Below are 57,671 nucleotides of genomic sequence, written 5' to 3'. Positions count from 1 at the left end.
CGACCACCCGGGGCGGCGGCACCGCCTCGATCAGCCGGTGGACCACCGCCTCGGCGGTGACACCGTCGGCCACGGCGTCGAAGGACAGCACCAACCGGTGGGCGAGCACGTCGACGGCCAGGTCCCGGATGTCCTCCGGGAGGACGTACTCGCGGCCCCGGATCAGCGCCTTGGCGCGGGCGGCGGCAACCAGGCCGAGGGTGGCCCGCGGGCTCGCCCCGTACGCCAGCAGCGGCGCCATCTCGGGCAGCCCGAACCGGCCCGGGTCCCGGGTGGCGAGGATGAGCCGGACCACGTACTCGGCCAGCGCGTGGTGGACGAAGATGTCGCCGGCCCGGCGCTGGAGTTCCCGCAGCCGGGCCGGGTCGAGGACCGGCCGGGCCGTCGGCCGGTCCGTGCTCATCCGGTAGAGGATGGCCAATTCGTCGGCGTCGCTCGGATAGTCGACGACGACCTTCATGAGGAACCGGTCGCGCTGCGCCTCGGGGAGCTGGTAGACGCCCTCCGACTCGATCGGGTTCTGGGTGGCGAGCACCAGGAACGGGTCGGGGACCGGCCAACTGCGGCCCCCGATGGAGACCTGCCGTTCGGCCATCGCCTCCAACAGCGCCGACTGCACCTTGGCCGGCGCCCGATTGATCTCGTCGGCGAGCACCAGGTTCGCCATGATCGGGCCCAGCTCGACGTCGAAGCTCTCCGTGGAGGCCCGGTAGATCCGGGTGCCGACGATGTCCGAGGGGACCAGGTCGGGGGTGAACTGCACCCGGGAGAAGGTGCCGCCGACGACGGTGGCGAGGGTCTGCGCGGCGAGGGTCTTCGCCACGCCCGGCACGCCCTCCAGCAGGCAGTGCCCGTCGGCGATCAGGGCGATGAGCAGGCGTTCGACGAGCCGATCCTGCCCGACGATCACGCGTTTGACCTCGAAGAGAGTCTGTTCCAGCTCGACGCCGCTCGCGTCGGCATCGACCGGGCTGGGCACGCTGGCCAGGGTGTCCGAGATGTCCGTCACGGTGCATGCTTCCCGTGCCGATGGTCGGACAAACGTCGGATTATCGGACCCTCGGTGCCCTTTCCAGGGCCGGATCGGGACGACTCCCCCGGAGGGGCCGGAACGGCGCGAGCGGGGCCGGGCGGGCGCAGTCGGGGCCAGACCAGGTCACCGGCCGGTACGGTGGCGGCCGTGACCGAGGTGCTGCGCGAGGGACGTATGGCGGGCCGGATCGTTCCGGTGGCGTGCTGGCTGGCCGTCGCGCCCGGGGCCGCCTGGGCCGTGCTCCGGCTGGCCGGGTGGGAGCGCGGGCCGCTGGTGCAGGCGGTCGCCTTCACGCCGTACGTCGCCGCCGGAGCCCTGGTGCCGCTGGTGCTGGCGCTCGCCCTGCGCCGGGTCGCCCCGGCGGTGGTCGCGGCGGCCGCCGCGCTGGCGCTGATCGGGGCGGTGGCGCCGCGCGCGGTCGGCTCCGGCCAGCCGGCGGTCGCCGGCCCCACGCTGCGGCTGCTCACCGCCAACCTGCTCAAGGGCGGCGCCGATCCGGCGGTGCTGGTCGACCTGGTCCGGACGCAACGGGTCGATGTGCTGACCGTGCAGGAGTTCACCCCGCCGATCGCCGCCGAGCTGGACCGGCTCGGGCTGGCCACCCTGCTGCCGTACCGGGAGCTCAACCCCGAGGTCGGCACCACCGGCTCCGGGCTGTACGCGCGCCACCCGCTAAGCGAGGTCGGGTTCCGGCGCAACCAGGGCTTCTCCTTCACCCAGGCGTACGGGACCCTGGCGGTGCCGGGCGCGCCACCCCTGCGGGTGGAGTCGGCGCACCCGGCCGCGCCGTACGCCGTCCGGGTGGTGCCGGACTGGTGGACCGACCTGCGCGGTCAGCCGCAGGCCACCCCGCGGGGGCGGCTGAGCATCCTCGCCGGGGACTTCAACGCCACCCTCGACCACGCGCCGCTGCGCGACCTGATCGCCACCGGGTACGTCGACGCGGCGGACCAGGCCGGCGCGGGGCTCACCGGCACCTGGGGCCCGTACGACGGCGACCCCATCCCGCCGGTCACCATCGACCACGTGCTGGCCGACCGGCGCATCGCGGTCCGCTCGGTCGCCGTGCACGCCCTTCCCGGCAGCGACCACCGCGCCGTCCTGGCCGAACTGCGGCTGCCCGCCGGGTGAGCCGACTCAGACGCGGGCCCGGTCCAGGCCGTAGGTGAGCGCGTCGACGAGGGCGTGCCAGCTCGCCTCGACCACGTTGGGGTGCACGCCGACGGTCGTCCAGTCGCGGCCCGCGCCGGCGGTCTCCACCAGCACCCGGGTCACCGCGCCGGTGCCGTGGCTGCCCTCCAGGATGCGCACCTTGTAGTCGGCCAGCTCGAAGTCGCGCAGCTCCGGGTAGTGCCGGCCGAGCGCCACCCGCAGCGCCTCGTCCAGGGCGTTGACCGGGCCGTTCCCCTCGGCGGTGGCGATCACCCGCTCGCCGCGTACCCGGATCTTCACGGTGGCCTCGGAGACCACCGCGCCGTCCTCGCGGTGCTCGACGAGCACCCGGTACGACTCCAGGGCGAACGGGCGCGGCGCGGCCCGACCCGGCAGCTCGGAGCGGACCAGCAGCTCGAACGAGGCGTCGGCGGCCTCGAACGACCAGCCGCCGGCCTCCAACTCCTTGACCTGCTTGGTGACCGTGGCGAGCGCCTCCGGATGGCCGGCCAGGTCCAGACCCAGCTCGCGGCTCTTGAGCTCGATGCTGGCCCGGCCGGCCATCTCGGTCACCAGGATCCGCATGTCGTTGCCCACCACCGACGGGTCCACGTGGTTGTAGAGCAACGGGTCGACCTTGATCGCGCTCGCGTGCAGCCCCGCCTTGTGGGCGAAGGCGGCGGCCCCGACGTACGCCTGGTGGGTGTCGGGGGCGATGTTGGCGATCTCGGCGATGGCGTGCGAGACCCGCACCATCTGTTCCAGGCAGCCCTCCGGCAGGACGGGCAGCCCGAGCTTGAGCTGGAGGTTGGCGACGACCGCGAAGATGTCGGCGTTGCCGGGGCGCTCGCCGTACCCGTTGGCGGTGCCCTGGAAGTGGCGGACGCCGGCCTCGACGGCGGCGATGGTGTTGGCGACCGCGCAGGCGGTGTCGTTCTGGCAGTGGATGCCGAGCAGTTCCGGCGCCACGCCGGTGCGCGCGGTGACGTCGGTGATGGCGGCGGTCACCTGGGAGGGCAGCATCCCGCCGTTGGTGTCGCAGAGCACGAACCGCTCGGCCCCCGCGGCGAGCGCCGTCTCCAACACGGCGGCGGTGTACGCCGGGTCGTGCCGGTAGCCGTCGAAGAAGTGCTCCCCGTCGACGAAGACCCGCCGCCCCTGCCCGACCAGGTACGTCACGGTGTCGCGGATCATCGCCAGGTTCTCGTCGGGGGTGGTGCGCAGCGCCCGCTCGACGTGCCGCAGGTCCGCCTTGGCGACCAGCGCCACGGCCGGGGTCTCGGCGTCGAGGAGCCCGCGCACCTGCGGGTCGGCGTCGACCGCCACCCCGGCCTTGCGGGTGGCCCCGAAGGCGACCAGGATCGCGTGCTTCGGGTCCAGCTCGGTGCGGGCGCGCCGGAAGAACTCGGTGTCCTTCGGGACGGCGCCCGGCCAGCCGCCCTCGATGAAGCCGACCCCGAGGTCGTCGAGCAGGCGGGCCACCGCCAGCTTGTCGACCACCGAGTAGCTGAGCCCCTCGCGCTGGGCGCCGTCGCGCAGCGTCGTGTCGTACACCTGGAAGGTCATGGGAGTCCTCGTCTCGAACCTGCGGGGAGCAACAAAAAGACCCCCCGCGGATGCGGGAGGTCTGCGCGCTCGGCGAGAGGGAAGCCGGCGCGCTAGCTGTCAATAATCAGGACGGAGCTGGTCACGGTCCGTACTTTGCCACCCCGACCTCGGTTTTGGGAGGGACAACCCACATATCGGGATGATGACGGACGGTGGCCATCACCTGAAAGGTGGACGGAACCGGGGCGGAACGCACCACTGGTGATCGACTTCACAAGTCACCCGGCCGCTACCCGGCGGAAACGCGGCTGCGGAAGAATCTGGAACCAATCCAGTTACCGGCTCCACGTCGGTGACGAGCCGCTGTCAAGGAGGACCTGTGCTCACTGTCGGTGACCACTTCCCCGAGTACGAACTCACCGCCTGCGTGTCGCTGGACGCCGACAAGGCGTTCGAGACGATCGACCACAAGTCCCACCAGGGCAAGTGGCGGGTGGTCTTCTTCTGGCCGAAGGACTTCACCTTCATCTGCCCGACGGAGATCGCCGAGTTCGGCCGGCTCAACGGTGAGTTCGCCGACCGGGACGCGCAGGTCCTGGGCGTCTCCGTCGACAACGAGTTCGTCCACTACGCCTGGCGCAAGGACCACCCGGACCTGCGCGAGCTGCCCTTCCCGATGCTCAGCGACATCAAGCGCGAGCTGACCGCCGCCTGCGGCGTGCTCGGCGAGGACGGGGTCGCCCAGCGGGCCACCTTCATCGTCGACCCGAACAACGAGATCCAGTTCGCCATGGTGACCGCCGGCTCGGTCGGCCGGAACGTCTCCGAGGTGCTGCGGGTGCTGGACGCCCTGCAGACCGACGAGCTCTGCCCGTGCAACTGGAACAAGGGCGGCGCCACCCTGGACGCCAACGCGCTGCTCGCGGGCGCCGGGGCCTGACCATGGGTCTGGACGCGGTCAAGGCGGCGCTGCCCGAGTACGCCAAGGACATCAAGCTCAACCTCGGCTCGACCATCAGCACCTCGACGCTGAAGCCGGAGCAGGCCTGGGGCACCGCCCTGGCCTGCGCGGTCGCCGCGCGCAACCCGGTGGTGCTGCGGGAGGTCGTCGCCGAGGCGGCCGACCACCTCGCGCCGGAGGCGATCGAGGCCGCCAAGGGCGCGGCCACGATCATGGCGATGAACAACGTCTACTACCGGGCCAAGCACCTGATCGGGGACGAGCAGTACGCCTCGATGCCGGCCCGGCTGCGGATGCAGATCATCGCCCGGCCGGGCGTGGACAAGGGCGACTTCGAGCTCTGGTGCCTCGCCGTCTCGGCGATCACCGGCTGCGGCGTCTGCCTGGAGTCGCACGAGAAGACCCTGCGCGGCGCCGGGTTCACCCGCGAGCAGGTGCACGAGGCGCTGCGGATCGCCGCCGTCGTGCACGCCGCCGCGGTGGCGCTGGACGCGGAGGCCGCGCTGGCCTGAATCAGAGGTGTATCGATCTTCGCACCGGGGTAGCAAAGGGTCCGACAGGCACATCCCCCGAGAAAGTCGAGAAAGGGAGTGAACGCCATGGAGCGGCTCGACCCTCGAACGACCCACGGGACGCCGGACCCGCCGACCACCCAGGGTGGTCAGGGCGCCTTCGCGGGCGGCGCGCCCGCCGGGCGCTTCGATCCGTGGAGCTACCGGGACGACGCCGGGGTGACCGGCGTTGACCTGGTCGGCTACAAGGTGGAGGCGAGCGACGGCGGTATCGGCAAGGTGGACCGGGCCAGCCACGAGGTGAACTCCAGTTTCCTCGTGGTCGACACCGGACCGTGGATCTTCGGCAAGAAGGTCATGCTGCCGGCCGGCACCGTCAACCACGTCGACCACGACGCCCGGAAGGTCTACGTCGACCGGAGCAAGGACCAGATCAAGGCCGCGCCCGAGTTCGACGAGAGCACCGACACGGACCCGGCGTACCGGGACAAGCTCGGCGGTTACTACGACGACACCTACTCGTCGATCCCGCCGGGTACCGCCCGGTAAACGGAGACACCTGCACAGGCGGCCGGCGGGGCACCCCGATGCCCCGCCGGCCGTTACGGTGTCAAGGGTGGACGCCTTGGACACCCCGCACCGGAACCCCTTCCCCGCCCTGTTCAACTTCCGCGACGTCGGCGGCCCGACCGGCCACGACGGGCGTACGGTCCGCCGGGGCCGGCTCTACCGCTCCGACTCGCTGCACCGGATCGACGAGACCGACCAAGCGGCGTTCGCCGCCCTCGGCATCCGCACCGTCGTCGACCTGCGCAGGCCGACCGAGGTCGCGCGGGACGGCCGGGTGCCGGCCTACGACGGGCTCGCCTACCGGCACATCCACCCCGAGCACCAGGACTGGGCCGAGCATAGGTACGAGCCCGGCACCAGCCTGGCCCGCTACCTCGCCGACCGGTACGCCGACCTGGCCCGTACCGGCACCGCCGGGCTGGCCGAGGCGGTCGGCCTGATCGCCGACAGCGCCAACGCGCCGGTGGTGGTGCACTGCGTCGCCGGCAAGGACCGCACCGGCATCGTCTGCGGGCTCACCATGGCCGTGCTCGGGGTGGCCGACGCGGACGTCGCCGCCGACTACGCGCTGAGCACCGAGGCGTCCGAGCGGTTCAGCGCCTGGGTGCGGGCCACCACGCCGGAGGCCGAGGAGCTGCCGCCGCCCTTCCTCGCCTCCCCCGCCGAGGCGATGATGCTCTTCCTCACCGAACTGCGCGAGGGGTACGGCTCGGTCGAGGGCTACCTGCGCCACACCGGGGTGACCGAGGCTCAGCTCGACGCCCTCCGCGACCACCTGCTCGACTGACCCGCGCCGGCTCAGCCGCCGCTCCGCCGCGTCCGGCCCTCGGCGGGCCGAGCCGGCCGGAAGCCGGAACGCGCGACGGCCGGCACCCTGCGGGTGCCGGCCGTCAACGCGAAGACCCGGTCAGAGCACGCGCCGTACCCAGCCGTGCCGGTCCTCGGCGCGGCCGCGCTGGATGTCGACCAACTTCTGCCGCAGGGCCATGGTGGAGCGCCCCGGCTCACCGCCGCCGACGAGGAACTCGCCGTCTGGGAAGCGCACCCCGCCGATCGGGGTGACCACCGCGGCGGTGCCGCAGGCGAAGACCTCGCGGAGCCGGCCGCTGGCCGCGTCCGCCTGCCAGTCGGCGAAGCTGACCGGCCGCTCCTCGACCCGGTGCCCCGACTCGGCGGCCAGGGTGAGGATGGCGTCCCGGGTGATGCCCGGCAGGATGGTGCCGGTCAGCGGCGGGGTGACCAGGGTGTTGTCGTCGTAGACGAAGAAGACGTTCATGCCGCCCAGCTCGTCGACGGAGCGCCGCTCGACCGCGTCCAGGAAGACCACCTGGTCGCAGCCCGCCTCGATCGCCTCGGCCTGCGCCACCAGTGAGGCGGCGTAGTTGCCGCCGCACTTGGCCGCGCCGGTGCCGCCCGGCGCCGCGCGGGTGTAGTCCGGGGAGACCCAGACCGTGATCGGCTTGACCCCGCCGGGGAAGTACGCCCCGGCCGGCGAGGCGATGACGCAGTAGAGGTACTCGTTGGCCGGGCGGACGCCGAGGAACACCTCGCTCGCGAACATGAACGGCCGCAGGTAGAGGCTGGCGTCCTCGGCCTCCGGGATCCAGTCCTGGTCGAGCTCCACCAGCCGGCGCAGCGACTCCACGAACGCCTCCGGCGGCAGCTCCGGCATCGCCAGGCGCCGCGCGGAGGCGGCGAAGCGGGCGGCGTTCGCCTCCGGACGGAACATGGTCACCGCCCCGTCCGCGGTCCGGTACGCCTTCAGCCCCTCGAAGATCTCCTGCGCGTAGTGCAGGACCGCAGCGGCCGGATCCATCGGGATCGGTGCGCGGGCCTCGACACGGGCGTCGTACCAGCCCTTGCCCTCGGCGTACCGGATCGTGACCATGTGGTCGGTGAACACCCGTCCGAAACCGGGGTTCGCCAGCAGGGCGGCCCGGTCGGCGGCGGATACCGGCGCGGAATTCGGACGGATCTCGAAATCGAGCTTGTCACCACCGCTCATCGCGCTGACCTCCCTGCGGGTCCACGGCATGCGTGATCGCACGCCGACGTCACTGGTGCCAGAAACTTACCCCGAACGGTCGTTCAGCGGATAGCTCCGCCCCGACACATAGAGCACACCGGATGGGTTGCGCGACGGTGGCCGGACGGAGTGGGCCCGGGTACCCGGGTCTGGCGGCCCGGATCCGGGCCGTGTGACGGCCCGGTCAGGCTACGGCGTACCCGGCGAGCCGGTCGCCGACCTCCTCGGTGCGCACCGGCGCGCCCGGCGTACGGCCGGCCAGCTCGCTGGCGACCGCGGCGGTCACCCGCGCGGCGGCCTCGGCGTGGCCGAGTTGGTCGAGCAGGAGCGCGGCGGAGAGCACCGCGGCGACCGGGTCGGCGACGCCCCGGCCGGCGATGTCCGGCGCGGAGCCGTGCACCGGCTCGAACATCGACGGGTAGTGGCCCTCCGGGTTGATGCAGCCGCTGGCCGCCAGGCCGATGCCGCCGGTCACCGCGGCGGCGATGTCGGTGAGGATGTCGCCGAAGAGGTTGTCGGTGACCACCACGTCGTACCGCTGCGGGTTGGTCACCAGGAACATCGCGGCGGCGTCGACGTGCTGGTATTCGGTGGTCACGTCGGAGTGCTCGGCGGCGACCGCCTCGAAGGCCCGCGCCCAGAGCGAGCCGGCGTGGGTCAGCACGTTGGTCTTGTGCACCAGGGTCACCTTGCGCCGCTCGCGGCGGCGGGCCCGGGCGAAGGCGTCCCGGATCACCCGCTCCACGCCGTGCCGGGTGTTCAGGCTCTCCTCGGTGGCCACCTCGGCCGGGGTGTCCCGGTGCAGCGAGCCGCCGGCGCCGGCGTACAGGCCCTCGGTCCCCTCGCGGACCACCACCAGGTCGACCTCACCCGGCTTCACGGCGGCCAGCGGGCCGGGCACGCCCGGCCAGAGCCGGGACGGGCGGAGGTTGACGTACTGGTCGAAGGCGAAGCGGAGCTTGAGCAGCAGGCCGCGCTCCAGCACCCCCGGCGGCACGGTCGGGTCGCCGACCGCGCCGAGCAGGATGGCGTCGTGCCCGGCCAACTCGTCGAGGACCGAGTCGGGCAGCACCTCGCCGGTGCGGTGGTAGCGCGCCGCGCCGAGGTCGTACTCGGTGGCCGCCACCCCTGGGAGCACGGCGTCGATGACCTTGCGGGCCTGCCCGACCACCTCGGGTCCGATCCCGTCCCCGGCCACCACCGCGATCCGTGCCACCTGGCGCTCCTCACCTCGTCGTCCCTGCGCAACGGTACGTCGCCGTCCCGGCTCCCGGTACGCGCCTTCCAACATTCGGGAAATCCGCCTGCTCAGCAGGTTCCCAGGTGACATTCATGGGGCGGTCAACTCCGCACCCTAGGGTCGAGGGCGAGCGGGTCGACGGGGGCCCGGGACCGGCTTCGCCGTGGCGCTGCGGCGTCGCCAGTGAGGGAGCAGGTGCGATGCGGATCGACGAGCAGCGGCGGGCCCGCTGGACCGACGAGCAGCCACGGAACCGGTGGATCGACCAGTCGGCCTTCCTCAGCCGCCGCCCCGACCTGCGCCTCGGCGCCCGCAGCCACCGGGTGGACCGGGCCGGTGGCGGCGCCGTCGACCGGATCAGCGTCCAGCACACCGTCCGCACCTCCACCGCCGAGTACACCCTGCTGCTCAACGCGCCGGAGTGGCTGGGCCGCCGGGGCGCCGGGGAGGCACTGCGGGACGCGGTCGCCGAACTGCGGGCCATCGACCTCACCTACGGGCCGAACCGGCCGGACAGCCTGGTCTCGAGACTGCGGCGGGGCGAGATCGGCCCCGAGTCGTACCCCCCGCTGGCCGACCTGGTGGACCGCTGCGCCGCCATGCGGGCGGCGACCGACGGGTGGTTCGACGCCTGGGCGGTGCCGGGCGGCTTCGACCCGGGCGGCCTGCTCGGCGGCTGGGCGGTGGAACGGGCCGCGGCCCGGCTGCGCGCCGCCGGCGTCCACGACTACGCCGTGGTCTGCGGCGCAGACCTCACCGTACGCGGCCACGCCGCACACGGCGGTCCGTGGCGGGTGGCCGTACACCATCCGACGGACGCCCACCGGGCGCCGCTGGTGCTGGAGATGACGGCCGGCGCGGTGGGCACCTCCGGGGTGACCGGGCGCCGGGGACACGTGGTGGACCCGCACACCGGCGAGCCGGCCGACCAGTTGGTCGCCGCGACGGTGGTGGGACCGGACCTCGCGGTGGCCGACGCCTACGCCACCGCCCTCTACGCCGCCGGTCCGGCCGGACTGGCCTGGTTCCGCAACGGCTCGGGCTACCGGGCGCTCTTCGCCCACCGTCGGCGCTGACAGCCGGCCGTCGCCTCGTCTTCGCACCCGGGACGCGGCCCGCGATCGGCCCCCACGGTCTCGGCAACGACCGTGGGGGCCGGTCAGCGACGAGTGCGCGTGGCTCGCGCAACCGAGGGGTGCGGGCCGGTGGGCCGAACGCCCGACCGCGCCACCCGAAGACGGGCCGGAGTCTCAACTCAACCAGTGACCGCACGGGTACGCTAGCGAATCGACGCAACTCGACGCAAGAGTCTCCACAGCGGACCGTCGGGCACCGAAATCCGGCCTCACCTCACTGGCCTGCCACAGGGCAGGGGTGACGGCGCGGACCCGGGATGGCACGCTGTCCGCCGTGAGTTTCGATCTGAGCGTGTGGGCCCTGCCGTCCGGGGCCACGCCCAACGACGTACGGGCAGCGGTGCGGCGGTGCCGCGAGGGGCGGCACGGCGACCAGTACCCCGACCCGAGGGTGGTCGGCTTCTACCGGGCGATCACCGCCGCCTATCCGGACCGCCCGGCGGGGCCGGGCAGCCCTTGGGAGGTCACCCCGCTGCACGCGGCCAGCGACCACGTGGAGCTGAACCTCGTCCCCACCTGCGAGGACCAGGTGCTGCTCGACATCGAGCGGCTGGCCGGCGAGCACGACCTGATGCTCTTCGACGCGCAGGACGGTTCGGTCTACCCACCGCCGGCCCGCGTCACCCCCTGACCGACCGACGCGACGCGGGGCCCGGCCGACCGGCCGGGCCCCCGATCCGTCCTGTCCGGACCTACTCGTCGCGCAGGTCGGCGGCGCTGGCCGCGACCGCGCCGATCGAGTCGGCGGCCGAGCTGAGCAGGTCCGCGCCGAGCGCCTGGTCGACGGTGAGCGTCATCAGCGTCTCGCCGCCGGCCTCGCGGCGGGCGACCTGCATGGCGGCGATGTTGACGCCGGCCTCGCCGAGCAGGGTGCCGACGGTGCCGACCACGCCCGGCCGGTCGACGTAGCGCAGGAAGACCAGGATGCCCTCCGCGCCGATCTCCACGTCGAAGCCGTCCACCTCGGTCAGCTTGAGCACGTCCCGGGCGCCGGCCTGGGTCACCGTGCCGGAGACGCTGACCGTCCGGCCGTCCGGCAGCGCGCCGCGTACGGTCACCAGGTTGTGGTGGTCGACCGTCTCGGCCAGCGTGGCCAGGGTGACCTCGACGCCGCGCTCGGCGGCCAGGTGCGGCGCGTTGACGTAGGTGACCTGCTCCTCCACCACCGAGCTGAACAGCCCCTTGGTGGCGGCGAGCTTGAGCACCGAGACGTCGTGGTTGACGATCTCGCCGCGCACCTCGACGGTGACGCTGGCGGCGACCCCGCCGGCCACCGCGGTGAAGGCCCGGCCGAGCTTCTCGGCCAGCGGCAGCAGCGGCCGGACGTCCTCGGCGACCACGCCACCGGCCTGCACGTTCACCGCGTCCGGCACGAACTCGCCCTGCAGCGCCAGCTTGACGCTCTTCGCCACGGCCAGGCCGGCCTTGTCCTGCGCCTCGTGCGTGGAGGCGCCCAGGTGCGGGGTGGCCACCACGTTGTCGAAGGCGAACAGCGGCGAGGAGGTGCAGGGCTCCTTCGCGTACACGTCGACCCCGGCGCCGGCGACCCGGCCCTCGGCGATCGCGTCGGCCAGGGCCTGCTCGTCGACCAGTCCGCCCCGGGCCGCGTTGACGATCCGGACGCCGGGCTTGACGGTCGCCAGCTCCTTCTCGCCGATCAGGCCCATCGTCTCCGGGGTCTTGGGCAGGTGGATCGAGATGAAGTCGCTCTCCCGCAGCAGCTCCTCCAGCCCGACCAGGCGGACGCCGAGCTGGGCGGCGCGGGCCGGCTGGATGTACGGGTCGTACGCGATCAGGCGCGTGCCGAAGGCGGCGATGCGCTGGGCGAACAGCACACCGATGCGACCGAGGCCGACCACGCCGACGGTCTTGCCCTGGATCTCCACGCCGGTGTACTTCGACCGCTTCCACTCCCCCGCCTTCAGCGCGGCGCTGGCGCTGGCGGTGTTGCGGGCGACGGCGAGCAGCAGCGCGACGGCCTGCTCGGCGGCGGAGACGATGTTGGAGGTGGGAGCGTTGACAACCATGACGCCCCGCGCGGTGGCGGCCGGCACCTCGACGTTGTCCAGGCCGACGCCGGCCCGGGCGACCACCTTCAGGCGCGGCGCGGCGGCGATCGCCTCGGCGTCGATCTGGGTGGCGCTGCGTACGATCACCGCGTCGGCGTCGGAGAGGGCGGAGAGCAGCGCCGGACGGTCGGTGCCGTCGACGTGACGCACGTCGAAGTCGTGCGCGAGCACCTCGATGGCGGCGGGAGCGAGTTCTTCGGCGATCAGTACGACAGGATTCATCGGTCCTCGTAGACGCTCGGGTTCGGTCGGTCCGGGGGCGTCGGGACGCCGCGATGCGCCCTGCGCCGATCCGTGCCATGGCCGTCAGGTGCTGGCTAAGCACCTGTAAGGGATCGTAAGGGGCGGTCCGGGCGGCGTGTCCCGGACCGCGGGGTGAGGGCCCTCACACAGGGTGGTGGCACGCGCGTCATCGGCCGTTCATCCGCCCGGAGGGGGCGAGGCGTCGGTCACCCGGTCCCATCAAGTGGGCCCGGCGGGCGCGGGAGTGACGCGGCCCGTGGCCCGACGCCGGGGAGAGCGTCGGATCACGGGCCGCGTCGGGTACGGCCCGACCCGGGGGTCAGGCGGTCTCGGTGATGGGCCGGTCGACCCAGCTCATCATGGCCCGCAGCTTCTGCCCGGTCTCCTCGATCGGGTGCGCCGCGCCCTCGGCCCGCCACTTGGCGAAGTTCGGCCGGCCGGCCTCGTCCTCGGCCACCCACTCGCGGGCGAACTCGCCGGACCGGATCTCGCCGAGGATCTTGCGCATCTCCTCCTTGACCCGGGCGTCGATGACCCGGGGGCCGCGGGAGAGGTCGCCGTACTCGGCGGTGTCGGAGATGCTGTAGCGCATCCGGGCGATACCGCCCTCGTACATCAGGTCGACGATGAGCTTCAGCTCGTGCAGGCACTCGAAGTAGGCCACCTCGGGCGCGTAGCCGGCCTCGGTGAGCACCTCGAAGCCGGTCTGCACCAGCGCCGCCGCGCCGCCACAGAGCACCGCCTGCTCGCCGAAGAGATCGGTCTCGGTCTCCTCGGTGAAGGTGGTCTTGATCGCACCGGCCCGGGTGCCGCCGATCGCCTTGGCGTACGCCAGGGCCAGGCCGAAGGCGTTGCCGCTGGCGTCCTGCTCGACGGCGACCAGGCAGGGCACGCCCTTGCCGTCGACGTACTGGCGGCGGACCAGGTGGCCCGGGCCCTTCGGGGCGACCATCGCCACGTCCACGTCGGCGGGGGGCTTGATCAGGCCGTACCGGATGTTGAAGCCGTGACCGAAGAAGAGCGCCTTGCCGGGGGCCAGGTTGGGGGCGATCGACTCGGCGTACAGGCCGCGCTGGGCGGTGTCCGGCGCCAGGATCATGATCACGTCGGCCTCGGCCGCCGCCTCGGCCGGCGTGAGCACGCGCAGGCCCTGCTCCTCGGCCTTCGGCCGGCTCCTGGAGCCGGCGGGCAGGCCGATCACCACGTCGACGCCGGAGTCCCGCAGCGACAGCGCGTGGGCGTGGCCCTGGCTGCCGTACCCGATCACCGCGACCTTGCGGCCCTGGATCACGCCCAGGTCGGCGTCGTCGTCGTAGTACACCTCAACGCTCATTTGCTTCCCTTTCATACGGCGGTCCGGGCGGCCCGCCGGTGGACGGTGCGGTTGGGTCAGGCGGCGCGCAGCGCCGGGCCGGCGGTGATGGAACGCGAGCCGCGCCCGATCGCCACCGTGCCGGACTGGACCATCTCCTTGATGCCGAACGGCTCCAGGTCGCGCAGCAGCGCGTCGAGCTTGTCGGGGGTGCCGGTGGCCTCGATGGTCAGCGTGTCCGGAGCGACGTCGACCACCCGGGCGCGGAACAGGCTCACCGTCTCCAGCACCTGGGCGCGGGCGTTGCGGTCCGCGCGGACCTTGACCAGCAGCAGCTCCCGGGCCACCGAGACCTGCGGGTCCAACTCCACGATCTTGAGCACGTTGACCAGCTTGTTGAGCTGCTTGGTGACCTGCTCCAGCGGGGACGACTCGGCGTTGACCACGATGGTGATCCGGGAGACGTCCGCGTTCTCGGTCTCGCCCACGGCGAGGCTGTCGATGTTGAAGCCGCGCCGGGAGAACAGCCCGGAGACCCGGGCCAGGACACCCGGCTTGTTCTCCACCAGCACGGACAGGGTGTGCATGGTCATGGCAGTGCCTTCCTCGTCATGCCCTCATGGCCCTCGCTACGCTCGGTGCATTCGGTCATGGCAGTGCCTTCCTCGTCATGCCCTCATGGCCCTCGCTACGCTCGGTGCATTCGGTCATGACTACAGCTCGTCCTCGTCGAAGGCGGGGCGGACGCCCCGGGCGAACATGATCTCGTCGTTGCTGGTGCCGGCGGCCACCATCGGCCAGACCATGGCGTCCTTGCCGACCACGAAGTCGATGACCACGGGGGCGTCGTTGATCGCCATGGCCGCCTCGATGGTCTTGTCCACGTCGGCGGCGTTCTCGCAGCGCAGCCCCACGCAGCCGAGCGCCTCGGCCAGCTTGACGAAGTCCGGGATGCGGTGCTTGTGGGTGCCCAGCTCGGTGTTGGAGTAGCGCTCCCCGTAGAACAGGGTCTGCCACTGCCGGACCATGCCCAGGTTGCCGTTGTTGATCACGGCGACCTTGACCGGGATGCCCTCCAGCGCGCAGGTGGCCAACTCCTGGTTGGTCATCTGGAAGCAGCCATCGCCGTCGATCGCCCAGACCGTGGTGTCCGGCTTGCCGACCTTCGCGCCCATCGCCGCCGGGACGGCGTACCCCATGGTGCCGAGGCCGCCGGAGTTGAGCCAGGTGTACGGCTTCTCGTACGAGATGAACTGGCTGGCCCACATCTGGTGCTGGCCGACGCCCGCCACGTAGACGGTGTCCGGGCCGGCGATCTCGCCCAACCGCTTGATCACGAATTGCGGGGAGAGGGTGCCGTCGGCCGGCTCGTCGTACCCGAGCGGGTAGCGATTGCGCAGGTCGTCGAGCTGGGTCCACCAATCATCGAGGTCGGTGGCCGGTCGGGCGGCCCGCTCGCTGCTGACCGCGGCGATCAGCTCGTCGATCACGTGCCGGGCGTCGCCGACGATCGGCACGTCCGCGTGCCGGTTCTTCCCGATCTCGGCGGGGTCGATGTCGGCGTGCACGACGGTGGCGTCTGGGGCGAACGAGTCCAGCTTGCCGGTGACCCGGTCGTCGAAGCGGGCCCCGAGCGCGACGATCAGGTCGGCCTTTTGCAGGCCGTAGACCGCGGCGACCGTGCCGTGCATGCCGGGCATGCCCAGGTGCTGCCGGTGCGTGTCGGGGAACGCGCCGAGGGCCATCAGGGTGGTGACCACCGGGATGCCGGTCTGCTCGGCCAGCCGGCGCAGCCCCTCGGTGGCCCCGGCCTTGAGCACGCCGCCGCCGACGTAGAGCACCGGGCGGCGGGCGGTGGTCATCAGCCGCGCCGCCTCGCGGATCTGCTTGCCGTGCGGGTGCAGCGTCGGCCGGTAGCCGGGCAGGTCCAGGGTGGGCGGCCAGGCGAAGGTGGTCTGCGCCTGGAGCACGTCCTTGGGGATGTCCACCAGGACCGGGCCGGGCCGGCCGGTCGAGGCCAGGTGGAACGCCTCGGCGAGGACCTGCGGGATCTCGTCGGCGGTCTGCACCAGGAAGTTGTGCTTGGTGATCGGCAGGGTGATGCCCTGGATGTCGGCCTCCTGGAAGGCGTCCGTGCCGATCGACGGACGCGCGACCTGGCCGGTGATCGCGACCAGCGGCACCGAGTCCATGTACGCGTCGGCGATCGGGGTGACCAGGTTGGTCGCGCCCGGGCCTGAGGTGGCCATGCAGACGCCCACCTTGCCGGTGGCCTGGGCGTATCCGGTGGCGGCGTGCCCGGCGCCCTGCTCGTGGCGGACCAGGATGTGCCGGACGGTGGAGTCGTAGAGCGGGTCGTACGCCGGCAGGATCGCACCGCCGGGGATGCCGAAGACGACGTCGACGCCGAGCGCCTCGAGCGACCGCACCAGCGAGCCGGCGCCGGAGACCTGCGCCGGCGCAGGCCGCCGTTCGGTCGCGGTGCGTCCGTCCGCGCCGGCCGGGGCGCCCGTTCCCCCTACGGCCGGGGCGGCCGGGGCGGACCCGTTGCGGGGGGCGGGGGCTTGGTCGGTGTCACCCGCCGGCTCGGTGGCCGGGCGGGCTCGCCGGACGGAGTTGGCGAGGGTCTCTGGCGTGGGTCTCGTCATGGCGGTTCAGGCCTTCGGCTGGAGTGGGTGATGCGCTTCTCAGGATGGAACGCGGGCGTCCCGGCGGTGGTCCGACGGCAACAAAAAAGCCCACGTGCAGATGCACGGGGCCAGCGCACTCTCGCTCAGGGAGAGTGCGCTCAGGTAAGTACTCGCAGCGACCGGTTCGACGACATGCGGCTAAGCCTGACGCATCTCACGCGATGAGTCAACTGATCCCACATTCTGGTTAACGGACGTGGGCGTGTCAGGCCCCGACGCACCCTCGGCGGCCCTCGCCACCTGCGAAGATCCCTCGTTCGAGGGACGCGGAGCGGGCACCGACGCGGGTGGATTCGACCGCAACCGCGGCAGCGTGGCGGGCCGGGCGCCGGGCGAGGTGGCCGCCTCCAGCATCGCCTCCAGGTGCTCGGCCGGCACCCCCCAGCCGAAGAGCGCGCCCTGCCCGAACCGGCAGCCGGCGGCGACCACCGCGGCCAGTTCGGTGGGGTTGGTCACGCCCTCGGCGATCACCTCGAGGCCGAAGTGGTGCCCGAGGCGCATCACGATGTCGACCATCGGGGCGAACGCCGGACCGTCCCGGCCGACCGGCCGGACCGGCTCATGCTCGGCGACCAGGCCGTGGTCGATCTTGAGGATGTCGATCGGCAGCCGGCGCAGCTGACCGAGCGAGGAGTAGCCCGCCCCGAAATCGTCCAGCGCGATCCGCACCCCGGTGATGCGCAGCGCGCTGAGCCGGCGGATCAGCTCGTCCAGGTCGGTGGCGACGGCGTGCTCGGTCACCTCCAGCACCAGCCGCTGCGGCGGTACGTGGTGGGCGCGCAGCGCGTCGGCGACCTGGACCACGTACTCCGGGGCGTGCAGCTCGTGCGGCGAGACGTTCACCGACACCCAGACATCGTGGCCGTCCGCCAGCCAGCGGGAGAGCTGATAACAGGCCTGGTGCAGCACCCAGGCGCCCAGCTTGGAGATCATCCCGCACTCCTCGGCGAGCGGGATGAACTCGTCCGGGCGGACGTTGCCCAGCTCCGGGTGGTGCCAGCGGAGCAGCGCCTCCGCGCCCACCGGGCGGACCGAGGGCAGCGACGCCACCGGCTGGAAGGCCAGCCGCAGCTCGTCGCGCTCGATCGCACCGCGCAGCTCGTGCTCCAGCATGGTGCGCCGGCGCAGCAGCTGGTCGTACGTGGCGTCGTAGCGCTCGATCCGGTTCTTGCCGCGCTGCTTGGCGTAGCGCAGCGCCAGGTCGGCGTTGCGCAGCAGCAGCTCGACGTCGGTGTCGCCGCAGTCGGCGGCCACCCCGATACTGACCGAGAGGAAGACCGGGGCGTCCGCCTCCCCGTACGGGCGGCCGAGCACCGCGAGCAGCCGCTCGGCGACCGGGCCCGGGTCGCTCCCGCCGTGCATCAGCACCGCGAACTCGTCCCCGCCGAGCCGGGCGGCCAGGTCGCCGGGGCGCAGGTTGCCGCGCAGCCGCCAGCCCACCTCGGCCAGCACCGCGTCCCCGACGTCGTGTCCGCGCAGGTCGTTGACGTTCTTGAAGCCGTCCAGGTCCAGCCCGAGCAGCACGCACGGCACATCCGCGTCGGCGCAGCGCTGCAGCGCCCGCAGCAGCCCGCGCCGGTTGGCCAGGCCGGTGAGCGGGTCGGTGTGCGCCAGCGCCCGGAAGTGGGCCTCCCGCTCGGCCAGCCGGCCGGCGTACCCCCGGACGTCGTTGAGGGCGAGGTACTGCCGGGCCACCAGGGCGAAGCCCTCGACGCTGCCGGCGACGATGCCGAACGCGTCGAACCGCCCGCCCTGCACGAGGTGGTACATCGCCGAGGCGGCCATCGCGAACATCGGCACGAAGGCGTACTCGCCGTCCCGGCGGATCAGGTCGACGTCGACCTGCCCGGGGAGATCCACCCGGTGCACGGCCAGCGCGGTGGTGAGCAGGCCGGCGGCGAGCATCGCCGCGCCGGTGACCGCCATGCCGGGCCCGCCCTGGCAGAGCCCGGCGGAGAGACCGAGTCCGCCGCTGGTCACCGCGGTCACGCCCGCGCCGAGCAGGGCGAGCCGGCCGCGCGGCGGGGCGGCCCGGAGCACCATGATCAGGGTGAGCCCGGCGGTGAACGCGGCGCTCATCGTGGGCAGCACGATGGGTAGGCAGGCCACCGGGGTGGCCGTGCCGAGCAGCCGGGTGGGCGCGGTGAAGACGACCCAGCCGACGAACCAGAGCGCGCTCGCCATGATCAGGCCGTCGAGCAGCAGCCGGGCGGTGGCCGCCCGGGTGGCCGCGGCGCCGGGCAGCCGGACCAGGGCGAGGCCGAGCGCCGCGCCACCGAGCGTCATGCCCACCGAGACGAGGGTCGCCCAACCGGTGCGCTGCCCCTGCTGGTGCGCCCAGTGGTCGCCGGCGGCCAGCAGACCGGTGAACCCGACCAGGAGGCTGAGCAGCGCGGCACCGGCGGCCGCGGCGAGCAGCACGTACGCCTGCCGGTGCGCCCGGACCCGCCGGCGGGCGGTCGCGGCCAGCAGCGCGGTGGCGCCGGCGGCGACGAGCCCGCTCAGCACCGCGACGGCGACCATGCCCGGGGGGAGATGCACGACCTCAACTCTGCCGGATGTCCGCACCCCGTGGGGGACGAGGTGCGCAACTGTTGGGACACGACCGCCGCGCCGGGGGGTTGCCGCGCCGACGGTGCCAGACTGGTAGTCATGCCTGAGCTGCGGTCGAAGACCTCCACCCACGGTCGGACGATGGCCGGCGCCCGGGCCCTGTGGCGGGCCACCGGGATGACCGACGACGACTTCGGCAAGCCGATCGTCGCCATCGCCAACAGTTTCACCCAGTTCGTGCCCGGCCACGTACATCTCAAGGACCTCGGTGGCCTGGTCGCCGACGCGGTGGCCGAGGCCGGCGGGGTCGGCCGGGAGTTCAACACCATCGCCGTGGACGACGGCATCGCGATGGGGCACGGCGGCATGCTCTACTCGCTGCCCAGCCGCGAGTTGATCGCCGACGCGGTGGAGTACATGGTCAACGCGCACTGCGCCGACGCCCTGGTCTGCATCTCCAACTGCGACAAGATCACGCCGGGCATGCTGCTGGCCGCGCTACGGCTGAACATCCCGACCGTGTTCGTCTCCGGCGGGCCGATGGAGGCCGGCAAGACGGTGGCGATCGAGGGCGTGGTCCACTCCAAGATCGACCTGATCGACGCGATGATCGCCGCGTCGAACGAGGCGGTCACCGAGGACCAGCTCGGTCAGATCGAGCGCTCCGCCTGCCCGACCTGCGGCTCGTGCTCCGGCATGTTCACCGCCAACTCGATGAACTGCCTGACCGAGGCGATCGGCCTGGCGCTGCCCGGCAACGGGACGACCCTGGCCACCCACGCCGCGCGCCGGTCGCTCTTCGTCGAGGCCGGCCGCACCGTCGTGGAGATCGCCAAGCGCTGGTACGACTCCGACGACGCCTCGGTGCTCCCCCGCTCGATCGCCAACCGGGCCGCCTTCGAGAACGCGGTCGCCCTGGACGTGGCGATGGGCGGCTCGACCAACACCGTGCTGCACCTGCTCGCCGCCGCCCGCGAGGCGGAGCTGGACTTCGGCGTGGCCGACATCGACGCCATCTCCCGCCGGGTGCCGTGCCTGGCGAAGGTCGCGCCGAACTCGCCGCAGTACCACATGGAGGACGTGCACCGGGCCGGCGGCATCCCGGCCATCCTCGGCGAGCTGGACCGGGCCGGCCTGCTCAACCGGGACGTGCACGCCGTGCACTCGCCCGACCTGCAGCGGTGGCTGGCCGACTGGGACGTGCGGGGCGGCTCGGCCACGCGGGAGGCGGTGGAGCTGTTCCACGCCGCCCCGGGCGGGGTCCGCACCACCGAGCCGTTCTCCACCACCAACCGCTGGTCGTCCCTGGACACCGACGCGGCCGGCGGCTGCGTCCGGGACCGGGAGCACGCGTACAGCGCGGACGGCGGGCTGGCCATCCTGCACGGCAATCTCGCGCCGGAGGGCTGCGTGGTGAAGACCGCCGGGGTGCCCGAGGAGTGCCTCACCTTCCGCGGGCCGGCCCGGGTCTTCGAGAGCCAGGAGGCCGCCGTCGAGGGCATCCTCAACAAGTCGGTCAGCGCCGGGGACGTGGTGGTGATCCGGTACGAGGGCCCCAAGGGCGGCCCCGGCATGCAGGAGATGCTCTACCCCACCTCGTTCCTCAAGGGTCGTGGGCTGGGCCGCTCCTGTGCGCTGCTCACCGACGGGCGGTTCTCCGGCGGCACCTCCGGGCTGTCCATCGGGCACGTCTCGCCGGAGGCGGCCTCGGGTGGGCTGATCGCGCTGGTGCGGGAGGGCGACGAGATCGTCATCGACATCCCGGCCCGGTCCATCCACCTCAACCTGCCGGACGACGAACTGCAGGCCCGCCGGGTCGCCGAGGAGAAGCGGGACCGCCCGTACACCCCGGCCGACCGGCAGCGGCCGGTGTCGGCGGCGCTGCGCGCGTACGCCTCGATGGCCACGTCGGCCAGCGATGGCGCGTACCGGCGGGTGCCGGAGTGAGCGGCGGGGCTCCGGCGGTCGGCCTCCGGAGCCCCCTGACCTCGCCGCTGCCCCGCGGCGTCTCGGGCGCCGGCCGTGCTGCTCGGCGACGAGACACAGCTTGAGGGACGCTGTCGAGCTGACATCACCAACGACTCACTGTCGCTCCTCCTCGCCCTCGGCACGCATCCGCCGACCCCGCATGGCGGCCGGTGAGTCGTTGACGACATCAGCTCCACAGCAAGCGGACGACTCGCTGTCCTGCCCGAGCGCGGAGCGCGCGGCACGATCGGCCGAAGGCGGCACGGTCGGCCGTAGGAGGAAGCGGCGGCGGCCCGGGCAGCTCAGTCGGTGCTGGTGGCCGAGCCGAGCACCACGTCGCCGGCCGGGTCGAGCCGGTCGGACCGGCCCGATGCCGGAGCAGCCGGCCCACGGCGCGTCCCGCCGCCCGGTAGGGTCCGGCGGCGTGGAGACGACGGTGAGCTACGCGCGACTGATCCGACCGGTCATCGACCGGGTGTACGTGGGCGCCCGCTGGGCGGCCCGGGCCCGAATGGAGGCGTTCTACGCCGAGCGGGGCGTGGACCTGGGCTACGAGAACAGCTTCTTCTCCGGCGTGCTGGCCCGGCCGATGCCGGCCGGAGCCCTCGCCGACGCGCTGGTGTACACCGACGGTGACATGGACCGGGAGCTGGCCCAGGGGGTGACCAAGGTGGACGCCGAGAGCACCTGGCACCTCACCGAGCTGGGCCGGGAGCTGGCGCTGTTCGCGCAGCGGGCGACCGCAGAGGCCGCCGAGGAGCTGTGGTCCGACAAGCCCGGCATGCTGCCCGGCCTGGCCTCGGTGCCCCGCCTGGCCGAGCTGGTCGGCCGGGTGCTCGAGCACGGGCTGGCCACCGGCGGTCCGGCGTTCCACGCCATGACCCCGCCGTACGAGCCGGCCGACGCGTCGCCCGTGACGCTGCTGGTCACCCGGCTCGGCTCGCTGCGCCACCACCGCGCCGACGCGCACCGGGCGGCGTGGCGGGCCACCGGGCTGACCGCCGCCGAGATCCGGGCGCTGCCCGACGGGCCGGCGCGGGCGGCGATCGAGGCCGAGACCGACCGCCGCGACGAGCCCGCATATGCGGTGCTCAGCGACGCCGAGCGGTGGGAGCTGCTGGCCGGGTTGGGCGCGCTGCCCGGTTAGCCGCCGACCGACCCGCGCCGGCCAGGGCGATCGTCCGGGCGTGGCGGATGGCGGCGGGGGTGTCCGGGAAGACCAGGCCCTCGCGGCGCAGCTCGCCTGCGACGCCGAGGGCGCTGAGCACCTGGTCGTGGCCGGGGTGATGCCGGAGAGCAGCCCAGTGATCCCCCGGCATCGCCGCCGATGCGCCTCGATCGGCCGGGGGCGACGCCGGCCCGGGTTCAGGACGGATCGACGACGCGATCGATGACCAGCTGCGCGGCGCCCATGATGCCGACGTCCGGCCCGACGGTCACCCGCTCGATCAGCAGCGACTCGGTGGCCAGCGGCAGGCACCGCTCGTACAGCGTGCCCCGCAAGCTGGCAAGCAGCGGTTCACACTCGGCGAGCCGACCGCCGATCGCGACGACCTGCGGGTTGAAGAAGTTCACCACCACGGCGAGTATCTCGCCGATCGAGCGGCCGGCCCGCCGGGCCAACGCCGTGGCCTGGGGGTCACCGTCCTCGATGAGCCGCATGACACTGGTCAGGTCATCGACCGGCAGGCCTTGTTCGCGCAGCGCCGCGACCAGCGCGGCACCGCTGGCCACCGCCTCCAGGCACCCGGTGTTGCCACAGCTGCACAGCGGGCCCGATTCGGCCACCACCCGGCAATGGCTGATGTCCCCCGCCGAGCCCTGCGCGCCCCGGTGCAGCCGCCCCCCGGAAATGACCCCGGCGCCGATGCCGGTGCCCGCCTTCACATAGACGGCGTGCTCGAGGTCGGGGTGGATGGCGTGGTGCGCGCCGAGGGCCATCAGGTTGGCGTCATTGTCCACGACGACCGGCACGTCCGCCCTCAGGCGGCAGAAGTCGGCGACGTCGAAACCGTTCCAACCGGGCATCCGGGACGGGCCGACCACCCGACCGGTGCCGTGCTGGACCGGGCCCGGGATGCCGAGGCCGATGCCGCGGAGGCTTCTCCCGCGGGACTCGGCCCCGCCGGGCACGGCCCCGTCCGCACCCGCCGCCATCGCCTGCACCTCGTCGAGCAGCGGGCCGAGCACGACCTCCGGCCCGTCCTCGATCTGGACCGGCAGGGTGCGCGCCTCGACCACCTGGCCGGTCAGGTCGAGGGTGCCGATGCGTGCATGGTGCGCGCCGAGGTCGATCGCACCGACGACCGCCCGGCCGGTGGGCACGGCGAGCTGGCGGGGTCGTCGCCCGCCGCGCGACTTGCCCGCGCCCGCCTCGGTGAGCAAGCCCTCGCTGATCAGGGCCTCGACCCGCTGCGACACGGTCGAGGGCGACAGCCCGGAGACCCGGGCGAGGTCCGCACGACTGACCGCCGCTCCGCTGGCGACCAACCGGAGCAGTTCGCGCGTGCCGCCCCGGGGAGCGTCACGCGGTGCGTCGTCAATCGTCACGCCAGGTTCTTAGCACCCCAGCTTTCTTCCGGCAAGCTGTTGACTTGGTTTCGTCTCTCGCATTAGATGGCCCCGTTAGTTCGATAAGCGCTCTACTTTGTTCGGCAATCGCAGAAAGTGGGACAGGCCGTGTCACCGACGATGGCAGCCGACCTGACCGGGCGGACCGGTTCAGCCGGCGTGGTCCGGCCGATGGTGGCGGTACGGGGGCTGCAGAAATCGTTCGGCCCGCTGCACGTCCTGAAGGACATCGACCTCACCGTGGCCACCGGCGAGGTGTTGGTCGTGGTGGGCCCGTCAGGGTCCGGCAAGTCCACCCTCTGCCGCTGCCTCAACCGGCTGGAGGTCGCCGACGCGGGCAGCATCGAGATCGACGGCGAACCGCTGCCCGCCGAGGGCCGCGCCCTGGCCCGGCTCCGCGCCGACGTCGGGATGGTCTTCCAGTCGTTCAACCTCTTCGGCCACCGCACCGTGCTGGAGAACGTGACGCTCGGACCGACCCGGGTCCGCCGGATCCCCAAGGCCGAGGCGCGCGAGCGGGCACTGACGCTGCTCGACCGGGTCGGCATCGCCGACAAGGCGGACCGGTACCCCGCGCAGCTCTCCGGCGGTCAGCAGCAGCGAGCGGCGATCGCCCGGGCCCTCGCCATGCGCCCCAAGGTGCTGCTGTTCGACGAGCCGACCTCCGCGCTGGACCCGGAGATGGTCAACGAGGTCCTGGACGTGATGGTCTCGCTCGCCGCCGACGGGATGACCATGGTCGTGGTCACCCACGAGATGGGCTTCGCCAGACGGGCCGCGGACCGGGTCATCTTCATGGACGACGGCCGGATCGTCGAGTCCGGCACCCCCGACGAGTTCTTCGCCGCCCCCCGCACCGACCGGGCGCGCGACTTCCTTTCCAAGATCCTCCAGCACTGATCCCCCCGAGGAGGGTGAAATGTCGATGAGCAAGAACGTCACGCGGCGTCGCGTGATGACCCTGGCCGCGGCCGTGGCCGTGGCGCTGACCGCCGCCGCCTGCGGCGACGGCGGCTCCGGCCCGGCCGTGCCCGGCACGCCCGGCGGCCAGAAGGTCGCCCAGTCGGTCTTCGACGCCGCGCCGGTGGCCTCGGACGCCGAGATTCCGGCCGGCTCCACCATGGACATGATCCGCAAGCGCGGCCACCTGATCGTCGGCGGTTCGCTGGACGCCCCCCTGCTGTCCCAGCAGAACCCGACCACCGGCGAGATCGAGGGCTTCGACGCCGACATGGCCAAGCTGCTGGCCAAGTACATCATCGGCAAGCCCGAGGTGAAGACGGTGACCATCGGCACCCAGACCCGGGAGGCGATGCTGCAGGCGAAGTCGGTGGACGCGGTCTTCCAGACGTACACCATCACCCCGCAGCGGGCCACTCAGGTGGCCTTCGCCGGGCCGTACCTGACCTCGGGCCTGGCGGTCGCGGTCCGCAAGGACGAGACCGGTATCAAGAGCGTCAAGGACCTCGCCGGCAAGACGGTGATCGTCGGCGCGAACACGCCGGCGGTGACCGCGCTGCCGGAGCACGCCCCCGGCTCGAAGCAGGTCGCCTTCGCCACCGACCCGCAGGCGGTGCAGGCGCTGGTGCAGAAGCGTGGCGACGCGTACGTGCAGGACTTCACCCTGCTCGCCTCGGACGCCAAGGCGAACCCGGCGATCAAGGTGGTCGGCGACCCGTTCACCACCGAGGCGTACGGGATCGGGCTCACCCGGGAGGACGCCCAGTTCAAGGAGTTCGTCAACAACTGGCTGCGCAAGATCCAGGCGGACGGCACCTGGGCCAAGGTCTGGGAGAGCACCCTGGGCTCGGTGGTCGAGGGCGGAAAGCCCACTCCGCCGGCGCTGGGCTCCGTCGAAGGCTCCTGAGGACGCACCGGTTCCGATGGACGCCCTCACCGCTCACCTCGGCGAACTCGGCCATGGGCTGGTCACGACGGTCCAGTTGACCGTCGTGACCACCATCGGCGCGATGCTGCTGGGCATCGTCGTGGCGACGCTGCGGATCTGCCCGGTGCCGCTGCTGCGCTCCGTCGGCACCGTCTACGTCGAGGTGCTCCAGAACCTGCCGTTGCTGGCACTGCTGGTGCTCTTCGTCTTCGCCCTACCGACGGTCGGCATCGCGTTCCCGCTGTTCACCTCCGCCGCCATCGTGATCGCCGCCTACGAGGGGGCGTACCTGGCGGAGGCGATCAGGGCCGGGATCAACACGGTGGGGGTCGGGCAGGCCGAGGCGGCCCGCGCCATCGGACTCACCTTCAGCCAGTCCCTGCGGCACGTCATCCTGCCGCAGGGACTGCGCGCGGTGATCCAGCCGATCGGCAACATCTGCATCGCACTGCTGATGAACACCTCACTGGCCGCCGCCGTCGGCGTCGTGGAGCTGACCCAGGCCGCCAACAACGTCAACCTGGTCGAAGCCCAGCCCATCGCGGTGTTCACCGGCGCCGGTCTTGCCTACATGCTGCTCGCGCTGCTCATCGGCCGGATCACCGGCGTGTTGGAACGAAGGCTGGCGATCGTTCGATGAACCAGACCCAGCAGATCCTCTTCGACGAGCCCGGCCCCCGGGCCCGGCGCCGGATCCGGATCGCCACCGTGCTCGGTGCCGTCGCCGTGGCCGCCGGCGTGGCCTGGGCGGTGCACCAGTTCGGCCGGTACGGCGAACTGGCCGCCGAGCGCTGGCAGCCCTTCACCACCTGGCCGATCTGGCGCTACCTGCTGGACGGACTCTGGGCCACGGTCCGCGCCGCCGCAGCCACCGCGGTGCTGAGCGCCGCGCTGGGCCTGCTCCTCGCGCTCGGCCGGCTCTCCGAACGCCGGCCGCTGCGCTGGCTCGCGGCAGCGTACGTCGAGGTCTTCCGGACGGTTCCCGTACTGCTCCTGATCTACGTGACGCTCTTCGCGCTGCCGCAGTACGGAATCAACTTCTCCCTCTTCTGGAAACTGGTCGTACCGCTGGTCGTGGCGAACGCAGCCGCCTTCGCCGAGATCTTCCGGGCCGGCATCCTGGCCCTGGACCGGGGCCAGACCGAAGCCGGCCTGGCGGTCGGCCTGCGCCGCGGGCAGGTCATGCGGCTGGTGGTGCTCCCGCAGGCCCTGCTCCGGCTCGCGCCCTCGCTGGTCAGCCAACTCGTCGGCCTGCTCAAGGACACCTCACTGGGCTTCGTGGTGAGCTACACCGAACTGCTCTACAGCGGTCAGGTGCTCTCCACGTACACCCACCTGCTGATCCAGACGTTCCTGGTGATCGCGCTGATCTACCTGGCCGTCAACGCGTCGCTGTCGAAGGTCGCCCGGGTGCTCCAGGCCCGCAACGGGCGGCCGACCCGACGGCGCACCGGCGCCCCGGAGCCGGAGGCGCCGCTGCTCATCTCAGGAGGGACCGCCCGATGAGCACCTTCCCGTACGCCGAACTGGCCCGGGTCGTCCGCAACGGCTTCGTGGAGAGCCGGCACCACGGCAGCGTGGTGGTGCTCGATCCGTCGGGCGAGGTCACGCTCGCGGCCGGCGTGCCGGACGAGCCGGTGCTGCCCCGGTCGACGCTCAAGCCGGTGCAGGCGCTGGCCTGTCTCACCGCCGCCACCGCCGGGACCGGCCCGGCCGCCACAACCCTGGTCGGGCCCGCCCTGGCCATCGCCGCCGGCAGCCACACCGGAGACGACCGGCACGTGGCCGTCGTCCGGGACGTGCTGGCCGCCGCCGGGCTGACCGAGGACGCGCTCGGCTGCCCGGTCGACTGGCCCGAGGACGAGCCGACCCGGGAACGGATGATCCGCGACGGCGAGGGGCGACAGCGGATCCGAATGAACTGCTCCGGCAAGCACGCCGCCATGCTCGCCGCCTGCGCCGCCCGGTCCTGGTCGACGGCGGACTACCTGGACCCGGCACACCCGCTGCAACGCGAGGTCGCCGCCACGGTCGCCCGCCTGGCCGGCACCCCGGTCACCACCGTCGCGGTGGACGGCTGCGGCGCGCCGCTGTTCGGGCTGCCCCTCACCGGCCTGGCCCGCACCTTTCAGGCCCTGGTCCGCGCCCCGAAGGGCAGCCCGGAGGCGCGGGTCGCCGAGGCGATGCGCCAGCACCCGGAATACGTCGGCGGCTGGCACGGACATCCGAACACGGACCTGATGCGAGCGCTGCGCGGGGCGCTCGCCAAGGGCGGCGCGGAGGGGGTGCTCGGGGTCGCCACCGCGGACGGGCACACGGTCGCCGTGAAGGTGGTCGACGGCAGCCCCCGGGCCACCACCGCGATCGCCCTCGCCGCGCTGGCCGCCACCGGGGTGGCCGTCGACGGCGCCGCCGGACTGCGCCGCGTGCCGGTGCTGGGCGGCGGCGAACCGGTGGGCGCCATCACCGCCGCCCCCGATTGGACCGCGGGACGGCCCCGCACAGAGAAGGAAGACTGATGACCACATTCGAGATCTGCATCGACAGCGTCGAGGGCGCGATCGCCGCCGAGGAGGCCGGCGCTGCCCGCGTGGAGCTCTGCTCCGCCCTCTTCGAGGGCGGGCTGACTCCCAGCATCGGCACCATCGAGACGGCGCTGCACAGCGTCGACCGCATCCGGGTGCACGTCATCGTCCGCCCCCGCGCAGGTGACTTCATCTACTCCCCGGCGGAGATCGACGCGATGGAGCGGGACGTCCGCGCGGCGGTCGCGGCCGGCGCGCACGGCGTGGTGATCGGGGCGTTGACCGCCGAGGGCGACGTCGACGTGCCAACCACCCGACGGCTGATCGAAGCGGCCGGCGGGGCCAGCGTCACCTTCCACCGGGCCTTCGACATGACGCGCGACCCGCTCGCGGCGTTGGAGCAGCTCATCGAGCTGGGCGTGGACCGGGTTCTGACCTCGGGCCAGGAGGTGAGCGTGCTGGAGGGTGCCCCCCTCATCGCCGAGCTGGTCCACCTGGCCGCCGGCCGCATCGTGGTCATGCCGGGCGGGGGCATCACCCCACGCAACATCGCCCGGATCATCGAGGCCACCGGCGCCGACGAGTACCACTTCGCCGCGCTGGTGACGTCGGACGGCCCGGCGGTGCACCGGAACCACGCCCCGGTGATGGGCGGCACGCTGCACCGCCCAGAGTACGAGCGGTCCGGCACGTCCGCCGCGCTCGTCGGTCGGGTCCTGGCCGCGGCACGAGCCTGACCCGCCCCGAGGCCGGCCTGGCGTCGCCAGACCGACTCCGGGCCGCGGACGCCGGGCCTCGTCATCCGATGGGGGGATGACGAGGGCCGGCGTCCGCTCACGAACCCGCCAGCCCGTCGTCGCCGTAGGCCGCGCGTCCGCCGATGTCGTTGACGCAGCGGAGCACCGGGCGGGTGGTGAGCGCCGCCGGGTCGAGCGCGGCATCCGCGTTCACCGTGAAGGTGGCCGACTCCCGCGGCAGCAGCGTGACCAGGGCCCGGTCGACCTGGGCGGACGGGTCGAGGCGGTCCGGGAAGAGGGTCAGGTCGCGCAGCACTGTGCGGGCCGTCACCCGGACCCGCTGCCCGCCGGCGGTCGGCTCGACCGTCGCGTCCAGCTCCGCCGCCGGCCACTCGACCTCCCGATCCTCGGCGAAGAACCACAGCGCCCGCTCCGCGGTGTCACCGGCCTCCGCGACCAGCAGCTCGCGCCGGGCCTCGTCCGGCCGCGCCAACTCCGCCGGCAGCGCCAGCACCACCGAGGAGTGCGCCGGGACGTCGAGGTCCACCGAGGTCTTCGCCCTCGGCTCCCCGCCCAGCGTGAGCCGGGTGACCGTGGCCGGCGCGTGCCACGCCTCGCCGGTCTCGTTCACCGCCACCAGGGCCAGCCCGCCGTCGCGCGGCTGCACGGTGAGCAGCCGGTCGACGTAGGCGCGGCGCAGTGCGTACCAGAGCGGTTTGCGCCGGCCGTCGCCGTCGACCGCCGCCCAGGAGGTGACCGGCCAGCAGTCGTTGAGCTGCCAGACGATGGTGCCCATGCAGACCGGCCGGTGCGAGCGGAAGTGCTCGACGCCGAGCTGGATGGCCCGGGCCTGGTTGAGCTGGGTCAGGTAGTGCCAGTCGTCGAAGTCGGCGGGCACCGGCAGGTGGGCGTCCAGCCCGCGCTGGAGCTTGCGGTCCCCGTCGATCGCCTTCTGGTGGTGCGCCATCCCGGGCGAGTCGTGCGCCAGCGGTTCGTCCGACAGGGCCCGGCGCAGGGTCGCGTACACCGGGGGCGCCTGGTAGCCGAACTCGGCGACGAACCGGGGCACATACTCCCGGTACTTCAGGTAGTCGTCGGTGTTCCAGACGTCCCAGATGTGCGTGGTGCCGTGTACGGGGTCGTTGGGATGTACGTCCTCCCGGCCGGACCACGGGCTGCCCGGCCAGTACGGCCGGGTCGGGTCCAGCTCGCCGACGACCCGGGGCAGCAGCTCCAGGTAGTAGCCGCGCCCCCAGGTCCGCCCGGCCAGCGGCTCCTGCCAGCCCCAGTCGTGCCAGCCCCAGATGTTCTCGTTGTTGCCGGTCCAGAGCACCAGCGACGGGTGGGCGGCCAGCCGGGTGACCTGCTCCCGCGCCTCGGCCTCGACCTCGGAGCGGAACGGCTCCTCCTCCGGATACGCGGCGCAGGCGAAGAGGAAGTCCTGCTGCACCAGCAGGCCGCGCTCGTCGGCCAACTCGTAGAAGTCCGCCGACTCGTACCGGCCGCCGCCCCAGACCCGGAGCAGGTTGACGTTCGCCCCGACGGCCTGGTCGAAGCGCTCGGCCAGCCGTTGCCGGGTGACCCGGTTGGGGAACGCGTCGTCGGGGATCCAGTTGACGCCCTTCACGAACAGCGGCACGTCGTTGACGTGCAGGGTGAACGCGGAGCCGTGCGCGTCGGGGGCGGTGTCGAGGCGTACCGAGCGGAAGCCGATCCGGCGGGACCAGCCGTCCAGCACCCGGCCGTCCGCCGTGCACAGGGTCACCTTGAGGTCGTGCAGCGCCGGCTCGCCGTACCCGACGGGCCACCAGAGCTCAGGGTCGCGGACGGTGAGGGTCGCGACGGCGCCGTGTTCCCCCGGCGGGACGGCGACCTCGGTGGCGGCACCGGCGACGGTGACGTGCACGGTGAGCGGCGCGTCGTCCACCCGCTCGACCTCGACGTGCAGCTCCACCCGGCCGGTGGCGCCCGCGACGGTGACCAGCGGCCGGACGGTGGCCAGCCGGGCGGTGGACCAGGTGTGCAGCCCGATCTCCCGCCAGATGCCCGCGGTAACCACGGTGGGGCCCCAGTCCCAGCCGAAGTTGCAGGCGGTCTTGCGGATGAAGTTGAACGGCTCCGGGTACGCGTTCGGCCGGTCGCCGAGCCGGTCCCGGTGCGCCTCCGCGTAGCGGTACGGCGAGCCGAAGCGGACGGTCAGGGTGTTCGCGCCGGGTCGCAGCAGCGGCCGAACGGCGAACCGGTACGAACGGTGCTGATTCTCGGCGCGGCCGACCTCGGTGCCGTTGAGGCTTACGGTGGCGACCGTGTCCAGGCCGGCACAGACCAGGTCCACCCGGTCGTCATCGCCCGGCCGGCAGGCGAAGGTGGCCTCGTAGACCCAGTCGGTCCGCCCGATCCAGGCGAGCCCGTTCTCGTTGTCGTCGAGGTAGGGGTCGGGGATGAGACCGGCGGTCAGCAGGTCGGTGTGCACGCAGCCGGGCACCGTCGCCGGCACCGCCCGGTCGGCGATCTCCGGCGGCACCTGCGGACCTGGTACGGCGCGGACCACCCAACCCTCGTGCAACGCTTGCCGACTCACGACTTCACCGTGCCTTCCGTTGTTCCGCGAACGATCTGGCGTCCACCGATGAACAGGATGACCGCCAGGAAACGGTGCTGGCGACACCCGCCAGCTCAGCGGGGTGCCGACGGAAACTCCTCGAACCACGCCTCGACCCGCTCGGCGGTGGCCGGCCGGGCGAGGGCGAAGCCCTGCCCGTAGCGGCAGCCGGCCCGGCGCGCCCCGGCCACCTGGGTGTCCGACTCCAGCCCCTCGACCACCACCGCCAGGCCGAGCCGGTCCCCCAGGTTCGCCACCACCTCGATCAGCGGGCGCTGCCCGTCGGGAGCCGGCCCGACCAGGTGCGGGCCGACCTTCAGCAGGTCGATCGGCAGCCGGCGGAGCTGGGCCAGCGAGGCGTGCTCGGCGCGGAAGTCGTCCAGCGCGGTGCGCACGCCGAGCGAGCGGAGCCCGGCGAACCGGGCCACCACGGTGGGCAGCTCCGCGGCGACCGCCGGCTCGGCCACCTCCACCACCAGGCGCTCCGGCGACACGCCGGATGCGGCCAGGGCGGCGGCGGTGCGGGCGACGAAGTCCGGCGCGGCCAGCTCGCGGGGGGTGACGTTGACGGCCATCCACAGCTCGCGGCCGCCGTCCGACCAGTCGGCGAGCTGCCGGCAGGCCCGGTCCAGCACCCACCGCCCCACCTCGCCGGCGAGGTCCAGGTCCGCCGCCACGGGCAGCAGCTCGTCCGGGAGCACGGTGCCCAGCACCGGGCTGCGCCAGCGCAGCAGCGCCTCGGTGCCCACCGGCCGCCGGTCGGCGAGTGTCAGCACCGGCTGGTAGACCAGGTCCAGCTCGCCCCGGGCAACCGCGCCGGGCAGCTCCCGCTCCAGGTCGAGCCGGCGGACGAGCTGCTCCTCCAGGTACGCGTCGTACCACTCGACCCGGTCCCGGCCGAGCTGCACCGCCCGCCGCCGGGCCAGCTCGGCCTGGCGCAGCACGTCCTCCGGGTCGCCGCCAGTGGTCTCGGCCAGCCCGACGCTGACCCGGAGCCGGGTCGACCCGCCGAGCCCCGGACCCGGCTCGGCCAGCGCCGCCAGCAGCCGGTTGCCCAGCCCGTACGCGGGCACCGGCCCGACGTCGGTGAGCACGGCGAACTCGGCACCCCCGAGGCGGGCCACCAGGTCGTCGGGGCACAGACCGGCCTGGAGCCGACGGGCGACCTCGACGAGCACCGGGACGGTCACACCCGCCCCGTCGTCGGCCCCGTTCAGGTCGATGACGAGCAGCGCGCCGCCCGCCCGGCCGGCCAGCCGACGCAGCAGTTCGCGCCGGCCGGCCAGGACGGTGAGCGGGTCGGCGGCAGGCCCCGGCCCGGCCGGGGAGTGGTCGTCCCCGACCAGCACGCGCAGCCGCGCCTCGCCGGCGGCCAACCGCTCCGCGCGCCGCCGGTGGTCGGCGGCGGCGATCAACTCCCGGATCAGCATCGGCGGGATCACCGCCAGCCCGAGGGCCATCTCGGGGGCGGTGAACTCCCCGACCGTCCACAGGTGGTGGCCGGCGGCGAGCGCGGCGATGCCGGCCGGCCCGGTCAGCCCGGGCCAGGCGGCCGGGGACGCGTCGGGTCGGGGCCGCTCGCCGGCCGCGGTACGCCAGGCACCGGCGACGGTGAGCAGCGCGCCGAGCAGCAGCGGCGGCGCGACGGCGAGCGTGGCCCGGTCCGGGGCGTCGTAGGCGAGCAGCACCACGAGGAGGGCGAGCCCGGCGAGGGTGGCCGCCGCACCGCCGAGGCAGCGCGCCGCGCCCGGCCGGCGCCGCCCCTCCGCCAGCGCGGCCACCAGCAGCACCGCCAGCCCGATCGCGCCACCGACCGTGACGGCCCACGCGACCGGCGGCGCCGCGCCGGGCGGCAGCAGCACCAGGCCGGCGAAGACCAGGCTGATCCCGAGACCGAGGACGTCGACGGTCCGGCGCAGCCGTTCGGCGGCGGAGAGCCGGGAGCGGTCGGGGAGCCGGAGCAGGGCCACGGCGTACAGCGCGGTGCTGGCGGTGAGGCCGGCCAGGGCGACCGGCAGCCGGTGCGGCGGGTCGGTCAGCGGCAGCACGGCGACGGTGAGCCCGGCGGCCAGCACGGCCACGTCGAGGATCGGCGCGACCCGCCGGGAGAGCGGCACCCGCCGGGCCGGTCGCCCGGTCGGTCCGGCCGGGATGGCGGGTGCGACGGCGGCGGGCCCGGGCGGAGCGGACCGGTTGGAAACGGGGACCAAGGCGCGGGTCGGCGTGGGAGCCCGCGGGCCCGGCATGGGGAGGCTGGCCGGGGTGCCGGCCAGCCAGGCGAGCCGGACACCGGCCAGGGCACAGCCGGCGGCGACGGTGAGCGCCGCGGCGGAGCGGGCCGGGACGAGGCCGACGGTTCCGGCCAGGACGAGCAGGGCGCCGGTGAGGGACACGACGAGGTCCGGCAGCGGCGGTCGACGACGACGGTGGTCGCCGGAGGGACGGGTGACGGGCACGGCGGTCGCCTTCGTGAGGGGGCACGGGGCGGTGCGGTTGCGGAGCGACGTGCGGGGCCAGCGGGGCGGGGCGGCGGACACGGACGACGCCGGGCGGGGGCCCGGCATGGCCACGCCTACAAACGATCCTGGACGTCCGGCGTTACGCGACCGGGCAGTGACGCCCGTCACATCTGTGCCCCGACCGCGGTTGTCCCGCCCGCCCGGAACGCGACCGGTCCGGGGTGCGATCATCGGGGGGTGAGCCGCGCCGACACCGTCCACTTCCGTCCCAACCAGGCGATCCTGGTCGCCGCGATCGTCGCGTTCATCGGCGCGCTGCCGCTGGCCACCGCCCGCTGGTGGCTGCTCTGGGTGCTGCTCGTCCCGCTCGCGGTCGCGGTCTGGGCCTGGCGGTCCGGCACCGACGCCGACGCCCGCGAGCTGCGGCTACGGGCGCTCGTGGGGCAGCGGCGGATCCCGTGGGACCGGGTCGCCGAGCTGACCGCCGACGACCGCGGGCGGGGCGTCGTCCGGCTCGACGACGGTGAACTGCTCGTGCTCCCCGCGGTACGCGCCGACGACCTGCCCCGGCTGGTGTCGGCCACCGGGCAGCAGCTGACCGACAGCGCCGGCTGACGGTCGCCGCCCGAAGGCGGGCGACGCCCACCCGTCAGTAGCCGTCCACCACCCGGTTCGCCAGCGGCTCCCCCGCCACGAAGCGGCGCAGCTGCTCCCCCACCAGCCGGTAGGCCCGCGGCAGCAGGCCGCGTACCGAGCCGGCCACATGCGGGGTGAGCAGCACGTTCGGCAGCTCCCACAGGGGATGGTCGGCGGGCAGCGGCTCCGGGTCGGTCACGTCCAGCGCGGCCCGCAGCCGCCCGGAGGTCAGCTCGGCGACCAGCGCCGACGTCCGGGCCACCGGGCCACGCGCGGCGTTGACCAGCAGCGCGCCGTCCGGCATCGCGGCCAGGAACTTCTCGTCGACCAGCCCTCGGGTCCGCTCGGTCAACGGCACCAACAGCACCACCACGTCCGCCTCGGGCAGCAGGCCGGGCAGCTCGTCCACCCCGTACACCCCCTCGGCCGGGCGCGCGGAGCGGGCGACCAGGGTGAAGGTGACCTCGAACGGGGCCAGCCGGGCCTGGACCGCCGCGCCGATCGACCCCGCACCGACGATCAGCACCCGCTTGCCGGCCAGCTCGTCGGTCGGCGCCACCTCGTCGTACGCCCACTCCCGTCGGGCCTGGGCGCGGGCCAGCGGGCCGAAGCCGCGCAGCGCGGACAGGATCGCGGCGACCACCCACTCGGCGGTGCCCGAGTCGTGCACGCCCCGGGCGTCGCAGAGCGTCACCCCGGCGGGGATCCGCCCCACCCAGGCGTCCGCCCCGGCGGAGAGGAGCTGCACCACCTGGAGGTCGGGCAGTTCGGTCAGCAGGGCGCCGGCGTGCGGGCCGGCGAGGAAGGGCGGTACCCAGAACCGCACGTCGGCCGCGGACGACGGGAGCCGGGTCGGGTCCTCCAGCAGCTCCACGGTGACACCGGGCGGCAGCTCGCCGAGGAGGGCGCGGCCGGCGGGGTGCGGGATCCATACCTTCACGACCGCCGACGATAGCCGCCCGGCCGCTCCGGCCGGCGGGGGACGGGGTACCCGGACCCGTGCCGACGGCTCTCCGCCGACCGCCGCGTGACGTCGCGCGGCGCGTCCGGGTGGGGAGGCGGCGCACCTGCGGAGTGTCCGGTTCCGTCGCGACCGGATCGCGACCCGGCCCGGCTACGCTGGGGCGGGTGAGCGCGCGTCCCCCGTACCTCCGCACCGGCCGCCTCCGGGCGGCGCTGGCGGCGTCCTGCGCGACGCTGCTGCTCGGCACCGCCGGCTGCGCCTTCGGCGAGCCGGAACCGGACCCGGCCGGCGAGCCGCCCAACCTGCCGACGCCCTCCGCCTCGGCCAGCCCCGGCGGCGCCGGACAGCAGGTGGTGGCCACGGTGCTGGCCAAGGGGCTGGCGGTGCCGTGGGGGATCGCCTTCCTACCCGACGGCGGCGCGCTGGTGACCGAACGCGACAGCGGCCGGATCCTCCAGGTCGGCCCGACCTCCGGGCCCACCGGGATGAACGTGACCGAGGTGCAGACGGTGCCGGACGTGGCGGCCGGCGGTGAGGCCGGGCTGCTCGGCATCGCGGTCTCCCCGACGTACGCGAAGGATCGCGCGGTCTTCATCTACTACACCACGGCGGAGGACAACCGGATCGCCCGGCTGGAGCTGGGCAAGCCGCCCACCCCGATCCTCACCGGCATCCCCAAGGCCGGGAACCACGACGGCGGCGGCCTCGGCTTCGGCCCGGACGGCTACCTCTACGCCAGCACCGGGGACGCCGGGGAACAGGCCGCCGCCCAGGACCCGAAGAGCCTCGGCGGCAAGATCCTGCGGATCACCCGGGACGGCAAGCCGGCCCCGGGCAACCCCACACCGGGCTCCCCGGTCTGGTCGCTGGGGCACCGCAACGTCCAGGGCTTCGCCTGGACGCCGAACAAGCGGATGTACGCCGTCGAGTTCGGCCAGAACACCTGGGACGAGATCAACCAGATCAACAAGGGCGGCAACTACGGCTGGCCGCACGTCGAGGGGCGCGCCGACGACAAGCGGTACGTCGACCCGATCGTGCAGTGGCGCACCGCCGACGCCTCCTGCTCCGGGCTGGCCGCGGTGCAGCGGCTGCTGGTCACCGCCTGCCTGCGCGGCCAGCGGCTCTGGCTGGTGGAGCTGACCGCGAACGGCACCGTGCTCGGCCAGCCCCGCGAGCTGCTGACCGGCAAGTACGGTCGGCTCCGGGCGGCCGCGGTCGCCCCGGACGGCTCGGTCTGGGTGAGCACCTCCAACCGGGACGGGCGGGGCAGGCCGACTCCGGAGGACGACCGGATCCTGCGGCTGGTCTTCGCCGACGGCGGGGCCGGACGCAGCTGACCGGCCGGCCGGCGCCCCGGCCGGCGACGGCTCCAGGTCGCGGCGTGGCATCAGACGCGCCGAGCTGGAGTTGTCGGCGACGGCTCCAGGTCGCGGCGCGGCGTCAGACGCGCCGAGCTGGAGTTGTCGGACAGGTGAGAAGAACAGCGCTTCCCCCGGGTTTGCCAAGATCCTTCATCGGGCAGGACAGAATCTCAGCATGGACGGCCAGGAGAACGAGCAGCGCAGCACCGGGGACGAGACGACCCCGGCGACCCGGCGCGCCCGCCGTTGGGCGTTCCTGACCCGGCGGGGCGGACCGTCGCGGGGCCGGCTGCGCCGGCTCGGCGCGGTGCTGGCCCTGCTCGTGGTCACGCTGACCGGGATCGTCGCCGGCACGTACGCCGGTGGGCACGTGGGCACGGACATCGGTCCGTTCCGCGCGCAGCTCAGCCTCAGCCCGTCGCTGAGCGGCGGGACCACCGTCGACATCCCGCCGCTGGGCGCGTTGAAGCTGGACAGCCACAACGGTCCGGCGTACCTGACCGTGGAGCTGGGCGCGCTGGACCAGCGGCGTACCGAGGCGCTGATCGACGACCCGGCAAGCATCAGCCGCGCCAGCCAGTCGGCCGTCGAGGACGTCCGGGCCGGGGTGATGCGCCTCGGGCTGAAGACCCTCGCCTCGGCGGTGCTGGCCACCCTGCTGCTGGCCGGGCTGGTCTTCCGCGACGGACGCCGGATGGCCTGGGCGGGCGGCCTGGCGCTGGCGATCACTGCCGGCAGCCTCGGGCTGGCCGCCGCCACCATCCGCCCGCAGTCGATCGAGGAACCCCGCTACGAGGGGCTGCTGGTCAACGCGCCGGCGATCGTCGGTGACGCGCGGCGGATCGCCAACGACTACACCAAGTACGCCGAGCAGCTCCAGCGGCTGGTCGGCAACGTCAGCAAGCTCTACACCACGGTCTCCGCGCTGCCGGTCTACCAGCCGGCCCCCGGCACCACCCGGGTGCTGCACGTCTCCGACATGCACCTCAACCCGACCGGTTGGTCGCTGATCCGGACCATCGTCGAGCAGTTCGGCATCGACGTGGTGATCGACACCGGGGACATCACCGACTGGGGCAGCGAGCCGGAGGCGTCCTTCGTCGGCTCGATCGGCCTGCTCAAGAAGCCGTACGTCTACATCCGAGGCAACCACGACTCGGCGCGGACCGCCGCGGCGGTGGCCCAGCAGCCGAATGCCATCGTGCTGAACAATTCGACGGTCACGGTGTCCGGGCTGACCATCGCCGGCATCGGCGACCCCCGGTTCACCCCGGACAAGGAGACCTCGCCGGCCGGCAGCGGGCTCACCGCCCAGGTCGCCAACCAGGTGATCGGGGCCGGCGAGCAGCTCGCCACCACGGTGACCAACTCGCCGACGAAGGTGAACATCGCCCTGGTGCACGACCCGGCCTCGGCGGGACCGCTCTCCGGGACGTGCCCGCTGGTGCTGGCCGGGCACCTCCACCAACGGGAGGTGTTGAAGCTGCCGCAGGCGTCCGGCGAGCAGCCGACGCAGCTGATGGTGGAAGGTTCCACCGGTGGGGCCGGGCTGCGCGGCCTCGAGGGCGAGAAGCCCACCCCGCTGACCATGACCGTGCTCTACTTCGACCCGCAGAAGCTGCTCCAGGCCTACGACGAGATCACCGTGGGCGGCACCGGGCAGTCGCAGGTCAACCTGGAACGGCACGTGATCCGGGATCCGACGAAGGGTGACCAGGTGCCGGTCACCCCGACCCCCACCCGCGGCGGCCCGGAGTCGGCCAGCCCGACGCCCAGCCCGACCACGACCGGCTGACCCGGCCGTCCGTCGCAGACGTCGGACGGCCGGGAACGGGCCTCAGCGCAGCGAGAGGGCGGCCAGGGCGGCGTTGACGATGCTGCCGGGCAGCAGGTCGTGCAGCTCGTACAGCTCCTGGACGCTGCCGGACTGGCCGAACTCGTCCACGCCGAGCGGCACCGCCGGCGCGCCGAGCGCCGAGCCGAGCCAGGCCATCGCGTGCGAGGCGGCATCGTGCACGGTCACCACCGGCACCCGGTCGGCGAAGGCCGACCGCAGCGCGCCGGGCACGCTCGGCACGGTCGCCGTCCGGACGCCCTGGCGCAGGGTCCGCTGCCAGGCCCGGTAGAGCCGGTCCAGCGAGGTGACGTCCACGACGTGCGCGGCCACCCCCTCCTCCGCCAGCTCCGCGGCGGCGGCCAGGACCTCCGGCAGCACCGCGCCGGAGGCGGCGAGCTGCACGACCGGGGCGTCCGCCAGCTGGGGGTACGCCTCGTGCGCGTCGACCAGCCGGTAGGCGCCCGCCACCACCTGCCGGCGCAACACGGCGTCGCCGATCCGGGCCCGGGCCGCCTCGAACGGCGCCTGGTCGATCGGGCGGGTGCTGAGCCGGAAGTAGTACGCCCCGTCCTCGGCCGGCGCGGCGGTGGCGGCGGGCGCCGCTCCCCCGGCGATCTGGCCGAGCGCGTCGCAGAGCAGCCAGTCGAGGCTGCCGGCGTACGCGGGCTCGACGAAGGTGACACCGGGCAGTTCCAGCCCGACCGAGGCGGTGATGGTGGACTGGTGGGCGCCGCCCTCGGGGGCGAGGGTGATGCCGGACGGGGTGCCGGCGACCACGAACCGGGAGCCGGAGTAGGTGCCGTAGAGGAACGCGTCCAGGCCGCGCAGCACGAACGGGTCGTAGACGGTGCCGACCGGCAGCAGCGGCTGCCCGGACAGGTCCCAGGAGAGGCCGAGCTGGCCGAGCAGCAGGAACAGGTTCATCTCGGAGATGCCCAGCTCGATGTGCTGGCCCGCCGGGGACTCCGTCCAGCGCAGCATCCGGTCCTCGGTCCAGGACCGCTGCTCGGTCGGGGCGAAGACGCCGGTCTTGTTGATGAAGCCGGCCAGGTTGGTGGAGGTGGCCACGTCCGGCGCGGTGGTGACCAGGTAGGGCGCCACCTGCGGGTCGCGGGCGAGGTCGACCAGCACCCGGCCGAAGACCTCCTGGGTGGAGACGGGCTTGTTCGCGCGTACCTTGGTGGTCTCCGGGACGGTGACCCCGAGCGCCCGCTCGCGCGGCGGGCGGGACAGCGCCTCCCGGCGCTCGCCGGCCCGGATGCCGGCCGGGGACGCCGGGTCGAGGCGGTCCCACTCGCTGTCGGCGGTCAGGCCGTAGGACTCGCGCAGCGCGTCGACCTGCTCGGTGGTGAGCAGCGCCGAGTGGTTGCGCGGGTTGCCGGCGATGGGCAGCCCCCAGCCCTTGACCGTGTACGCGAAGACCACGCTGGGCCGGTCGGTGACCGCGTCGCACTGGGCGTACGCGTCGAGCATCGCCTCCAGGTCGTGCCCGCCCAGGTCGGTGACGAGCGGGCCCAGCTCGTCGTCGGGGATGTCGGCGATGAACTCGGCGATCCCGGCCGGCGCACCGTCCAGGAACTGCTTGCGCAGGGCCGGCCCGGCCAGCCCGAACAGCGACTGGTACTGCTCGTTCGGCATCAGGTCGATCCAGTCGCGCAGCGCCTCGCCGCCCGGCCGGGCGTACGCCTCGGCGAGCTTGCGGCCGTACTTGACCTCGACGACGTGCCAGCCAGCGGCCTCGAACTGGCCGCGCCACTGGTTGATCCGGATGCCCGGGACGACCCGGTCCAGCGACTGGCGGTTGAAGTCGACCAGCCACATCACGTTGCCCAGCCCGGTGGTGGCCGGGTCGGCGACGGCCTCCCAGATGTTGCCCTCGTCCAGCTCGGCGTCGCCGATCAGCGCGATGAACCGGGAGTGCGGGCGCTGGCCGAAGTGCGCGTCGACGTAGCGGCGGGTGACCGCGGCGAACAGCGGCGCGGCGGCACCGAGGCCGACCGAGCCGGTGGAGAAGTCCACCTCGTCGGGGTCCTTCGTCCGGGACGGGTACGACTGGAGCCCGCCGCGCGCCCGCAGCTTCGGCAGGTAGGACCGGTCGAGGTTGCCGAGCAGGTACTGGATGGCGTGGAAGACCGGCGAGGCGTGCGGCTTGACCGCGACCCGGTCCTCGGCGTCCAGGTGGGCGAACCAGAGCGCGGTCATCGCGGTGACCAGCGACGCGCTGGACGCCTGGTGGCCGCCGACCTTCACCCCGTCGCCGGTGTTCCGGTCGTGGTTGGCGGCGTCCACGATGCGGGTGGCGAGCCAGAGCACCCGCCGCTGGATCGCGTCGAGGACGTCGAGGTCGTGCTGGTTCACGGTGACTCCATCCGGGCGTCGCCGTTGACGCCCTCGCGAGGGGGTGGCGCGGGTCGCGCGCGTACTCCGGGGGAACGTGCCGGAGGCCACCGCCGGGTCACGACGGCGGCCTCCGGAGGTGGGTCTCAGCCCTGGACGCCGAGGCGCTCCAGGATCAGTTCGCGGACGGTCTTGGCGTCCGCCTGGCCGCGGGTGGTCTTCATGACCGCGCCGACCAGCGCGCCGGCCGCCGCGACCTTGCCGCTGCGGATCTTGTCGGCGATCTCCGGGTTGGCGGCGATCGCCTCGTCCACGGCGGCGGTCAGCGCGCCGGTGTCCGAGACGACCTCGAGCTTGCGGTTGACCATGATCTCCGTCGGCGAGCCCTCGCCGTCGATCACGCCCTCGAGGACGATCCGGGCCAGCTTGTCGTTGAGCTTGCCGGCGTCGACCAGGCCCTGCAGCTCCGCCACCTGGCGTGGGTTCGCCCCGACGTCGGCCAGTTCCACGCCGGACTCGTTGGCCCGGCGGGACAGCTCACCCAGCCACCACTTGCGGGCGGCGGCCGGGGTGGCCCCGGCGGCCACGGTGGCCTCGATCAGCTCGGCCGCGCCGGCGTTGACCACCGACTGCATGTCCAGGTCGGACAGGCCCCAGTCCTGCTGGAGCCGCTTGCGGCGCAGCCGCGGCAGCTCGGGCAGGGCGGCCTTCAGCCCGGCCACCCAGGCCGGGTCCGGGGCGAGCGGGACCAGGTCCGGCTCCGGGAAGTACCGGTAGTCGGTGGCGGTCTCCTTGGACCGGCCGGGCGTGGTGTCGCCGGTCTCCTCGTGGAAGTGCCGGGTCTCCTGGGTGATCTTGCCGCCGGCGTCCAGCACGGACGCCTGGCGCAGCATCTCCGAGCGGACCGCCCGCTCGACCGAGCGCAGCGAGTTGACGTTCTTGGTCTCGGTGCGGGTGCCCCACTCCTGGCCGGGCAGGTTGAGCGAGGTGTTGACGTCGCAGCGCAGCGAGCCCTCCTCCATCCGGACGTCGGAGACGCCCAGCGAGCGGATCACGTCGCGCAGTTCGGTGACGTACGCCCGGGCCACCTCCGGTGCGAGCGCGCCGGTGCCGGGAATCGGCTTGGTGACGATCTCGACCAGCGGGATGCCGGCCCGGTTGTAGTCGACCAGCGACTCGGTGGCGCCGTGGATGCGGCCGGTGGCGCCGCCGACGTGCAGCGTCTTGCCGGTGTCCTCCTCCAGGTGCACCCGCTCGATGCCGATCCGCACGGTCTCGCCGTTGACCTCGACGTCCAGGTAGCCGTCGACGCAGAGCGGCTCGTCGTACTGGCTGATCTGGAAGTTCTTCGGCATATCGGGATAGAAGTAGTTCTTCCGGGCGAACCGGCACCACTCGGCGATCGAGCAGTTCAGCGCCAGGCCGATCCGGATGGTCGCCTCGATGGCGGCCTTGTTGGCCACCGGCAGCGAGCCGGGCAGGCCCAGGCAGACCGGGCAGACCCGGGTGTTCGGCTCGCCGCCGAAGTCGGTCGGGCAGCCGCAGAACATCTTGGTGTTCGTGCCCAGCTCGACGTGGGTCTCCAGGCCGATCACCGGTTCGTAGCGCGCGACGACCTCGTCGTACGCGGGAAGTGTCGTCGTCATCTGAGCTCCAGGCGCGATCCGGACGGAACCGGTCCAGCCTAATGGGGCTGCGTACGGTCACCTCGCCCGGGTTTGCACACCCGGCCGCAGCCGCCGCCGGCGGCCCGCCCGAGGTGCCGACCTCGGGCGGGCACCCGGGTCAGCGCTCCTCGGTGAGCCCGAGGTACATCACCTGCGGGTCGACGGGGTTGAAGGCGACGCTGGTGATGCTGTCGTAGGTGTTGTGCTGCGAGGTCAGCCGGCCGGTCGACGCGTCGTACCGGTAGAGATCGGTGCCGTAGTTGGAAAACCACGTGCCGAACTCGAAGTACAGCACGTCAGGGTCGACCGGGCTGGGCCACAGCGGGTTGCCGTTGTACAGCGTCGCCTGGAGGCCGTCGAGCACCGACGCGAAACTGCGGCCGCCGTCGGTCGAGCGCCAGATGTGCCGCACGCCGTTGTCGTTGTCGGTGTCGCTGAGGTCGTAGCCCTCCACCCACACGGTCTGCGGGTCCGCCGGGGAGATGGCCACGGTGAAGCCGTTCGACCGGCCGGGACCGGTCCCGGTCGACTGCACCCAGCTGTGGCCGCCGTCGAAGGTCACGAAGGTGACGTCGCCCATGGTGCCGGCGACGACGTGGTCCCGGTCGGTCGGGTCGACGGCCGCCTTGTAGAGGAACACGGCCGGGCCGACCGGCAGCCCCACCGGAGCCCAGGTGGCGCCGCCGTCACCGGAGTCGTAGACCTGCCCGGCCTTGCTGACCGCGCGCAGGACCTGCGGATCGGCCGGATCCACGGCCAGGGCGACCACGCCGTCGTCCGGGACCGGGCCGTCGACGGTGGTGATCCGGTCGCCCTGCACCCGGTAGATGGGCTGGTCGTTGATGCCGTACACGTACGCCGTGTTCGCCGGCCCGCCGGCGACGTCGTACGCCGCCAGGTCACGGTCCGTGGTGCCGACCTGCTGCCAGCTGCAGCCGGCGTCGGTGGAGCGCTGGATCGCGCGCTTCGAGATGGCGACCAGGGTGTTCGGCGTGCTCAGGGCGGCGATCTTGGTGTAGGCCACCGGGGTGAGAGCGGTCGCGGTACGAGCCAGGACGGCGCCGTCGGTGCGCGTGAAGGTCGCCGAGCCGTCGCCCTGCACCACGCCGCACTGCGGGCGGTGCCACGGATCGGCCCCGGCGGCCGCGGGGACGGCGGAGGAGAGGTTGACGGCACCAGCGGCCGTGACGGCCAGCACGAGAAAACCGCTGAGTCGGGAGAAGATCATGATGCATGTCTAGACGTGGACATGCGCCGATCGCCACAGTTTCGGGGTGTCCGAGCCCGGCCATGGCCTGGATCGGACACCCCGCGAGGCGGGAAGGGGGCTCGGATGTTCGAGTCGTTGGGTCTGACCCCGGTGGAGGAGTCGGTCTACCTGGCCCTCCTGCGGAGACGACAGTCGAGCGTGCCGGAGCTCGCCCAGCAGGTCGGGGAGAGCCTGCGGGTGGTCCGGGCGGCCACCGAACGGCTGGAGGACCTCGGCTTCGTCAGCCGCCTGGTCGGCTCCGGCACCCGGCTGGTGCCGACCCGCCCGGACGTCGCCGTGAACGCCCTGGTCGTGCGGCGCACCGAGGAGTTCACCAAGGTACGCCGCGCCGCCGAGCGGATGGCCGAGGAGTTCCCGCAGGAGCTGCTGACCAGGCCGGACCAGGTGCTCGAGATCGTCACCGGTCGGGCCGCCGTCGAAGCCCAGTTCGTCCAGCTCACGCACGGTGCGACTACTGAGCTGCTGGTGCTGGACCGCCCCCCTTACGCCCAGGAGGTGGCGTCCGCGAACGTGTCCGAGACCGAACTGCTCGGTCGCGACGCCAGCGTACGCGGGATCTACGCTCCGGAGGCCTTCGAGCTGCCCGGCGCCTACCAGCAGGCGATGGCGTCCGTGGCGGCGGGGGAACAGGCGCGGGTGCACACGGACGTGCCGCTGAAGCTGGCGATCGGCGACCGGTCGGTGGCGCTGCTGCCGCTGGCCAGCGAACGAGCGGTGGACGCCGCCCTGGTGGTCCGCGCGCCGATGGTGGTGTCGGCGCTGGTGAAGCTCTTCGAACTGCTCTGGGTGCAGGCCACGCCGCTGCCGGCCTGGGACCCGGACCGGCCGGCGACGGAGGGCGACGACCTGGACCTGCAACTGCTGGGGCTGCTCGCCACCGGCCTCAAGGACGAAGCGATCGCCCGGGAACTCGGGGTGAGCGTACGCACCCTGGGCCGACGCGCCTCCGCCCTGTTGACCGCGCTCGGTGCCCGCACCCGCTTCCAGGCCGGGTTGCAGGCCGGGCGCCGCGGCCTGGCCTGAACCCGCGACGCCCGCCTCGAACGCTCGCCGAGGTCCCGGGGCCGATCAGCACCGGACGCGACCGGCGCCGGCGGAACACCACCGGCGCCGGTCACCCGGGTGTCGCCCTACAGCGCCGGTGGGGTGAACGTGCCGACCGTGGACTCCAGCGCGGCGGCGACCCGGTACATCCGGTCGTCGGCCATCGTCGGGGCCATGATCTGGAGACCGACCGGGAGCCCCTCGGAGAGGCCGCACGGGACCGAGATGGCCGGTCCGCCGTACAGGTTGGTCGGGATGGTGAACAGGTCGGCCAGGTACATCTGGTACGGGTCGGAGGTGCGCGCCCCGATCGGGAAGGCCACGAACGGGGTGGTCGGCGAGATCAGCGCGTCCACCTGCTCGAACGCCGCGGTGAAGTCCCGGGTGATCAGGGTACGGACCTTCTGCGCCTGGCCGTAGTAGGCGTCGTAGTAGCCCGAGGAGAGCGCGTACGTGCCGAGCATGATGCGCCGCTTGACCTCGGGGCCGAAGCCGGCCTCCCGGGTCAGCGACATGACCTCCTCCAGCGACCGGTTGCCGTCGTCGCCGACCCGCAGGCCGAACCGGACGCCGTCGAACCGGGCCAGGTTGGAGGAGCACTCGCTCGGCGCGATCAGGTAGTACGCCGGCAGCGCGTACTTGAAGTGCGGGCAGGAGATCTCGACGATCTCGGCGCCCAGCTTGGCCAGGGCCTCCACCGACTCGCGGAACGCCGCCATCACACCCGGCTCGGCGCCTTCGCCGGTGAACTCGGTGACCACGCCGAGCTTCACCCCGGTCAGGTCGCCGGTCGCGCCGAGCTTCGCCGCGCCGACCACGTCCGGCACCGGGGCCGGGATGGAGGTGGAGTCGCGCGGGTCGTGGCCGCCGATCACCTGGTGCAGCAGCGCGGCGTCCAGCACCGTACGCGCGCACGGGCCGGGGGTGTCCAGCGACGAGGAGAACGCCACCAGGCCGTACCGGGAGGTGCCGCCGTAGGTGGGCTTGGCGCCGACGGTGCCGGTGACCGAGCCCGGCTGGCGGATCGAGCCACCGGTGTCCGAGCCGATCGACAGCGGTGCCTCGTACGCGGCCAGCGCCGCGGCGCTGCCGCCGCCGGAGCCACCCGGGATGCGGTCCAGGTCCCACGGGTTGCGGGTCGGGCCGTACGCGGAGTACTCGGTGGAGGAGCCCATGGCGAACTCGTCCATGTTGGTCTTGCCGAGCATCACCGTGCCCGCGTCGCGCAGCCGCTGCACGATCGTCGAGTCGTACGGCGGGCGCCAGCCCTCCAGGATCTTCGACCCGACGGTGGTCGGCACGCCCTTGGTGGTCAGCACGTCCTTCACGGCGACCGGCACGCCCGCGAGAGGGCCCAGTTCCTCGCCGGCGGCCCGGCGGTCGTCCACGCTCCGCGCGGTGGCCAGCGCGCCCTCGGTGTCGACATGCAGGAAGGCGTGCACGCGCTCGTCGACGGCGGCGATCCGGTCCAGGTGGGCCCGGGTCACCTCGACGGCCGAGGTCTCCCCGCTCGCCACGAGCCCCGCGATCTGGGTCGCGGTCAGTCTGGTCAGGTCGCTCATGAAGCCACATCCTCGTCCAGGATCCGCGGGACGCGGAACCGCTGCTCCTCGGCGTCGGGTGCGCCCGACAGCGCCTCCTGCGGGGTCAGCCCGGGCACCACCACGTCCTCGCGGAGGACGTTGGTCAGCGGCACCGAGTGGGAGGTCGGCGGGATGTCCGCCGCGGCGACCTCACCGACCTGGGCGACCGACTGGAGGATCACGTCCAGCTGACCGGCGAAGGTGTCCAACTCCTCCTCGGTGACGGCGAGCCGCGACAGTCGCGCGAGGTGCGCGACCTCCTCGCGGGAGATGGCGGCCATCGGGTGCCCCCTTCGTGGCTGTCCTGCTGCGTCTTCGGGTGTCCGCCGCGCGCTCGACGGTGACGATGACGCGCGGTGACCGGAGCGAGTCTATTGTCCTGCGGTCGCGGCGACGCCCCCGACTCCCCACCGACCCACCGGCCGGGACGCTGCGTCATCCGTGGCATCGGCCCCGTGACCGCCTGCCGGGCGGGCCGCTCTCAGCGGGCGGGCCGGCGGGTCCCGTCACCGTCGGCGGACCCGGCCGGGCGGACCGGCCGGTACCGGGACAACCAGGTGACCAGGTCGCCGGCCGGCATGGGCCGGGCATGGAACCAGCCCTGGGCCACGTCGCAGCCGGCCGCGTGCAGCAGCCGCCAGGTGCGCTCGTCCTCCACGCCCTCGGCCACCACCCGCAGGCCGAGCGCCCCGGCCAGCTCGATCATCGACCGGACGATCGCCGCGTCGTCCGGGTCGTCAGCCATTCCGAGGACGAACGACCGGTCCACCTTCACCTCGGACAGCGGCAGCCGGCGGAGGTGCTGCAACGACGAGTACCCGGTGCCGAAGTCGTCCAGCGCGATGCCCACCCCGATCCGGTGCAGCTGGGAGATGGTGGCCAGCACCCGCCTCGGGTCGGCCATCAGGGCGCCCTCGGTGATCTCCACCTGGAGCCGGTCCGGGCTGACGCCGTACCGGGCGAGCCGGTCGGCGATCTGGTCGGCGATCTCGCCGGTATGCAGGTCACGGACGCTGACGTTGAGCGCGGCGCGCAGCGTGATGCCGGCCGCCGACCATTTCGCCACCTGCTCCACCACGTCGTCCACCACCCGGCGGGTGAGCAGCCGCATCACCGCGCTCTGCTCGGCGACCTGGATCAGCTCCCCCGGGTCGACCATGCCACGGCGCGGGTGCCGCCAGCGCAGCAGCGCCTCCACCCCGACGACCTCGCCGGTCGCGATGGCGATCTGCGGCTGGTAGTACATGGTGATCTCGCCCGGGTCCGCGGACGGGTCGTCCGTCCGCGCCCCGTCGGCCGCCCGGGCCCCGTCGCGCGCCTCCGGCGGCGCCGCCAGGCCGGCGTCGACCTCGGCCCCCCCGCCCTGCGGCTCGGCGGCGGGCGGAGCTGCCGGGCGCTCGTCGAGCGGGCCGTCGGGTTGGCCGCCGAGCACCTCGGGAGGCAGGCCGCCGTCCCCGGCCGGGCCCGGCGTCCGCTGGGCGGCCCGGCGGCGGATCGGGTCGGCGCCGGTCACGATCCGGTTGATCAGCTCGTCGTCGGCGCGGATCTCGACCCGCTCGCGCCGCCGTCGCAGCCAGCGCCGCCCCGGACCGTTGCCGGGACGTACCGCCCCGCCCCGGCCGCCGTTGCGGGGTATGCCGTCGCCGCGGGCCGGCCCGGCCAGCCCGGGGGCCGGCGCGAGGGTCGCGCCGTCGCCTCCGCGTACCGCGCCGGGCGGCTCCTCGACCGACACCGTCGACGTGGCCTCCAGCACGCGGCGCAGGTCGGCGAGGAGGCTGAGCCGCTCGGCCGAGTTGTGGTCGGACTCGGCCGCGTAGACGGCGACGGTGTCGTTGCGCTGCTTGGCGTCGTACATGGCCACGTCGGCGTGGCGCATCAGGGTGGCGAAGTCCTCGCCGTGCTCAGGGAAGATCGCGATGCCGATGGAGCCCCCCACGTCCAGCGGCAGGCCGTCCAGCGGCACCGGCTCGGCGAGCGCGGCGACCACCCGGTCGGCGCGCTCGCGCGCCTGGTCGGTGCCGGTGAGCCGAGGTACGACGATGGCGAACTCGTCGCCGCCGAGGCGGGCCAGCAGGTCACCCTCGCCGACCACCCCGGTCAGCCGGGCGCTCACCTCGACCAGCAGCCGGTCCCCCACCGCGTGCCCGAGGGCATCGTTGACGTGCTTGAACCGGTCCAGGTCGAGCAGGAGCAGGGCCAGGTGGGCGTCCGGCTCGCCCCGGGCCGCCCGCTCGGCGTGCAGGTGCACCTGCTCGGCCACCTCGGTCAGCAGCGCCTTGCGGTTGGGCAGCCCGGTGAGCGGGTCGAGCGCGGCCAACTGCTCCCGCTCGGCGGAGAGCCGGGCCATCCGGTAGACGGCGAAGAGCGGCACCAGGACCAACGGGATCAGCGCGGCGCTGACCCGGGCGGCGGCTACCAGCACCGGAGCGAGCAGCAGCAGCGAACCGGTGGAGAGCAGCTCGTACGCCAGCCCGAGGCGGACGCTGGGCCACCACCGGTCGCCGAAGCGCAACCAGATCGCGGAGTTGACCAGGGCGTAGTTGACCGCGAACCAGGCCGCGGTGGCGGCGCCGACCACGGCCACGTCGGTCCAGTGCAGCCGCCCGCCGCCGAACAGGTCGCCGGGCCCGAGCCGGGTGACCGCGTACGCGGCGGCGAGGGCGCAGGCGTACTGGGCGGCGTTGAAGGCGGTGCGCCACAGGGCGTGCCCCATCCGCCAGCCGGACACGGCCACCGCGACGGCCTGCACGGCGACGGCCGGACCGAGTCCCCAGCCGAGCAGGATCGCGAAGGTGAAGCAGGTCGACGGGAAGACCGCCGAGGTCTCCCGCCGGCCGGGCGGCACGAACGGCCGGGCGTCGCAGGCGACGGCGAGCGCCGCCATGGTCCAGAAGGCCGCCGGCATGTCCGGCAGCCGGTCGGACAGCCCGGCCACCGGCCCGGCCGAGACCAGCACGGCCAGGAGGCCGACCGCGGCGACGAAGCCGAAGAACGGCGCACCCCGCCCGGGTGGCACGGAGTTTCGCGGGTCGGCGGTCTCCATCGCACCTCCGGGGACGGCCGTGGCGTGCGCCGTTCACACGCCGTACGCCAATGAAACGCCCTCAGAGCCGATTTCCCCGGCAGGACAGTCACGAATCGGTCGTAGTCGTAACTAAGTTGGTATACGCGGCCAGGCGTCGTCAAGATTCACATTGAGCCCGCCCTCAGCCCTCGACGCGGGCCACCTCGCGGGCCGCCTCCGGGCCGGACTCCAGCAGCACGCGGAAGCCCTCCTCGTCGAGGACGGGCAGCTTGAGGCTGGCCGCCTTGTCCGCCTTGGAACCGGGGTTGTCCCCGACGACGACGAAGCTGGTCTTCTTGGAGACCGAGCCGGTGACCTTGCCGCCCCGGCTCTGGATCGCCTCGGACGCCTGGTCGCGGCTGAACCCGGCGAGGGTGCCGGTGACCACCACGGTGACGCCTTCCAGCGGACGCGGCCCCTCCTCGCCGGCCTCCTCGGCCATCCGTACGCCCGCCTCGGCCCACTTGCGCACCACCTCGCGGTGCCAGTCGACGGCGAACCACTCCGTGATGCTGGCGGCGATGGTCGGACCCACGCCGTCTACCGAGGACAGCTCCTCCTCGCCGGCCACTTCGATCGCCGGGACGGACCGGAAGTGCCGCGCCAGCGCCTGCGCCGCGGTCGGGCCGACGTGCCGGATGGAGAGCGCGACCAGCACCCGCCACAGCTCCCGCTCCTTGGCCACGGCCAGGTTCTCCAGCAGCTTGGTGGCGTTGCTGCCGAGGCTGCCGTCCTTGTTGACGAAGAACGGCGACCGGGCGAGCTGCTCGGCGTCGAGCTGGAAGAGGTCGCCCTCGTCCTGGATGATTCCGGCGTCGAGGAGGGCGGCGGCGCCCTTGTAGCCGAGCACCTCGATGTCGAAGGCGCCCCGGCCGGCCAGGTGGAACACCCGCTCGCGCAGCTGCGCCGGGCAGCTGCGGCTGTTGGGGCAGCGGATGTCGACGTCCGCCTCCTTCTCCGGCCGGAGCGGGGTGCCGCAGGCCGGGCAGGTGTCGGGCATGACGAACGGGCGGGCGTCGGCGGGGCGCAGGTCGACCACTGGGCCGAGCACCTCGGGGATGACGTCGCCGGCCTTGCGCAGCACCACGGTGTCGCCGATCAGCACGCCCTTGCGCTCGACCTCGCGGGCGTTGTGCAGGGTGGCGTACGCGACGGTGGAGCCGGCCACCTTGACCGGCTGGAGCACGGCCCGCGGCGTGACGCGGCCGGTCCGCCCGACCTCGACCTCGATGTCGAGCAGCTTGGTGTTGACCTCCTCCGGCGGGTACTTGAAGGCGATGGCCCAGCGGGGGGAGCGGCTGGTCGAGCCGAGCCGCCCCTGGATGGAAACCCGGTCGACCTTGACCACCACGCCGTCGATCTCGTGCTCGACGTCGTGCCGGTGCTCGGCGTAGTAGGCGATGTATTCCGCGACGCCGGCCAGGTCGGGCACCACCCGCCAGCGGTCGCTGGTCGGCAGCCCCCACGCCTGCAGCGCCGCGTACGACTCGGACTGCGCCGCCGGCTGGTAGCCCTTGCGGGCGCCGATGCCGTGCACCACCAGGCGCAGCGGCCGGGAGGCGGTGACCCGCGGGTCCTTCTGCCGGAGGCTGCCGGCGGCGGCGTTGCGCGGGTTGGCGAACGGCGCCTTGCCCTGCTCGACCAGGTCGGCGTTGAGATCGGCGAAGGCGGCGACCGGGAAGTAGATCTCGCCGCGCACCTCCAGGAACTCCGGCACGTCCGGAAAGTCGTCGGACGGGGTGAGCCGGGCCGGCACGTCCCTGATGCTGCGCACGTTGGCGGTCACGTCCTCGCCGGTGCGCCCGTCGCCCCGGGTCGCGGCCCGGACCAGCCGACCCTTCTCGTAGGTCAGGTTGATGGCCAGGCCGTCGACCTTCAGCTCGCACAGGTAGGGCACCGGGCCGCCGGCGTCCCGCTCGACCCGCTCGGCCCAGGCGGCCAGCTCCTCATCGGCGAAGGCGTTGTCCAGCGACATCATCCGCTCGACGTGGGTGACCGGGGTGAAGTCGGTGGAGAAGGTGCCGCCCACCCGCTGGGTCGGCGAGTCGGGGGTGCGCAGCGCCGGGTATTCCGCCTCCAGCGCCTCCAGCTCGCGAAGCTGCTTGTCGAACTCGGCGTCGGAGATGGTCGGCGCGTCGAGCACGTAGTAGCGGTACTGGTGGTCGGTGAGCTCCTGGCTCAGCGTGGCGTGCCGCTCCCGTGCATCCGGGGTCGGCTCGGCGCCCGCCGCCGCCTCCTGCGCCGGGCTGACCGCCTGGGGAACCGCTTCTTCGGACACGCCGCCGCCTTCGGACACCGCTGTCGACCTCCCGTGCTCGTGCTACCCGAACCGTAGCGGGCGGGGGTGACAAACGTCCCCCCACCCGCCCTGAGCAGGCGCGCGGCGGTCGCGCCGCCGAGCGGCGAGGGCCTCGCCCGCCCGGCCCGACGGTCAGTCGTGGCGGGCGGCCAGGCGGGCCAGCTGGTCGGTGTACTCGATGCGGGCGGACCAGTCGGCCGGCCAGGCGGCCATGCCGTGGGCGGCGCCGACGAAGGCGCCGGCGAGAGCGGCGATGGAGTCTGAGTCGCCGGCCGTGGTGGCGCCCCGGGCCAGCGCGCCGACCGGGTCGTCCGGGTGGCGCAGCGCGCAGAGCAGCGCGGTGGCCAGGGCCTCCTCGGCGATCCAGCCCTCGCCGGTGAGCCGGCACGGGTCGTCGCCGTCGTCGGGGCGGGCCAGCGCGGCGTCGAGCCGACCGAGGACGCGCAGGCACTCATCCCAGCCCCGGGCGATGAACTCCGCCGGCGACCGCTCGCCCGGGCGCTGCCACAGGTCGCCGAGCCAGTCGTGCCGGTAGACCGTGCGCTGCTCGCGGGCCCGCGCGGCGAGCAGGCCAGGCAGGTCGGCGAGCGCGGCGCCGTCGCGCAGCAGCCGGACCGCGTACGCGGTCAGCTCGCTGGCCGCCAGGCCGGTCGGGTGCCCGTGGGTCAGGCCGGCCTGGAGCTGGGCCAGCCCGGCGAGGGTGTCGAGGTCGACGTCGAGCAGCCCGACCGGGGTGACCCGCATGTTGGCCCCACACCCCTTCGAGCCGGCCACGGTGGCCTCCTGCCAGCGGGTGCCCCGGTCCAGTTCGGCGCAGGCCCGCAGGCAGGTCATCCCGGGCGCGCGGTTGTTGTCCGGGCTCACCGCCCAGTCGACGAACCGCTGCCGCAGCAGCGGCTCCACCGCCTCCGGCGTGTACGCGGGCGCCTCGTGCAGCGCCCAGGCCACGGCGAGCGCCATCTGGGTGTCGTCGGTGACCAGCGCCGGGTCGCCGGCCAGCTCGCGGGGGCCGGTCGGACCGTAGCGCCGGAGGATCTCGGCGACGGTGAGGAACTCGGTGGGCCTGCCCAGGGCGTCGCCGTAGGCGAGGCCGAAGAGCGAACCGGAGGCGCGGCGGGATGCGGAGTCGATCACGGTGGCGATCATGCCCCGCCGACGCAAGCCGCGCCTCCCGGCGGTCAGTCCCAGCAGAGGCAGAACGGGTGCCCGGCCGGGTCGGCATAGACCCGGAAGCCGTCACCCTCGCCGGGCAGCCGCCGCGCGCCCAGAGCCAGCGCCGCCTTCTCGGCGGCCTCGATGTCGTCCACCGTCACGTCGAGGTGGAACTGCTGCGGCCGCTCCGGGTCGGGCCAGTCGGGGGCACGCAGGTCGAGCGCCTGCTGGAAGGCGATGCGCGGCTGATGCCCCGGCGGGCCGCCGAGCACCACCCAGTCGTCGCCGTCGGAACTGTCCTCGTTCAGCGAAAGGCCGAGCAGCTCCGCGTAGAAGCCGGCCAGCGCGCGTGGATCGGGGCAGTCGATCACCACGGAACGCAGCTGTCCAATCATGCCCGTCATCCTGCCCCGCCGGTACGACAGAAAAACCTACTCCTCGGACAGCCGCCGCCCGGCGTCCCGGCAGGCGGCCAGGACCGCCCGGGCATACGCCGGGGTGGCCCCGGCCAGGCCGCAGGCGGGGGTGACCACCACCTGCTCGGCGAGCCGGCGCCGGGGGAAGCCGAGCTGGTCCCATACCTGGCGGATCCGGTCGGCGACCTGGGCCGACGTCGGCGCGCGGCCGGACGGCGGCGGTAGCGCGGGCGCGGCGCCGGCCAGCAGCCCGAGCCCGGCGTCGATCGTCTCGCCGAGCGGGTCCAGGTCGGTGACCAGGCCGAGGTCGAGCGCGACGCCGACGGCCCCGGCGCTCCGGATCAGCTCCAGCGGCACGTCCGGAGCGCAGCAGTGCACCACGGTCGGTACGCCGGCCGCCTCGATGACGCCGCCCAGCAGCGCCCCGGCGACGCCCGACTCCACCGCCCGGTGGGTGCCGAAGCCGCTCTCGGTGGGCACCCGGCCGGCGAGCACCGCGGGCAGGGACGGCTCGTCGAGCTGGAGCAGCACCGACGCGCGGGGCAGCCGGCGGGCCACCGCGGCGACGTGCTCGCGCAGCCCCTCGGCGAGCGAGCCGGTGAGGTCGCGGACCGCGCCCGGGTCGCGCAGCAGCCGGCCGCCGATCGGCAGCTCCAGCGACGCGGCCAGGGTGAACGGGCCGGCCGCTTGGACCTTGACCGGGCCGGCGTACTCCTCGGCCTGCTCGGCGAGCTGGTCGAGGTCGCGTTCCATCAGGTCGCGGGCGCGGCGCAGGTCCTTGCCGGGGCGCGGGGCGATCCGCCAGCGGGCCGCGTACAGCTCGACCGGCAGCTCCACGAGGAGCCCTGCGGTACGCCCGACCAGGTCGGCGCCGGGGCCCCGGGCGGGCAGCTCCGCCAGGTGCGGCAGGGCGGGCAGCTCGCCGAGCACGATGCGCTGCGCCTCGGCGATGTCGGTGCCGGGCAGCGACCCGATCCCGGTCGCCGCCCCGGCGGGCCAGGGCCAGGGCTGATCATTCACCGCCGAAGACTATCCGCTGCCCGATCCGCTCCGGACGCGGACGCGGCGCGTGCCACCGACCTGCGGTGCGGTGCGGGCGCGGCGCGAGCGTGGCGACGGGCGTACCGCAGCCGGCGCGAGCGTGCCGACGGACGTACCGCGGCTGCCGTGCTGCCTGGCGGGGGTCACATCGTCGGCCGCCTTCGGAGCTGACATCACCAACGACTCACCGACCCCCTCCCCAGCCCTCGGCACGCGTCCTGCCGACACCCAAAGGGGGGCTGGTGAGTCGTTGACGACGTCAGCTCGAAAGCAAGCCGGACACCCTTGCCGACCCGGCTTGGCACAGCGGCACCCAGGGCGGACGTGGCCGGCTAGCGGCTGACGACCTCAGTTCCAGAGGCAGCGCGGCGCCCCCGCCCGGCGTGCCGGAGGTATCCAGGCCGCAGGCGGCCAGCCGGACCGGCCGACGGCGGGGCGACGGCGACAGCCCGAAGGGGCACGGCAGCGAGGCGGGTGCCCGGACGCTCAGCCGGTGATGGTGGCGGAGCCGAGTACGATGTCGCCGGCCGGGTCGGGGCGGTAGGCCACGATCGCCTGGCCGGCGGCGACGCCGCGGACCGGGCGACGCAGCTCGGCGTGCACCCCGTCGGCGGCCAGCGACACCGTGGCGGGGACCACGTCGCCGTGCGCCCGCAGCTGCACCTCGCACTCGATCGGCACGGTGGGTCGCGCACCGCCGGTCCAGACCGGGCGGGTGGCCCGGACCTGGGAGACCTCCAGCGCCTCGGCCGGGCCGACCGTCACCGTGTTGGTCTTCGGGGTGATGGAGAGCACGTAGCGGGGGCGACCGTCCGGGGCGGGCCGGTCCAGGTGCAGGCCACGCCGCTGGCCGACGGTGTACTGGTAGGCGCCGCTGTGGCTGCCGACCACCGCGCCGCTGAGCGCGTCGACCACGTCGCCGGGTGACTCGCCGAGCCGCTGGGCGAGGAAGCCTCGGGTGTCGCCGTCGGCGATGAAGCAGATGTCGTGCGAGTCGGGCTTGTCGGCCACCGCGAGGCCGCGTCGGGCGGCCTCCGCGCGTACCTCGGTCTTGGTGGAGTCGCCGAGCGGGAAGATCGACCGGTCGAGCTGCTCGCGGGTCAGCACCGCGAGGACGTACGACTGGTCCTTGGCCAGGTCGACGCTGCGCCGCAGCAGGCCGTCCGGGCCGAGCCGGGCGTGGTGGCCGGTCACCACCGCGTCGAAGCCGAGGGCCACCGCCCGGTCCAGCACCGCGGCGAACTTGATCTTCTCGTTGCAGCGCAGGCACGGGTTCGGGGTACGGCCGGCCGCGTACTCGGCGACGAAGTCGTCCACCACGTCCTCGTGGAACCGGTCGGCCATGTCCCAGACGTAGAACGGGATGCCGAGCACGTCGGCGGCCCGGCGGGCGTCCCGGGAGTCCTCCAGGGTGCAGCAGCCGCGGGCACCGGTGCGGTACGTCTGCGGGTTGCGGGCCAGCGCCAGGTGCACGCCGGTCACGTCGTGTCCGGCCTCCACCGCGCGCGCCGCCGCCACGGCGGAGTCCACTCCGCCCGACATCGCCGCCAGAACCCTCACCAGCTCACTCCCCTCGTCCTCACCGAGCGTATCCGGATCAGCGGGGCGTGCGGAGGGCGGCCGCGCGGCGGGCCCGCTCCACGGCGGCCGGCAGCGCGGCGACGAGGGCGTCGACGTCCGCCCTGGTGCTGGTGTGACCGAGGGTGAAGCGCAGCGACGAGCGGGCCCGGTCGTCGTCGGCGCCCATGGCCAGCAGCACGTGCGAGGGCTGGGCCACCCCGGCGGAGCAGGCCGAGCCGGTCGAGCAGGCGATGCCCTGGGCGTCCAGGAGCAGCAGCAGTGCGTCCCCCTCGCAGCCGGGGAACGAGAAGTGCGCGTTGCCGGGGAGCCGGTTGACCGGGTCGCCGTTGAAGATGACCTCGGGGACCGCCTGCCGGACCCGCTCGACCAGCTCGTCGCGGAGCGCGGCGACCCGGACCGCGTACTCCTGCTGGCCCTTCACGGCCGCCTCGACGGCGACCGCGAAGGCCACGATGCCGGCGGTGTCGAGGGTGCCGGAGCGGACGTCGCGCTCCTGGCCGCCGCCGTGCAGCAGCGGGGTGGCGGCGATGTCCCGGGCCAGCAGCAACGCGCCGGCCCCGGCCGGGCCGCCGAGCTTGTGCCCGGTGACGGTGAGCGCGGAGACGCCGCTGGCGGAGAAGTCGACCGGCACCTGGCCGACCGCCTGGATCGCGTCGGTGTGGAACGGCACACCGTGCTCGGCGGCGACCGCCGCCAGTTCGGCCACCGGCTGCACCGTGCCGACCTCGTTGTTGGCCCACATCGCGGTGACCACGGCCACCCGGTCGCCGTGCGCCGTCAACTCGGCGCGGAGCCGCTCGGGGTCGAGCCGGCCGGCGGCGTCGACCGGCAGCCAGCCGACCTCGGCGCCCTCGTGACCGGCCAGCCAGTCGACCGCGTCCAGCACCGCATGGTGCTCGACGGCGCTGGAGACGACCCGGGTCCGCTCGGCGCGGGCGGCGCGACGGGCCCAGAACACGCCCTTCACCGCGAGGTTGTCGCTCTCGGTGCCGCCACCGGTGAAGACGACCTCGGACGGGCGGGCGCCGAGCGCGGCGGCCACCCGCTCGCGCGACTCCTCCACCCGCCGCCGGGCACACCGGCCCGCCGCGTGCAGCGACGACGCGTTGCCCACCTCACGGGCCGTGGCGACGTACGCCTCGAGTGCCTCGTCGAGCATCGGGGTCGTCGCCGCGTGATCCAGGTATGCCATCACCGTTCAGCCTAACGGCCGGCGACCAGCCCGCCGTCCGCCGGATCGCCGCTCCGGATCCGGCGGGGGCGGTCGCGAATCGTCCAACGGTTCCGGGGTACTCGAAGGCCCGGCCGATCGATCCCGAGGAGTGCCGGCGTTGCTCCGCCCGGTACCCTCAGGGTGTGGGCTCGCGCCCCCTCGAACGGGCTGATCGGCGGGCCGGCTCAGCTCCCCGGCCCGCCGATCAGCTCCCTTCCCGCCGCGACAGGAAGGGCGGGACACACCTGTCAGAGCCGCCGCCCGGAGCACCGGACGGCGGCTCTGTCGTGGGTCAGCCGGGAAGGGTCACTTCCGCTTGCGGATCTCCTCGGCGGCCTGCGGGACGACCTTGAACAGGTCGCCGACCACGCCGAAGTCGGCCAGCTCGAAGATCGGCGCCTCGGCGTC

The 57,671-nt window shown here is 73.7% G+C and carries 44 protein-coding genes and 1 pseudogene (1 of these 45 running past the window's edge); 19 read left to right on the top strand and 26 right to left on the bottom strand.

Annotated elements, in window-relative coordinates:
* A protein-coding gene (locus ACFYOS_RS11465; RefSeq protein WP_387138698.1) for an AAA family ATPase crosses the window boundary here: on the bottom strand, positions 1 to 1,009 show its 5' portion. Its footprint begins 41 nt before the window's first position; 1,009 of the gene's 1,050 nt are visible here — the first part of the coding sequence; its start codon is at positions 1,007 to 1,009; its stop codon lies beyond the left edge, outside the window.
* 198 nt (positions 1,010 to 1,207) lie between these two features.
* Here ACFYOS_RS11465 and ACFYOS_RS11460 point away from each other — a divergent pair, with 198 nt between their 5' ends.
* Positions 1,208 to 2,164: an endonuclease/exonuclease/phosphatase family protein gene (locus tag ACFYOS_RS11460; RefSeq protein ID WP_387139109.1), complete on the top strand. Its 957-nt coding sequence runs from the start codon at positions 1,208 to 1,210 to the stop codon at positions 2,162 to 2,164.
* Positions 2,165 to 2,170: 6 nt separating this feature from the next.
* Here ACFYOS_RS11460 and cimA read toward each other — a convergent pair whose 3' ends face one another.
* A complete protein-coding gene (gene cimA, locus ACFYOS_RS11455) occupies positions 2,171 to 3,751 on the bottom strand; it encodes a citramalate synthase (protein ID WP_387138695.1) in 1,581 nt (526 codons plus the stop codon).
* A gap of 361 nt (positions 3,752 to 4,112) precedes the next feature.
* On the opposite strand from cimA, the gene ACFYOS_RS11450 reads away from it, so the two are divergent.
* The 4 genes from ACFYOS_RS11450 to ACFYOS_RS11435 all read left to right on the top strand — a co-directional run bounded on the left by ACFYOS_RS11450 (position 4,113) and on the right by ACFYOS_RS11435 (position 6,563).
* Entirely contained in the window at positions 4,113 to 4,673 is a 561-nt protein-coding gene (locus tag ACFYOS_RS11450) for a peroxiredoxin (protein ID WP_387138692.1), read from the top strand.
* Between the two features lie 2 nt (positions 4,674 to 4,675).
* Positions 4,676 to 5,206 (top strand): carboxymuconolactone decarboxylase family protein, encoded by a 531-nt coding sequence (locus ACFYOS_RS11445; protein WP_387138689.1) that lies wholly within the window; start codon positions 4,676 to 4,678, stop codon positions 5,204 to 5,206.
* A gap of 87 nt (positions 5,207 to 5,293) precedes the next feature.
* Complete coding sequence (locus ACFYOS_RS11440) at positions 5,294 to 5,755, top strand: PRC-barrel domain-containing protein (RefSeq protein ID WP_387138686.1); 462 nt, start codon at positions 5,294 to 5,296, stop codon at positions 5,753 to 5,755.
* A 58-nt stretch (positions 5,756 to 5,813) separates the two neighbouring features.
* Entirely contained in the window at positions 5,814 to 6,563 is a 750-nt protein-coding gene (locus ACFYOS_RS11435) for a tyrosine-protein phosphatase (RefSeq protein ID WP_387138683.1), read from the top strand.
* A gap of 120 nt (positions 6,564 to 6,683) precedes the next feature.
* Here the strand turns inward: ACFYOS_RS11435 and ACFYOS_RS11430 are convergent, their stop codons facing one another.
* Positions 6,684 to 7,781, bottom strand: coding sequence for a branched-chain amino acid aminotransferase (locus ACFYOS_RS11430; RefSeq protein ID WP_387138680.1), 1,098 nt, complete (start codon positions 7,779 to 7,781; stop codon positions 6,684 to 6,686).
* Positions 7,782 to 7,986: 205 nt separating this feature from the next.
* Positions 7,987 to 9,018 carry a 3-isopropylmalate dehydrogenase gene (locus tag ACFYOS_RS11425; protein WP_387138677.1) on the bottom strand — a complete coding sequence of 344 codons (1,032 nt, stop codon included), beginning with the start codon at positions 9,016 to 9,018 and terminating at the stop codon, positions 7,987 to 7,989.
* 224 nt (positions 9,019 to 9,242) lie between these two features.
* On the opposite strand from ACFYOS_RS11425, the gene ACFYOS_RS11420 reads away from it, so the two are divergent.
* A complete protein-coding gene (locus ACFYOS_RS11420) occupies positions 9,243 to 10,118 on the top strand; it encodes an FAD:protein FMN transferase (protein ID WP_387138674.1) in 876 nt (291 codons plus the stop codon).
* A gap of 334 nt (positions 10,119 to 10,452) precedes the next feature.
* Entirely contained in the window at positions 10,453 to 10,809 is a 357-nt protein-coding gene (locus tag ACFYOS_RS11415) for a hypothetical protein (RefSeq protein WP_387138671.1), read from the top strand.
* A 61-nt stretch (positions 10,810 to 10,870) separates the two neighbouring features.
* Here ACFYOS_RS11415 and serA read toward each other — a convergent pair whose 3' ends face one another.
* The 5 genes from serA to ACFYOS_RS11390 form a co-directional block, all read right to left on the bottom strand.
* A complete protein-coding gene (serA, locus tag ACFYOS_RS11410; protein ID WP_387138668.1) occupies positions 10,871 to 12,469 on the bottom strand; it encodes a phosphoglycerate dehydrogenase in 1,599 nt (532 codons plus the stop codon).
* A gap of 340 nt (positions 12,470 to 12,809) precedes the next feature.
* Complete coding sequence (gene ilvC, locus ACFYOS_RS11405; RefSeq protein WP_387138665.1) at positions 12,810 to 13,823, bottom strand: ketol-acid reductoisomerase; 1,014 nt, start codon at positions 13,821 to 13,823, stop codon at positions 12,810 to 12,812.
* Between the two features lie 56 nt (positions 13,824 to 13,879).
* The gene (ilvN, locus tag ACFYOS_RS11400; protein WP_387138662.1) at positions 13,880 to 14,395 is read right to left on the bottom strand and encodes an acetolactate synthase small subunit; all 516 of its coding nucleotides are present in this window, start codon (positions 14,393 to 14,395) and stop codon (positions 13,880 to 13,882) included.
* 120 nt (positions 14,396 to 14,515) lie between these two features.
* Entirely contained in the window at positions 14,516 to 16,450 is a 1,935-nt protein-coding gene (locus ACFYOS_RS11395) for an acetolactate synthase large subunit (protein WP_387138659.1), read from the bottom strand.
* Positions 16,451 to 16,630: 180 nt separating this feature from the next.
* Entirely contained in the window at positions 16,631 to 19,015 is a 2,385-nt protein-coding gene (locus ACFYOS_RS11390) for a putative bifunctional diguanylate cyclase/phosphodiesterase (protein ID WP_387139106.1), read from the bottom strand.
* A gap of 129 nt (positions 19,016 to 19,144) precedes the next feature.
* On the opposite strand from ACFYOS_RS11390, the gene ilvD reads away from it, so the two are divergent.
* On the top strand, positions 19,145 to 20,992 hold the full coding sequence (gene ilvD / locus ACFYOS_RS11385; RefSeq protein WP_387138656.1) for a dihydroxy-acid dehydratase: 1,848 nt from the start codon (positions 19,145 to 19,147) through the stop codon (positions 20,990 to 20,992).
* A gap of 445 nt (positions 20,993 to 21,437) precedes the next feature.
* A complete protein-coding gene (locus ACFYOS_RS11380; protein ID WP_387138653.1) occupies positions 21,438 to 22,160 on the top strand; it encodes a hypothetical protein in 723 nt (240 codons plus the stop codon).
* Between the two features lie 218 nt (positions 22,161 to 22,378).
* Here ACFYOS_RS11380 and ACFYOS_RS11375 read toward each other — a convergent pair whose 3' ends face one another.
* Positions 22,379 to 23,563, bottom strand: a complete 1,185-nt coding sequence (locus ACFYOS_RS11375) for an ROK family transcriptional regulator (RefSeq protein ID WP_387138650.1) — start codon at positions 23,561 to 23,563, stop codon at positions 22,379 to 22,381.
* A gap of 192 nt (positions 23,564 to 23,755) precedes the next feature.
* Between ACFYOS_RS11375 and ACFYOS_RS11370 the strand changes: the two genes are divergently transcribed.
* The 6 genes from ACFYOS_RS11370 to ACFYOS_RS11345 are packed head-to-tail and all read left to right on the top strand — an operon-like array spanning position 23,756 to position 28,734.
* Positions 23,756 to 24,484, top strand: coding sequence for an amino acid ABC transporter ATP-binding protein (locus tag ACFYOS_RS11370; protein WP_387139104.1), 729 nt, complete (start codon positions 23,756 to 23,758; stop codon positions 24,482 to 24,484).
* Positions 24,485 to 24,509: 25 nt separating this feature from the next.
* A complete protein-coding gene (locus ACFYOS_RS11365; RefSeq protein WP_387138647.1) occupies positions 24,510 to 25,451 on the top strand; it encodes a glutamate ABC transporter substrate-binding protein in 942 nt (313 codons plus the stop codon).
* Between the two features lie 16 nt (positions 25,452 to 25,467).
* Positions 25,468 to 26,112: an amino acid ABC transporter permease gene (locus ACFYOS_RS11360; RefSeq protein WP_387138644.1), complete on the top strand. Its 645-nt coding sequence runs from the start codon at positions 25,468 to 25,470 to the stop codon at positions 26,110 to 26,112.
* The gene (locus tag ACFYOS_RS11355; protein WP_387138641.1) at positions 26,109 to 26,978 is read left to right on the top strand and encodes an amino acid ABC transporter permease; all 870 of its coding nucleotides are present in this window, start codon (positions 26,109 to 26,111) and stop codon (positions 26,976 to 26,978) included. The genes ACFYOS_RS11360 and ACFYOS_RS11355 overlap by 4 nt, the downstream gene beginning before the upstream one ends.
* A complete protein-coding gene (locus ACFYOS_RS11350; protein WP_387138638.1) occupies positions 26,975 to 27,991 on the top strand; it encodes an asparaginase in 1,017 nt (338 codons plus the stop codon). Before ACFYOS_RS11355 ends, ACFYOS_RS11350 begins: the two co-directional genes overlap by 4 nt.
* Positions 27,991 to 28,734, top strand: coding sequence for a copper homeostasis protein CutC (locus ACFYOS_RS11345; protein WP_387138635.1), 744 nt, complete (start codon positions 27,991 to 27,993; stop codon positions 28,732 to 28,734). Before ACFYOS_RS11350 ends, ACFYOS_RS11345 begins: the two co-directional genes overlap by 1 nt.
* A 97-nt stretch (positions 28,735 to 28,831) precedes the next feature.
* On the opposite strand, the gene ACFYOS_RS11340 is transcribed toward ACFYOS_RS11345, so the two are convergent.
* Together ACFYOS_RS11340 and ACFYOS_RS11335 are read right to left on the bottom strand one after the other, a co-directional pair.
* Positions 28,832 to 31,315, bottom strand: a complete 2,484-nt coding sequence (locus tag ACFYOS_RS11340) for a glycoside hydrolase family 2 protein (RefSeq protein ID WP_387138632.1) — start codon at positions 31,313 to 31,315, stop codon at positions 28,832 to 28,834.
* Between the two features lie 95 nt (positions 31,316 to 31,410).
* Positions 31,411 to 33,792, bottom strand: coding sequence for a putative bifunctional diguanylate cyclase/phosphodiesterase (locus ACFYOS_RS11335; protein ID WP_387138629.1), 2,382 nt, complete (start codon positions 33,790 to 33,792; stop codon positions 31,411 to 31,413).
* 240 nt (positions 33,793 to 34,032) lie between these two features.
* Here ACFYOS_RS11335 and ACFYOS_RS11330 point away from each other — a divergent pair, with 240 nt between their 5' ends.
* Positions 34,033 to 34,410 carry a PH domain-containing protein gene (locus ACFYOS_RS11330; protein ID WP_387138626.1) on the top strand — a complete coding sequence of 126 codons (378 nt, stop codon included), beginning with the start codon at positions 34,033 to 34,035 and terminating at the stop codon, positions 34,408 to 34,410.
* Positions 34,411 to 34,444: 34 nt separating this feature from the next.
* Here ACFYOS_RS11330 and ACFYOS_RS11325 read toward each other — a convergent pair whose 3' ends face one another.
* Complete coding sequence (locus tag ACFYOS_RS11325) at positions 34,445 to 35,371, bottom strand: 2-hydroxyacid dehydrogenase (RefSeq protein ID WP_387138623.1); 927 nt, start codon at positions 35,369 to 35,371, stop codon at positions 34,445 to 34,447.
* Positions 35,372 to 35,559: 188 nt separating this feature from the next.
* On the opposite strand from ACFYOS_RS11325, the gene ACFYOS_RS11320 reads away from it, so the two are divergent.
* Together ACFYOS_RS11320 and ACFYOS_RS11315 are read left to right on the top strand one after the other, a co-directional pair.
* Positions 35,560 to 36,735 carry a PQQ-dependent sugar dehydrogenase gene (locus tag ACFYOS_RS11320; RefSeq protein ID WP_387138620.1) on the top strand — a complete coding sequence of 392 codons (1,176 nt, stop codon included), beginning with the start codon at positions 35,560 to 35,562 and terminating at the stop codon, positions 36,733 to 36,735.
* A gap of 199 nt (positions 36,736 to 36,934) precedes the next feature.
* The gene (locus tag ACFYOS_RS11315; protein WP_387138617.1) at positions 36,935 to 38,554 is read left to right on the top strand and encodes a metallophosphoesterase; all 1,620 of its coding nucleotides are present in this window, start codon (positions 36,935 to 36,937) and stop codon (positions 38,552 to 38,554) included.
* Between the two features lie 42 nt (positions 38,555 to 38,596).
* Here ACFYOS_RS11315 and ACFYOS_RS11310 read toward each other — a convergent pair whose 3' ends face one another.
* The 3 genes from ACFYOS_RS11310 to ACFYOS_RS11300 form a co-directional block, all read right to left on the bottom strand.
* On the bottom strand, positions 38,597 to 40,954 hold the full coding sequence (locus ACFYOS_RS11310; RefSeq protein ID WP_387138615.1) for a pyruvate dehydrogenase: 2,358 nt from the start codon (positions 40,952 to 40,954) through the stop codon (positions 38,597 to 38,599).
* Between the two features lie 125 nt (positions 40,955 to 41,079).
* The gene (gene gatB, locus ACFYOS_RS11305; RefSeq protein WP_387138613.1) at positions 41,080 to 42,579 is read right to left on the bottom strand and encodes an Asp-tRNA(Asn)/Glu-tRNA(Gln) amidotransferase subunit GatB; all 1,500 of its coding nucleotides are present in this window, start codon (positions 42,577 to 42,579) and stop codon (positions 41,080 to 41,082) included.
* Positions 42,580 to 42,718: 139 nt separating this feature from the next.
* Positions 42,719 to 43,828, bottom strand: coding sequence for a WD40/YVTN/BNR-like repeat-containing protein (locus ACFYOS_RS11300; protein ID WP_387138609.1), 1,110 nt, complete (start codon positions 43,826 to 43,828; stop codon positions 42,719 to 42,721).
* Positions 43,829 to 43,933: 105 nt separating this feature from the next.
* On the opposite strand from ACFYOS_RS11300, the gene ACFYOS_RS11295 reads away from it, so the two are divergent.
* Entirely contained in the window at positions 43,934 to 44,893 is a 960-nt protein-coding gene (locus ACFYOS_RS11295; protein ID WP_387138607.1) for a helix-turn-helix domain-containing protein, read from the top strand.
* Positions 44,894 to 45,000: 107 nt separating this feature from the next.
* Here the strand turns inward: ACFYOS_RS11295 and gatA are convergent, their stop codons facing one another.
* The 10 genes and pseudogenes from gatA to ACFYOS_RS11245 all read right to left on the bottom strand — a co-directional run.
* Positions 45,001 to 46,476: an Asp-tRNA(Asn)/Glu-tRNA(Gln) amidotransferase subunit GatA gene (gatA, locus tag ACFYOS_RS11290; RefSeq protein ID WP_387138604.1), complete on the bottom strand. Its 1,476-nt coding sequence runs from the start codon at positions 46,474 to 46,476 to the stop codon at positions 45,001 to 45,003.
* Positions 46,473 to 46,778 carry an Asp-tRNA(Asn)/Glu-tRNA(Gln) amidotransferase subunit GatC gene (gene gatC / locus ACFYOS_RS11285; protein WP_091190253.1) on the bottom strand — a complete coding sequence of 102 codons (306 nt, stop codon included), beginning with the start codon at positions 46,776 to 46,778 and terminating at the stop codon, positions 46,473 to 46,475. The genes gatA and gatC overlap by 4 nt, the downstream gene beginning before the upstream one ends.
* A gap of 200 nt (positions 46,779 to 46,978) precedes the next feature.
* The gene (locus ACFYOS_RS11280; protein ID WP_387138601.1) at positions 46,979 to 49,540 is read right to left on the bottom strand and encodes a putative bifunctional diguanylate cyclase/phosphodiesterase; all 2,562 of its coding nucleotides are present in this window, start codon (positions 49,538 to 49,540) and stop codon (positions 46,979 to 46,981) included.
* 163 nt (positions 49,541 to 49,703) lie between these two features.
* Positions 49,704 to 51,839 carry an NAD-dependent DNA ligase LigA gene (ligA, locus tag ACFYOS_RS11275; RefSeq protein WP_387138598.1) on the bottom strand — a complete coding sequence of 712 codons (2,136 nt, stop codon included), beginning with the start codon at positions 51,837 to 51,839 and terminating at the stop codon, positions 49,704 to 49,706.
* Positions 51,840 to 51,992: 153 nt separating this feature from the next.
* Positions 51,993 to 53,006 (bottom strand): ADP-ribosylglycohydrolase family protein, encoded by a 1,014-nt coding sequence (locus ACFYOS_RS11270; protein ID WP_387138595.1) that lies wholly within the window; start codon positions 53,004 to 53,006, stop codon positions 51,993 to 51,995.
* A 32-nt stretch (positions 53,007 to 53,038) separates the two neighbouring features.
* Positions 53,039 to 53,407: a VOC family protein gene (locus ACFYOS_RS11265; protein WP_387138592.1), complete on the bottom strand. Its 369-nt coding sequence runs from the start codon at positions 53,405 to 53,407 to the stop codon at positions 53,039 to 53,041.
* 36 nt (positions 53,408 to 53,443) lie between these two features.
* Entirely contained in the window at positions 53,444 to 54,448 is a 1,005-nt protein-coding gene (locus tag ACFYOS_RS11260; protein WP_387138589.1) for a methionine synthase, read from the bottom strand.
* A gap of 507 nt (positions 54,449 to 54,955) precedes the next feature.
* Positions 54,956 to 56,029: a tRNA 2-thiouridine(34) synthase MnmA gene (mnmA, locus tag ACFYOS_RS11255; RefSeq protein WP_387138587.1), complete on the bottom strand. Its 1,074-nt coding sequence runs from the start codon at positions 56,027 to 56,029 to the stop codon at positions 54,956 to 54,958.
* Between the two features lie 37 nt (positions 56,030 to 56,066).
* Entirely contained in the window at positions 56,067 to 57,242 is a 1,176-nt protein-coding gene (locus tag ACFYOS_RS11250) for a cysteine desulfurase family protein (RefSeq protein WP_387138584.1), read from the bottom strand.
* A gap of 327 nt (positions 57,243 to 57,569) precedes the next feature.
* Positions 57,570 to 57,671, bottom strand: a pseudogene (locus tag ACFYOS_RS11245) (electron transfer flavoprotein subunit alpha/FixB family protein); the annotation flags it as partial.

It is taken from the genome of Micromonospora sp. NPDC005806, assembly GCF_042871425.1.
Classification (GTDB): domain Bacteria; phylum Actinomycetota; class Actinomycetes; order Mycobacteriales; family Micromonosporaceae; genus Micromonospora.
The sequence above is the reverse complement of the archived record's forward strand: the minus strand, read 5'-3'. Positions and strand labels throughout refer to the sequence as shown.

Bases quoted from the DNA above. Each gene is read 5' to 3' on its own strand.
- ACFYOS_RS11460 (WP_387139109.1), top strand. From the start codon at position 1,208: ATGGCGGGCCGGATCGTTCCGGTGGCGTGCTGGCTGGCCGTCGCGCCC.
- cimA (WP_387138695.1), bottom strand. From the start codon at position 3,751: ATGACCTTCCAGGTGTACGACACGACGCTGCGCGACGGCGCCCAGCGC.
- ACFYOS_RS11445 (WP_387138689.1), top strand. From the start codon at position 4,676: ATGGGTCTGGACGCGGTCAAGGCGGCGCTGCCCGAGTACGCCAAGGAC.
- ACFYOS_RS11440 (WP_387138686.1), top strand. From the start codon at position 5,294: ATGGAGCGGCTCGACCCTCGAACGACCCACGGGACGCCGGACCCGCCG.
- ACFYOS_RS11430 (WP_387138680.1), bottom strand. From the start codon at position 7,781: ATGAGCGGTGGTGACAAGCTCGATTTCGAGATCCGTCCGAATTCCGCG.
- ACFYOS_RS11420 (WP_387138674.1), top strand. From the start codon at position 9,243: ATGCGGATCGACGAGCAGCGGCGGGCCCGCTGGACCGACGAGCAGCCA.
- serA (WP_387138668.1), bottom strand. From the start codon at position 12,469: ATGAATCCTGTCGTACTGATCGCCGAAGAACTCGCTCCCGCCGCCATC.
- ilvC (WP_387138665.1), bottom strand. From the start codon at position 13,823: ATGAGCGTTGAGGTGTACTACGACGACGACGCCGACCTGGGCGTGATC.
- ilvN (WP_387138662.1), bottom strand. From the start codon at position 14,395: ATGACCATGCACACCCTGTCCGTGCTGGTGGAGAACAAGCCGGGTGTC.
- ACFYOS_RS11395 (WP_387138659.1), bottom strand. From the start codon at position 16,450: ATGACGAGACCCACGCCAGAGACCCTCGCCAACTCCGTCCGGCGAGCC.
- ACFYOS_RS11390 (WP_387139106.1), bottom strand. From the start codon at position 19,015: ATGGTCGCCGTCGCGGTGCTGAGCGGGCTCGTCGCCGCCGGCGCCACC.
- ilvD (WP_387138656.1), top strand. From the start codon at position 19,145: ATGCCTGAGCTGCGGTCGAAGACCTCCACCCACGGTCGGACGATGGCC.
- ACFYOS_RS11370 (WP_387139104.1), top strand. From the start codon at position 23,756: ATGGTGGCGGTACGGGGGCTGCAGAAATCGTTCGGCCCGCTGCACGTC.
- ACFYOS_RS11365 (WP_387138647.1), top strand. From the start codon at position 24,510: ATGAGCAAGAACGTCACGCGGCGTCGCGTGATGACCCTGGCCGCGGCC.
- ACFYOS_RS11360 (WP_387138644.1), top strand. From the start codon at position 25,468: ATGGACGCCCTCACCGCTCACCTCGGCGAACTCGGCCATGGGCTGGTC.
- ACFYOS_RS11355 (WP_387138641.1), top strand. From the start codon at position 26,109: ATGAACCAGACCCAGCAGATCCTCTTCGACGAGCCCGGCCCCCGGGCC.
- ACFYOS_RS11350 (WP_387138638.1), top strand. From the start codon at position 26,975: ATGAGCACCTTCCCGTACGCCGAACTGGCCCGGGTCGTCCGCAACGGC.
- ACFYOS_RS11345 (WP_387138635.1), top strand. From the start codon at position 27,991: ATGACCACATTCGAGATCTGCATCGACAGCGTCGAGGGCGCGATCGCC.
- ACFYOS_RS11315 (WP_387138617.1), top strand. From the start codon at position 36,935: ATGGACGGCCAGGAGAACGAGCAGCGCAGCACCGGGGACGAGACGACC.
- gatB (WP_387138613.1), bottom strand. From the start codon at position 42,579: ATGACGACGACACTTCCCGCGTACGACGAGGTCGTCGCGCGCTACGAA.
- ACFYOS_RS11300 (WP_387138609.1), bottom strand. From the start codon at position 43,828: ATGATCTTCTCCCGACTCAGCGGTTTTCTCGTGCTGGCCGTCACGGCC.
- ACFYOS_RS11295 (WP_387138607.1), top strand. From the start codon at position 43,934: ATGTTCGAGTCGTTGGGTCTGACCCCGGTGGAGGAGTCGGTCTACCTG.
- gatA (WP_387138604.1), bottom strand. From the start codon at position 46,476: ATGAGCGACCTGACCAGACTGACCGCGACCCAGATCGCGGGGCTCGTG.
- gatC (WP_091190253.1), bottom strand. From the start codon at position 46,778: ATGGCCGCCATCTCCCGCGAGGAGGTCGCGCACCTCGCGCGACTGTCG.
- ACFYOS_RS11280 (WP_387138601.1), bottom strand. From the start codon at position 49,540: ATGGAGACCGCCGACCCGCGAAACTCCGTGCCACCCGGGCGGGGTGCG.
- ACFYOS_RS11270 (WP_387138595.1), bottom strand. From the start codon at position 53,006: ATGATCGCCACCGTGATCGACTCCGCATCCCGCCGCGCCTCCGGTTCG.
- ACFYOS_RS11265 (WP_387138592.1), bottom strand. From the start codon at position 53,407: ATGATTGGACAGCTGCGTTCCGTGGTGATCGACTGCCCCGATCCACGC.
- ACFYOS_RS11250 (WP_387138584.1), bottom strand. From the start codon at position 57,242: ATGGCATACCTGGATCACGCGGCGACGACCCCGATGCTCGACGAGGCA.